Source organism: Hungatella hominis (assembly GCF_014288005.1).
GTDB lineage: Bacteria > Bacillota > Clostridia > Lachnospirales > Lachnospiraceae > Hungatella > Hungatella effluvii.
This window is the reverse complement of record NZ_JACOPB010000018.1, coordinates 57,672-115,342: the sequence shown is the minus strand read 5'-3', so window position 1 is coordinate 115,342 and position 57,671 is coordinate 57,672. Positions and strand designations below refer to the sequence as shown.

General features: G+C 50.0%; 55 protein-coding genes (2 of these 55 cut by a window edge). 9 read left to right on the top strand and 46 right to left on the bottom strand.

Features of this window, described 5'->3' with window-relative positions:
* The 12 genes from H8S75_RS26400 to H8S75_RS26345 all read right to left on the bottom strand — a co-directional run.
* On the bottom strand, positions 1–802 hold the 5' portion of the coding sequence (locus H8S75_RS26400; protein ID WP_187024076.1) for an MFS transporter. The gene continues 491 nt to the left of window position 1, outside the view; 802 of the gene's 1,293 nt are visible here — the first part of the coding sequence; the start codon lies at positions 800–802; its stop codon lies off the left edge, out of view.
* A 9-nt stretch (positions 803–811) separates the two neighbouring features.
* Entirely contained in the window at positions 812–1,762 is a 951-nt protein-coding gene (locus tag H8S75_RS26395; protein ID WP_002602589.1) for a BadF/BadG/BcrA/BcrD ATPase family protein, read from the bottom strand.
* 9 nt (positions 1,763–1,771) lie between these two features.
* Positions 1,772–2,848: an SIS domain-containing protein gene (locus H8S75_RS26390; protein WP_187024075.1), complete on the bottom strand. Its 1,077-nt coding sequence runs from the start codon at positions 2,846–2,848 to the stop codon at positions 1,772–1,774.
* A gap of 17 nt (positions 2,849–2,865) precedes the next feature.
* Complete coding sequence (locus H8S75_RS32855) at positions 2,866–5,331, bottom strand: helix-turn-helix transcriptional regulator (RefSeq protein ID WP_243270473.1); 2,466 nt, start codon at positions 5,329–5,331, stop codon at positions 2,866–2,868.
* A gap of 1 nt (position 5,332) precedes the next feature.
* Positions 5,333–7,072, bottom strand: a complete 1,740-nt coding sequence (locus H8S75_RS26380; protein WP_187024074.1) for a glycoside hydrolase family 9 protein — start codon at positions 7,070–7,072, stop codon at positions 5,333–5,335.
* Positions 7,073–7,113: 41 nt separating this feature from the next.
* A complete protein-coding gene (locus H8S75_RS26375) occupies positions 7,114–7,953 on the bottom strand; it encodes a carbohydrate ABC transporter permease (protein WP_002602584.1) in 840 nt (279 codons plus the stop codon).
* Positions 7,954–7,964: 11 nt separating this feature from the next.
* Positions 7,965–8,831: a carbohydrate ABC transporter permease gene (locus tag H8S75_RS26370; protein WP_002602583.1), complete on the bottom strand. Its 867-nt coding sequence runs from the start codon at positions 8,829–8,831 to the stop codon at positions 7,965–7,967.
* A 181-nt stretch (positions 8,832–9,012) separates the two neighbouring features.
* Positions 9,013–10,374, bottom strand: a complete 1,362-nt coding sequence (locus H8S75_RS26365) for an ABC transporter substrate-binding protein (protein ID WP_187024073.1) — start codon at positions 10,372–10,374, stop codon at positions 9,013–9,015.
* A gap of 85 nt (positions 10,375–10,459) precedes the next feature.
* Positions 10,460–12,064 (bottom strand): FAD-dependent oxidoreductase, encoded by a 1,605-nt coding sequence (locus H8S75_RS26360; protein ID WP_187024072.1) that lies wholly within the window; start codon positions 12,062–12,064, stop codon positions 10,460–10,462.
* 168 nt (positions 12,065–12,232) lie between these two features.
* Positions 12,233–12,703: a low molecular weight protein-tyrosine-phosphatase gene (locus H8S75_RS26355; protein WP_187024071.1), complete on the bottom strand. Its 471-nt coding sequence runs from the start codon at positions 12,701–12,703 to the stop codon at positions 12,233–12,235.
* Between the two features lie 302 nt (positions 12,704–13,005).
* The gene (locus tag H8S75_RS26350; RefSeq protein WP_187024070.1) at positions 13,006–13,290 is read right to left on the bottom strand and encodes a hypothetical protein; all 285 of its coding nucleotides are present in this window, start codon (positions 13,288–13,290) and stop codon (positions 13,006–13,008) included.
* Between the two features lie 460 nt (positions 13,291–13,750).
* Positions 13,751–14,803 carry a PDDEXK nuclease domain-containing protein gene (locus H8S75_RS26345; protein ID WP_187024069.1) on the bottom strand — a complete coding sequence of 351 codons (1,053 nt, stop codon included), beginning with the start codon at positions 14,801–14,803 and terminating at the stop codon, positions 13,751–13,753.
* Positions 14,804–15,165: 362 nt separating this feature from the next.
* Between H8S75_RS26345 and H8S75_RS33425 the strand changes: the two genes are divergently transcribed.
* Positions 15,166–15,258: a putative holin-like toxin gene (locus H8S75_RS33425; RefSeq protein ID WP_349768995.1), complete on the top strand. Its 93-nt coding sequence runs from the start codon at positions 15,166–15,168 to the stop codon at positions 15,256–15,258.
* 167 nt (positions 15,259–15,425) lie between these two features.
* Here H8S75_RS33425 and H8S75_RS26340 read toward each other — a convergent pair whose 3' ends face one another.
* Together H8S75_RS26340 and H8S75_RS26335 are read right to left on the bottom strand one after the other, a co-directional pair.
* Positions 15,426–16,121, bottom strand: coding sequence for a riboflavin kinase (locus H8S75_RS26340; RefSeq protein WP_243270471.1), 696 nt, complete (start codon positions 16,119–16,121; stop codon positions 15,426–15,428).
* A gap of 6 nt (positions 16,122–16,127) precedes the next feature.
* Positions 16,128–16,772 (bottom strand): ECF transporter S component, encoded by a 645-nt coding sequence (locus H8S75_RS26335; protein ID WP_187024068.1) that lies wholly within the window; start codon positions 16,770–16,772, stop codon positions 16,128–16,130.
* Positions 16,773–17,188: 416 nt separating this feature from the next.
* On the opposite strand from H8S75_RS26335, the gene H8S75_RS26330 reads away from it, so the two are divergent.
* Both H8S75_RS26330 and H8S75_RS26325 read left to right on the top strand, forming a co-directional pair.
* Positions 17,189–18,169 carry a serine hydrolase domain-containing protein gene (locus H8S75_RS26330; RefSeq protein WP_187024067.1) on the top strand — a complete coding sequence of 327 codons (981 nt, stop codon included), beginning with the start codon at positions 17,189–17,191 and terminating at the stop codon, positions 18,167–18,169.
* A gap of 38 nt (positions 18,170–18,207) precedes the next feature.
* The gene (locus tag H8S75_RS26325; RefSeq protein ID WP_432764203.1) at positions 18,208–18,396 is read left to right on the top strand and encodes a cysteine-rich KTR domain-containing protein; all 189 of its coding nucleotides are present in this window, start codon (positions 18,208–18,210) and stop codon (positions 18,394–18,396) included.
* 183 nt (positions 18,397–18,579) lie between these two features.
* On the opposite strand, the gene H8S75_RS26320 is transcribed toward H8S75_RS26325, so the two are convergent.
* Together H8S75_RS26320 and H8S75_RS33420 are read right to left on the bottom strand one after the other, a co-directional pair.
* Positions 18,580–18,975 carry an STAS/SEC14 domain-containing protein gene (locus H8S75_RS26320; RefSeq protein ID WP_187024066.1) on the bottom strand — a complete coding sequence of 132 codons (396 nt, stop codon included), beginning with the start codon at positions 18,973–18,975 and terminating at the stop codon, positions 18,580–18,582.
* 61 nt (positions 18,976–19,036) lie between these two features.
* Positions 19,037–19,282 carry a hypothetical protein gene (locus H8S75_RS33420; RefSeq protein ID WP_349768994.1) on the bottom strand — a complete coding sequence of 82 codons (246 nt, stop codon included), beginning with the start codon at positions 19,280–19,282 and terminating at the stop codon, positions 19,037–19,039.
* On the opposite strand from H8S75_RS33420, the gene H8S75_RS26315 reads away from it, so the two are divergent.
* A complete protein-coding gene (locus H8S75_RS26315; protein WP_243270469.1) occupies positions 19,232–19,441 on the top strand; it encodes an LbetaH domain-containing protein in 210 nt (69 codons plus the stop codon). The two genes, H8S75_RS33420 and H8S75_RS26315, sit on opposite strands and share 51 nt — an antisense overlap.
* 17 nt (positions 19,442–19,458) lie before the next feature.
* Here the strand turns inward: H8S75_RS26315 and H8S75_RS26310 are convergent, their stop codons facing one another.
* The 28 genes from H8S75_RS26310 to H8S75_RS26175 all read right to left on the bottom strand — a co-directional run bounded on the left by H8S75_RS26310 (position 19,459) and on the right by H8S75_RS26175 (position 49,610).
* Positions 19,459–19,827 carry a DUF4180 domain-containing protein gene (locus H8S75_RS26310; RefSeq protein WP_187024065.1) on the bottom strand — a complete coding sequence of 123 codons (369 nt, stop codon included), beginning with the start codon at positions 19,825–19,827 and terminating at the stop codon, positions 19,459–19,461.
* A gap of 43 nt (positions 19,828–19,870) precedes the next feature.
* The gene (locus H8S75_RS26305) at positions 19,871–20,416 is read right to left on the bottom strand and encodes a PadR family transcriptional regulator (RefSeq protein ID WP_187024064.1); all 546 of its coding nucleotides are present in this window, start codon (positions 20,414–20,416) and stop codon (positions 19,871–19,873) included.
* A gap of 255 nt (positions 20,417–20,671) precedes the next feature.
* A complete protein-coding gene (locus tag H8S75_RS26300) occupies positions 20,672–22,420 on the bottom strand; it encodes a hypothetical protein (protein ID WP_187024063.1) in 1,749 nt (582 codons plus the stop codon).
* Positions 22,421–22,461: 41 nt separating this feature from the next.
* Positions 22,462–23,841: an MATE family efflux transporter gene (locus H8S75_RS26295; RefSeq protein ID WP_187024062.1), complete on the bottom strand. Its 1,380-nt coding sequence runs from the start codon at positions 23,839–23,841 to the stop codon at positions 22,462–22,464.
* Positions 23,842–23,919: 78 nt separating this feature from the next.
* Positions 23,920–25,317, bottom strand: coding sequence for a sulfatase-like hydrolase/transferase (locus tag H8S75_RS26290; RefSeq protein ID WP_187024061.1), 1,398 nt, complete (start codon positions 25,315–25,317; stop codon positions 23,920–23,922).
* A gap of 31 nt (positions 25,318–25,348) precedes the next feature.
* Positions 25,349–25,555: a hypothetical protein gene (locus H8S75_RS33650; protein ID WP_207729226.1), complete on the bottom strand. Its 207-nt coding sequence runs from the start codon at positions 25,553–25,555 to the stop codon at positions 25,349–25,351.
* A gap of 63 nt (positions 25,556–25,618) precedes the next feature.
* Positions 25,619–26,911: a glycoside hydrolase family 125 protein gene (locus H8S75_RS26280; RefSeq protein WP_187024060.1), complete on the bottom strand. Its 1,293-nt coding sequence runs from the start codon at positions 26,909–26,911 to the stop codon at positions 25,619–25,621.
* Positions 26,912–26,987: 76 nt separating this feature from the next.
* Positions 26,988–28,088: a GntR family transcriptional regulator gene (locus tag H8S75_RS26275; protein WP_002602559.1), complete on the bottom strand. Its 1,101-nt coding sequence runs from the start codon at positions 28,086–28,088 to the stop codon at positions 26,988–26,990.
* Between the two features lie 83 nt (positions 28,089–28,171).
* Complete coding sequence (locus H8S75_RS26270; RefSeq protein ID WP_187024059.1) at positions 28,172–29,185, bottom strand: glycoside hydrolase family 76 protein; 1,014 nt, start codon at positions 29,183–29,185, stop codon at positions 28,172–28,174.
* Positions 29,186–29,218: 33 nt separating this feature from the next.
* Positions 29,219–30,508, bottom strand: a complete 1,290-nt coding sequence (locus H8S75_RS26265) for an ABC transporter substrate-binding protein (protein WP_187024058.1) — start codon at positions 30,506–30,508, stop codon at positions 29,219–29,221.
* 35 nt (positions 30,509–30,543) lie between these two features.
* On the bottom strand, positions 30,544–31,419 hold the full coding sequence (locus H8S75_RS26260; RefSeq protein ID WP_187024057.1) for a carbohydrate ABC transporter permease: 876 nt from the start codon (positions 31,417–31,419) through the stop codon (positions 30,544–30,546).
* Positions 31,420–31,434: 15 nt separating this feature from the next.
* Positions 31,435–32,337, bottom strand: a complete 903-nt coding sequence (locus H8S75_RS26255; protein WP_207729222.1) for a carbohydrate ABC transporter permease — start codon at positions 32,335–32,337, stop codon at positions 31,435–31,437.
* 278 nt (positions 32,338–32,615) lie between these two features.
* Positions 32,616–33,062, bottom strand: coding sequence for a ribose 5-phosphate isomerase B (rpiB, locus tag H8S75_RS26250; RefSeq protein ID WP_187024056.1), 447 nt, complete (start codon positions 33,060–33,062; stop codon positions 32,616–32,618).
* Between the two features lie 37 nt (positions 33,063–33,099).
* Positions 33,100–34,131 carry a LacI family DNA-binding transcriptional regulator gene (locus tag H8S75_RS26245; protein ID WP_187024055.1) on the bottom strand — a complete coding sequence of 344 codons (1,032 nt, stop codon included), beginning with the start codon at positions 34,129–34,131 and terminating at the stop codon, positions 33,100–33,102.
* Between the two features lie 48 nt (positions 34,132–34,179).
* On the bottom strand, positions 34,180–34,881 hold the full coding sequence (locus H8S75_RS26240) for a ribulose-phosphate 3-epimerase (RefSeq protein WP_187024054.1): 702 nt from the start codon (positions 34,879–34,881) through the stop codon (positions 34,180–34,182).
* Positions 34,882–35,033: 152 nt separating this feature from the next.
* Positions 35,034–35,963, bottom strand: coding sequence for an ABC transporter permease (locus tag H8S75_RS26235; protein ID WP_187024053.1), 930 nt, complete (start codon positions 35,961–35,963; stop codon positions 35,034–35,036).
* On the bottom strand, positions 35,960–37,045 hold the full coding sequence (locus tag H8S75_RS26230; protein ID WP_187024052.1) for an ABC transporter permease: 1,086 nt from the start codon (positions 37,043–37,045) through the stop codon (positions 35,960–35,962). Before H8S75_RS26230 ends, H8S75_RS26235 begins: the two co-directional genes overlap by 4 nt.
* Positions 37,042–38,574 (bottom strand): ABC transporter ATP-binding protein, encoded by a 1,533-nt coding sequence (locus H8S75_RS26225; protein ID WP_187024051.1) that lies wholly within the window; start codon positions 38,572–38,574, stop codon positions 37,042–37,044. Before H8S75_RS26225 ends, H8S75_RS26230 begins: the two co-directional genes overlap by 4 nt.
* Positions 38,575–38,663: 89 nt before the next feature.
* Positions 38,664–39,719: a BMP family lipoprotein gene (locus H8S75_RS26220; protein WP_187024050.1), complete on the bottom strand. Its 1,056-nt coding sequence runs from the start codon at positions 39,717–39,719 to the stop codon at positions 38,664–38,666.
* Between the two features lie 64 nt (positions 39,720–39,783).
* Positions 39,784–40,740: a nucleoside hydrolase gene (locus H8S75_RS26215; protein WP_187024049.1), complete on the bottom strand. Its 957-nt coding sequence runs from the start codon at positions 40,738–40,740 to the stop codon at positions 39,784–39,786.
* Positions 40,733–41,716 carry a nucleoside hydrolase gene (locus tag H8S75_RS26210; protein WP_187024048.1) on the bottom strand — a complete coding sequence of 328 codons (984 nt, stop codon included), beginning with the start codon at positions 41,714–41,716 and terminating at the stop codon, positions 40,733–40,735. The genes H8S75_RS26215 and H8S75_RS26210 overlap by 8 nt, the downstream gene beginning before the upstream one ends.
* Positions 41,713–42,648, bottom strand: a complete 936-nt coding sequence (locus tag H8S75_RS26205) for a transketolase family protein (protein ID WP_187024047.1) — start codon at positions 42,646–42,648, stop codon at positions 41,713–41,715. Before H8S75_RS26205 ends, H8S75_RS26210 begins: the two co-directional genes overlap by 4 nt.
* Position 42,649: 1 nt before the next feature.
* Positions 42,650–43,444, bottom strand: coding sequence for a transketolase (locus tag H8S75_RS26200; protein WP_349768996.1), 795 nt, complete (start codon positions 43,442–43,444; stop codon positions 42,650–42,652).
* Positions 43,445–43,836: 392 nt separating this feature from the next.
* On the bottom strand, positions 43,837–45,441 hold the full coding sequence (gene pckA / locus H8S75_RS26195) for a phosphoenolpyruvate carboxykinase (ATP) (protein WP_187024045.1): 1,605 nt from the start codon (positions 45,439–45,441) through the stop codon (positions 43,837–43,839).
* Positions 45,442–45,650: 209 nt separating this feature from the next.
* Positions 45,651–46,427 (bottom strand): response regulator transcription factor, encoded by a 777-nt coding sequence (locus tag H8S75_RS26190; RefSeq protein ID WP_187024044.1) that lies wholly within the window; start codon positions 46,425–46,427, stop codon positions 45,651–45,653.
* Positions 46,428–46,439: 12 nt separating this feature from the next.
* Entirely contained in the window at positions 46,440–47,270 is an 831-nt protein-coding gene (locus H8S75_RS26185) for a carbohydrate ABC transporter permease (RefSeq protein WP_055653908.1), read from the bottom strand.
* Between the two features lie 23 nt (positions 47,271–47,293).
* The gene (locus tag H8S75_RS26180; protein ID WP_002602529.1) at positions 47,294–48,172 is read right to left on the bottom strand and encodes a carbohydrate ABC transporter permease; all 879 of its coding nucleotides are present in this window, start codon (positions 48,170–48,172) and stop codon (positions 47,294–47,296) included.
* A gap of 79 nt (positions 48,173–48,251) precedes the next feature.
* A complete protein-coding gene (locus H8S75_RS26175; RefSeq protein WP_187024043.1) occupies positions 48,252–49,610 on the bottom strand; it encodes an ABC transporter substrate-binding protein in 1,359 nt (452 codons plus the stop codon).
* 188 nt (positions 49,611–49,798) lie between these two features.
* Between H8S75_RS26175 and H8S75_RS26170 the strand changes: the two genes are divergently transcribed.
* The 5 genes from H8S75_RS26170 (at position 49,799) to H8S75_RS26150 (ending at position 56,294) form a co-directional block, all read left to right on the top strand.
* Positions 49,799–51,502 (top strand): sensor histidine kinase, encoded by a 1,704-nt coding sequence (locus H8S75_RS26170; protein ID WP_187024042.1) that lies wholly within the window; start codon positions 49,799–49,801, stop codon positions 51,500–51,502.
* A gap of 16 nt (positions 51,503–51,518) precedes the next feature.
* Positions 51,519–52,784, top strand: coding sequence for a Gfo/Idh/MocA family oxidoreductase (locus tag H8S75_RS26165; RefSeq protein WP_187024041.1), 1,266 nt, complete (start codon positions 51,519–51,521; stop codon positions 52,782–52,784).
* A 145-nt stretch (positions 52,785–52,929) separates the two neighbouring features.
* Positions 52,930–53,976 (top strand): ROK family transcriptional regulator, encoded by a 1,047-nt coding sequence (locus H8S75_RS26160; RefSeq protein ID WP_187024040.1) that lies wholly within the window; start codon positions 52,930–52,932, stop codon positions 53,974–53,976.
* A complete protein-coding gene (locus H8S75_RS26155; RefSeq protein WP_187024039.1) occupies positions 53,973–55,295 on the top strand; it encodes an MFS transporter in 1,323 nt (440 codons plus the stop codon). The genes H8S75_RS26160 and H8S75_RS26155 overlap by 4 nt, the downstream gene beginning before the upstream one ends.
* Before the next feature lie 81 nt (positions 55,296–55,376).
* Positions 55,377–56,294, top strand: coding sequence for a PHP domain-containing protein (locus tag H8S75_RS26150; RefSeq protein ID WP_187024038.1), 918 nt, complete (start codon positions 55,377–55,379; stop codon positions 56,292–56,294).
* Here H8S75_RS26150 and H8S75_RS26145 read toward each other — a convergent pair.
* Positions 56,248–57,552, bottom strand: coding sequence for a sensor histidine kinase (locus H8S75_RS26145; protein WP_187024037.1), 1,305 nt, complete (start codon positions 57,550–57,552; stop codon positions 56,248–56,250). The two genes, H8S75_RS26150 and H8S75_RS26145, sit on opposite strands and share 47 nt — an antisense overlap.
* Positions 57,549–57,671 carry the end of a LytR/AlgR family response regulator transcription factor gene (locus H8S75_RS26140; protein ID WP_187024036.1) on the bottom strand. The gene runs 594 nt beyond the window's last position, so the window shows 123 of its 717 coding nt (coding positions 595–717); its start codon lies off the right edge, out of view; it ends in the stop codon at positions 57,549–57,551. The genes H8S75_RS26145 and H8S75_RS26140 overlap by 4 nt, the downstream gene beginning before the upstream one ends.

Here is a 57,671-nt window from a genome sequence, read left to right as displayed (position 1 = left end):
ATCCAAACAGGATAAACGCCATAAGCATCTGAGCCGCACCCAGGCTCATGAGACGCTTGTCCCGAAACGCTTCACGCACCATAGCTCCCGTGGAAGGCACGGCCGTATTACCGTCGTTCTCCCGGTTCCTGCTTCGGTCCGGAATTGGCTTTTCCTCCGGAGTCAAAAACTCCACTGCGAGCAGCGGAGTTTTTGACCCTCGCGGCAGTCGCCAAATGGACGCGCCAGCGTGTCCGTTTGGCTCGTTGCTCGCGGGGATAAACGCCAAAACCAGAATAAGATCCACAGCCGCCAGCGCCGCGCCGATCCACCACAGCGTCCTCACATTCCATCTCTTAACTACTATCAGAGCGCCGTTCAGTGTGATAAAATTACCTACTGCTGCAAACGTATTGAAAATTCCCGTGGCGGTTCCTGCGCCGCCGTGGGGAAACCAGGTGTTGATCAGATCGATGCCAACCATGATAATCATGGCGTAAGCCACACCTTCCAGCAGCCTTCCGGCCATCAGCAGGGGATAGGACCCTGCCACGGCCCCCACTGCATTTCCGGCAAACAGACAGGCCATTAAAAGGAGCAGGAGACGATTTGCTCCCATCCGCTCCATCAGAGCCGCTCCGGGTATCGCCAGCACGATGCCGGCGACCGTGAAAAATGACATCAGTCCGGCGGCAGCGCCCATGGAGATGGAAAAGCCCTGGGCCACCTGCTCCATAACTGCCGAGACCTTTAGCTGGGACACGCTGACGGTCACGGCGCAGCACTGGAGGATCAGAAAACGAAACCATGGATTCTTCTTCATAGCCGCCTCCTAAAACCGGTAGATTCCGGTTTCACCGCCCAGAATATCAAGGGCGATCCTGCATGCCCCGTATGCCGCGTCCCGAACCGCCACAGTCACCGTCACATTAGAGTATTTCTCCAGAAACCGTTCCTTAAAGAGTTCAAAATGATACGGATTTTTCACGATAGCGCTCCCCCATGCTCCGACTGTGAACTCCGGTTCCCGCCAGATTTCAAGCTTCTGCACCACCGAATCCGCCAGTTCAAAGGTCAGCTCCGCCTCGGTGCGGGTGATTTCCCCGGCATTTTCATCGCCTTCCCGCAGTGCCTTCATCACGACCGGTCCCAGTTTTAAAAAGCCGGTGTTCTCCCGTTCGATTCTCTGGCAGATGCGGATTAAATCCTTGGGCCCGCTGATTCCAAGCTCCTGATTCAACAGGTCGTAGAGCAGCGTTCGCTCTTTCCTCCCATCCAGGACGCGGCTCATGTACTCCAGCGCTTTCAGATTCAGCCATGCGCCGGAGCCCTCGTCCCCGAAGATGCAGGGAGGCCATCCGCCGCTGCGCTCCGTCCTGCCGCCGCCATTTCGCCCAAATGCGATGGAGCCGGTTCCTGAGATCACTACGACGCCCGTTCCTCCGGTCACCGCATAGAGGGCCACCTCGGCATCATTGACACACAGGGCTGGACAGGAAAATCCCGGAAGCAGCCGGTAGATCTCCTCCACCTCCTGCCGGTCCTCTTCGCTGTCAATGCCGGTGGTACCGCAGACGATCGCCCGGCAGTCCGCTTTCGCCAGCCCGGCCTGACCGATGCACCATTCCAAATTGTCCTGAATGGTGCGAACCGCCTCATTTCTGGAAAAACGGTACAGCCCCGCCGGATGCCCTTCGTACTCCGCCAGTTCCTTTCCGTCCATTCCCACCGCTTTCACGAGAAATTTTGTTCCCCCAGAGTCAATTCCTAATACGTAATCCATATCGTCACCTTATTTACCATTCCTGTATTTTGTTGGACAGAGCGCTGTATACTCGTCGTACAGGGGCGACCCATCCACGATGCCTAGATATCCCTGGACCACAGCGGCAAGGTACTGGGGAATCACCACGATTTCGAAGACTTCCGTATACATGGCTCCCGTCTTTCTGATCCTTAACGTCTTTTCGTCTGAATCCCCCTCCTCGTCGGTAATCAGGAAGGTGTATTCGGAGTACTTGCTCTGACACTCTGCCAGCCGCTTGAAACGCTCCCGTTCTCCCAGCTTTCCTGAGAGAAAGAGAAATGCTCCCGTGTGATCGTCCACCGCGAGGATCGGGCCGTGTAAATACTCCTCAAACTCATAGCTGAATGCGGGATATTTAATGGTTTCCAGAACCTTTAAGCAGCCTTCCTTTAATGCGGCCGCTCCCGTTCCATGGCCGATAAAGATGTATTTTTCAATCTCCTTAAGCTTCTCCTTATGATCGGCCGCCCATCCGGAAATGGCCTCCATATTGTACCGCATATGGGATATCCCTGCTAAAAGTCCGGCGCGGACAGCAGCGTATCTCTCTTCCCCGATGATCCCGACGGCCCTCGCCGCCTCCATGGCCATCAAGTACAGGATCATGACCGACGCCGTATAGCCCACGGTCTTCGGTCCTACCGGCTCTTCCCCGCATCCGATAATCATGTGGTGAGGGCTTCGCGCCGCGATCTCGCACGTCTCTTCCCCCGTAACCGTAATATACGGATATGCCGCCATCTCCTCCATCGCCTTTAGGGTGTTGGTCGAGGAACCGCCCTGAGACAGAAACACCAGCAGCGGCCGTTCTCCGCGGATATTATGTACGTAGGACGACGGCATGGAAATCACATCGATATCCAGCATTTCTTTCATAAAGGAGACTGCCGTTTCCTCCGCATTTAAGGAAGTGCCGCTTCCCACCAGATATAAGTGGGTCGGACTGACCTCCTTATACAGCTTTACGAAGTTATCCGTAAGCGGCAGGCTGTTCTTTAAACACGCCTCCAGGACCTCCGGCTGTGTCTTCCAGTATTCTACAATATGCGCATTGCTCTCCATAATGGGTTTCTCCTTTATTAAATAAGATTAAGATCTTTTGCTTTTCTTAACGCCAGTATTTTGTTGTTCACATCCATTTTCTGGTAGATATTTTTGACGTGGTACCGCACCGTGGCGATGGAAATATAGATCTCACCGGCGATTTCCTCGTGGGTATAGCCCTCGTCCAGCAGCTTTAAAATCTCCAGCTCCCGGTCCGTCAGCGATACCTCGCAGGCGTGAAAAAGCTTCAGCTGGCTGCTGTACCGCCTGCAGGCCTCCAGCACCTCCCGGATATAGGGGTTCTCTTCCCGTTTTAACAGCGCCTCCAGCATCAGCCTGACATGGCCCGTATTCTCGGCAAAAGGCATGATGAGATGGTCTTTCTCCGACAGCTTAAGCGCTTCTTTCAAGATCTCCCCGCCCCTGGGGCGGCTCTCTAAATAGCTCTTCGTCACAGACTCATAAATCATGAAATAAATCCGGATCAGATGGTACTGGAACGGCTTTAGGAAGGTGGAAAAGGATTCGCAGAGGGAGTCCAGTTCAATGTATTTTTTTCCCAGCAGGAGGCATTTTCCATAGACCACATAGAAAAATCCGGTTCCCTGAAAGAGGAAATTGCCCTTTTCGATATCCCCTTTCCGGATCCACTCCGGAATGCTGTCCACCCTTCCTAAGCATCCGTTAATATAGGCGCCGCACAAATCAAAGGTGGTGTTTAAAACCGGGTTGTTGGCCGCGATCACCTCGTCCTTTAACGTACTGTTCGAAAGGATCCGGTCCCTGCTGCTCCCCTGTATCAGATTCAGACGATCCAGCACCAGCTTGGAAGAAATCATGATGCCCAGCTGCTCCGCCGCCTTCGCCTTAAAATACGCCTTATAGGCGTGAAGCTCCGCCTGCTCCCATGCTCCCGTCTCCAGCGCAGCCTCGGACGCAGCCAGGGAATCGCAGCCAATTCCGCAGCCGTCGGTGGATTCCGCAAAGCTCATCCCCTGGGTGCAAAAGGCGTCCCGCACCTCCGCCACACTTCCCGGCTCCTTCACGTATCCCATCAGCATACAGGGAAGCCCGTAGGTAAATTCCGTCTCCTTGGTCACGATGCAGGAACAGCCGCCGCCGAAATATTCCGCGCCCTTTCTGGCATATTCCGCCATGACCGCAATGTCGTTAAAGGAAATCCGGCTCCGCACCATGCAAATTTCTCCCAGAACCATTTCCCGCATCTCATCCCTGCACTCAGAACCGCGGCAGTATTCCTCCAGCCGGTCGAGGCAGAGCTTTACCCGGGGAATATAGTTGCGCTTCCTGTCCATGGCACAGGCCAGCAGGTATTTTAAATAGGCGAACGGATACCGGTAGCACAGCTCCTTGCCGGCCTTTTCAAACACCTGGCGGATATTTCCGCTGCTCCAGATTCCCTTGTCGTTCTGGGTATCCTGGTTTAAAATGGAGAGAATCTCCTCCAGTTCTCCCGCCCGGTACAGGCATTCAAAGGCTTTGGAGTACTGGCCGTCGGCCAGCAGCCACTGCCCGCTCTTTCTGTAAACCTCCGTAAAATCCACCCGGTCGATCAGGGCGCGCTCGTAGATGTAGTCTCTTAATATATTTCTCAGCCGGTACGTGTGGCCGGGTTCATGAAAGACGAAAAATACACTCTTGCTGATGAGAATTTCGAAGGCGTCGTAAAGCTCCGAATTATCCAACACTGCGGCCGCCATGCGCTTCGTAAAGGATGACAGGACCGACAGCCGCCACAGAACCTCCTTTTCCGCCGGGCTTAAGTCATGGTAGAAGTTCTGTTCAATGATGTCATCGGCAGTGGCACTCTTGCCCACGGGAAGTCCCTGCTTGATTCCCTTTGCGGTGATATAAAGCATGGATTCCCATCCGTCGGTGATCTGGTAGACCCGCTCCCTTTCTTCCTCGCTCATCCGGCATTCCATGAAGTCCAGGTACTGGAACACCTCTTCCCGGTTGAATTTTAAAGATTTCTCCGTGATAGTGAAGCACAGCTGCTTCTGGTATAAATCCGCCGCATCCAGTTTTGCCAGTTCCCTGGTGATGAGCACGATATGAAGGCCGGAAAGCCGCTCCCGGACGATGGCCTTTATCAGCTCAAACACGTTGTTTTCCTCAATCGTGTGAAAATCATCGAATACGAGAATCAGATGGTTTTTATAATCATAGTCCATGAGAACGTCTAAGAGCGCGTCGGTTTTAAAGCAGTCATAGGGAAATCCGATGGCAGAAAACCGCGCCGCCAGGTCCTCATTCACCTCGTTTAAGGCATCGCACAGCCTCGCCCACAAATAGTCGGCTTCCCCCTCCGAGCCTGCCAGGGAGACCCAGACGCAGTCCGCCTCAGTGGTGTCTAAATACTCCCGCACCGCCACAGTCTTTCCATATCCCATGGGGGCGTGAACGATGGAAAGAGGATACCGCTCGATATTCTCCATTTTCACTAATATTCGTTTGCGTTCAATATATTTGGAAGCCATATCATTTCACCCGTTTCAGTTTCCAGCCCATGGCATTTAAATACCAGCAGGCATGGGGAAGCCACTGCTCCGCCCATCTCCAGTTGTCGTCACATTCCGCAGTGGGAGCCATGATAAATTCAAGCCCCTTGTCATCCGCTTCCCGCGACGTGATTCCGTTGCAGATTCCCCCCGGACTGTTCATGAAATCATACTGGTTCCGGAAGAAATACTGAATGTTGTTTCTGCCGAAGCCGTCGATCATACAGCTGTCAAAGGGATTGCATCCCATGATCCAGTCCAGCTGGTGCCCGGCAAACTTACGGAGCGCCCCCGACATTTCCCCCGCTTCCTTCTGCCAGGAAAAACGGAGTGCCGCCGCGGCCAGAGATGCGATTCTGGCATTTTCCCCCTGCCACCAGGGCGCCGCCTTCGTATCATGAGGAAAGAAGTACCGGCTGGTCTCTGTCTCCCCCATCTTCTGTGTAAATGCCGCGTATCCGAACGGTTTTCCGCTGATGGAAAGCACATGGACAAACGCCTGTGCCACCAGGTCCATCGCCTCTTTTCTCCGCATTTCATCCGGTTCCAGACTGCCGTATTTCATCATGGCAATGAGAGGAAATCCCTCATCGGAAGGATGGAAATACAGTTCTCCCTCCCTGGCCGTGAACCAGACGCCCTGCTCCATAGCGACAGCGCTGTCCTTCATCCCGCGGAAAAATCGTCTGCACACCTCTAAGTATTTCTCAGAGCCCGTAGTCTCATACAGCTCGGCTGCCGCCGCCAGGGCACAGTACTGGTCCAGGAAATTCCAGGTTCCGTCGCTGGAATACTGTTCGTTGTGCTCCGTCATATACTGAAAGGACTCTTCCGCCGCCTGCAGATACCGGCCGCAGGGATACTCCCCCGAAGCACCGTTATGCCGGGCAGCGGAGGCCAATACCGCGGCCGCCAGTCCGGCTCCGCTTCGCATACACGTCTCATAATGCTTCTCTTCAATGGTCTCTGCTAAGTAGCTTTCATCCTCCTCATGCCCGCTGAACCGGAAATACTCATAGTCCACCGAACGGCACTGTTCCTCGGAAAACGCCTCTCCCCGGTCCACCGATCGGATAAATCCGCCGCCTTCGCGGTGAAGTCTCATCGCATAATCCGCGCCCCAGTACGCCTCGTCGAGAAGCTCCTTCTTTAAGATTCTGCAGTCTCTTAACTCCTCTTTTTCCATCCGGTCCGCAATATCGAAACAGACATAGGAAGGCAGAAGGGACTGCATGGGGTTATAGACAGCCGTGTGAGACAGCTGGGTCAGATGGATTCCAAAGTCACCGGTGGCGTCATACCAGCCTCCGTGTAAATCCAGAGTCCCCTCTCTCGCCCCCGTAAACGCCACGTTCCGGTCGGCCTTCAGCCACTCACCGGAAGACCTCTCCCCTTTTAGATAAGCTCTGGATGCATTCACCATGCGAAGGTTCAGGAAATCGCCGGTGACCGTGATGATCTCCGATCGAAATGCCTTCCCATCGGCATATCCGGCAAGCCGGTACGTCCCCTCCCGTCTGACATCGGAAAAGTCCAGGACGTAGTAGCAGCCCTCCGACCAGTCCGGAATCCGTTCCGGACTGCTCACCGCCACGTGATATCGTTCCCCGTTATCCGCTTCCAGCCAGGCGCTTATCTCCGCCGCCTCCTGTTCCAGCTCCAGAACCGCTGTTTTATAATCCGTCCCGTCGAATCCAATGTGATTGACAAATACTCTCATCCAAACTCTCCTTTTTTTCACTGCCGCAGCACAGTACCAGCTTAACCTTTCACCGCTCCCGCGGTCAGCCCCTTGATAACCATTTCCTGGGACATCATATAGAGGATGAGAACCGGGATCACCGTGATAAAGATAGCCGCCATCATGGCGCCGTAATCCGTGCCGTGCATGTTGCTGACCATGGTCAGTATTACGCAGACAGGCTTCAGCTTCTGATCGGATATGTAGACCAGGGAGGTAATCAGATCATTGTAGGACCAGATAAATACCATGATCCCTACGGTAGCAAACATGGGCTTCGACAGCGGCACCGTGATGTGCTTTAAGACCTGAAACGGTCCCGCGCCGTCGATAATGGCCGCCTCATCCAGTTCGTTTGGAAGGGAGCGCATATAGGACGACAGAAGCATGATGGCGAAGCAGAGATTACCCGCCACCTGGGGGACGATAACCGCCAGGTACGTTTCCCGGATCGGAAGGCGGCTTACCGTAACGAAGTTGGGGATCATAGTTGCAAATGCCGGAACCAGAAGACAGGCTACCATGCCGGCCTCCACCACCTTTCCGACTCCCGAATCGAACCGTCCCAGACCGAATGCAGCCAGGCCTCCGAAACAGACCACTCCCGCCACCACGCCTCCGGATATCAGGAAGCTGTTAAAGAAGGAGCGGAACATGTTCACATCCGGATACGAAAAGATGGAACGGTAATTGGAAAAATCCAGGCTTTTCGGAAAGGCTACTCCATTTAACAGAATTTCTTCCGAAGGCTTAAACGAATTTTCAAATACCCACAGAATGGGAATCACGGTTATCAGAAGCCAGAAAATGAGAACCGCGTATAACAGGATACTGCTGATTTTTAGTTTTTTATTTCCCATGCCGTCTCTCCTTACTCTTCGACATCGGCCTTCAAAAGCTTCCGAAGCCCGATGGTCAGCAATACGCCGATGATGATCATCACCACCGCGATGGCGCTGGCGTATCCGCCGTTGTATTTCTCAAAAGCAGTCTGGTACATATAGGTGCTTAGCAGCTGGCTGGAATTCATGGGGCCGCCCTTGGTGATCACGTAGATGGTGTCAAATACGCGGAAACATCCGGATACGACGAGCACTACGGTGGAAACCAGCACATCTTTCAACATCGGGATCGTAATATAGAAAATCTTCTTCACCGGGGTAATGCCATCCAGCATAGCGGATTCATAGATGTCCTCCGGAATCTTGGAGATACCGGTTAAGAAAATAACGAAATAGAAGCCGATATACTGCCACAAAACAGGGATCAGGGCCAGATAGATCGCGGTCTTCGGCGTGATCCACACCTGCTTGTCATATCCCAGAAGTGTGACAAAGTAATTTAAAAGTCCGTATTCATACTTGTAAATCAGAGTGAACATCAAGCCGATCGCCGTACCGGAAATGACGATCGGGAAGAAGTAAACCGTCCGGAACAGTTTAAATCCGTGATGGGCGCTGTCCACCATGATCGCCAGCAAAAGCGCAAATCCCACCTGGAAAATCAGCACACCCGCGATCAGAATCGCCGTATTTTTAAATGCCACGGGCATGACCATGTCTGAGAATATCCGCTTATAATTGTCGAGACCAATCCATTCACTGGTAAGCGCAAAATTATACCAGGAAGAAAAGCTGTATATTACCGTCTTTATGAGTGGATAGATCAAAAACGCCATAATCAGGATCATGGCCGGCGCGATACAGATCCAAACATATTTTTTACCTTTCAGTGCCACGTTTTTTCCTCCTTGTTATGAGCACTTAGCGGGCGTCCTTTGACCGCTTACGTGCGATACATGTCATCTCCACTTAGCGAGGTCTCTCACGAGCTTAGTGGAGTGACTTGTTATGAGCACACGGAGGCTGTACCCGTTCGAGCACAACCCCCGGCTTTCATCACTGTCTTTCCCGGCCGCCTTACTGACCGGACTCATTCAGCTGTTTGGCCTGTTTGAGCACCTCCGCGCTCGTCATCTGGCCTTCGCAGACGTACTGGATTCCATTGTTTAAGGTCTCATACGCCTCATGATTCACCTGAGAGTCAAGAGCTGCATCCTGGTACTGCGCCTTCTCCAGCATGGTTACTGCGCTCTTTAAGAGTTCGCTGGAATTCTCCGGTGCGTCGCAGACGATGGCAGGGCTTCCGCCGTAGGCGATGAATCTGGCCATGGTCTCCGGTGATGTCATATATTTTAAGAATTTTAAAGTCTCTCCGCTTCTCTCATTGGCCGCTTTTGTCATATGCCATCCGGAGGAAAATCCTGCAATCGCACAGTTTTCGCCGCCTGTACCGCCCGGAAGCGTCGGCATGGAGATGATTCTCATGTCCGGATTGCCCTGAAGGCTCTCTGTACACCAGGAACCATTGATCATCATAGCCGCTTTTCCTTCTGAAAAGAGCAGTCTTACATCATCCTCTGAGATGGTGAAGGTGTCCTTCGGCAGTCCGCCTTTCTGGTAAAGCTCTGCGATGCAGTCGATGGCAATGCCCCAGCTGTCATCAAAGTAATTTCTGTGGTTTTCCTTGCCCGAAGCGCCCATAATGAAGTTTTCCGTGGTGATATACGGCATTCCAAGGGACATGGACAGCGTTACGATATCGTTCTGGGAAAATACTTCGTTTGCCTTCATGATATTTTCCCATGTGGTCGGCTCTTCCAGTCCGTACTGTTCAAACAGCGCTTTGTTATAGAACAAACCTTCATAATATCCGATGAATGGGAGCGCGTACTGCTTTCCCTGATACTGAACATTTTCCAGCGGGGACTCCTTGAAGTTTCCTGCCCATTCCGGGTCTGCCTTCAAAATGTCTCCAAAATCCACGAACAGCCCTGAGTCCTCGAAGGTCTTCGTATAAGCCTCGCCCGTATAGTAAAGAACCAAGTCCGCCGGATTGCCTGCTGCCAGATCGGCCTGAACCTTCGTCTTGAATAAATCGTTGCTTCCAGAAGTCGGTTGGGACTCGTCAACGATGGTGATGCCCGGATGGTCCTTCATGTAATCGGCACACACCTCTTTCCAGACCGGCGCGTAGGCATCGGAACCTGCGAAATATGTTACGACACGAATATCTTCTTTTACAGTCCCTTCTGAAGCATCTCCCCCGGCTGCTTCCGTCTTTGCGGAATCCTCTGCGCCCTTACCGGCTTCCGTCTTTCCCGCTTCAGTCTGCCCCGCTTCCGTCCTGCTGTCCGCCGTGCCGCCCGCACAGCCCCCCAGCAGTGCTCCGGTTACCGCCAGAGCCGTCATCAGTACCACAGCTTTTCCTGCTTTTTTCATGATTTCTTTTCCTCCATTTTCATGCGCAGCTGCGCAGTTTTTGCTATTTATATTGATTTATTGTCTGCCTTATTTATTTGGAGCTTTACCGGCTCTCCCTCACTGCGCTTTCCACAGCGATTCTTCCGTATACCAGAGCCAGCGAATGGCTCAGGCCAGGCACGGTCAGAGGATAATCCACGGCTACCCGGTTTCCCTGCACATTTCCCGCAACGTATAGACCGGGAATGATCGCTCCTTCTGTGTCGTAGCAGTGGGCCTCCTCATCACTCTGGATTCCTCCCATAGCCGCGATCATGACTGCCGGTGTAAATTTTGCTGCATAAAATGGCCCCTGTTTTACTGCAAACAGCCGGTCCTTTCTCTTTCCGTAGTCCGTGTCCTCCCCCTTCTCACAGAGACGGTTGTACTGTTCCACCGACGCAAGCGCCGTATCCGCAGGAAGACCCGTTTTCACAATCAGCTCCTCCAGCGTCTCCGCTTCCAGAAGAACGCCATCCTCCACCGCTTTCCGGACATACTTCGGTGCGATGTAGTTGTCGATAAAGCAAAGCTTATCATAAACCGTCCCGCTCTCCAGCTCCTCATCTTCCCTGACGAAGCACACAGAGCCGTGGTTCGGATACTCCTTCGGTATATAGCTTCTCCAGTTCCCGTCCACGATCTGCCACGCCGTCTTATCCGGCAGGTTCTCAATCTGGCTTCCCAACTGCTGTCCCGGCGCGTCCTCATTGACGAACCGTTTTCCACGGGTATTTAGAAGCAGGAAATCCGCTACGCCGAACACACTCCCCATATGATGAGCGCAGGGCGCGTGCGGGCTGTCCTGGAGCTTCGCCCCCGCCCAGAGCGCCATCTTATGACCGTCACCCGTGTTGGATGGCTGCCGGTCCATGTCGTAGCTGGTCCACTGCTTCGGCGTCTCCATCATTCCAGGCAGGAACCGTCTCAGCATTGCTTCATCGCTCATGTAATCTCCCGTGGCCAGAATGACCCCCTTTGAGGCGTAAGCCTTTATAAGGCCGCCTTCCCTGGTCCCGGCGATCACGCCTTTCACCCGGCCGTCACCGTTTTTCAATAGCTTTTTTACCCGTGTATTGAAGAAGGAGGTCACATATCCCGTCTTCTCCGCCAGTTCAAAATTACCGCGGCACAGGGCGATATGGGATGGACGAATCCATGCAGTCACCTGGTAGCATTTGAAATTCTCCCGGGCGTTGTCAAAACCTTCCGGGAGAGGCAGACGCCTCGGCTGTACATAGCATTTTACGCCCTTTGGGGGGACCTGATCGGTACGGTCCAGGACCGCAATATCTTCCAGCCCCTCCAGATACCAGTCGAATGCCTTTCCAGCTTCCTCCGACCAGCGTTTCAAAATATTCTGACTGGCCTTATAGGCCATGTCGTGCATCAGATTGTTGACAATCTCTGTTTTATTCAGATCATCCCGTCCCCAGCGTTTCGCCACCTTGCTGTCCATGACGGCGAAGTCTCCGGATCTGGCCTGAACGCATCTGCATTTTTCAAAGAGAAGAACCTTTTGTCCCATCTCCGCCGCCTGCCTGACGGCCGCCACTCCGGCCAGACCGCCGCCTACCACAATGATATCCGCGGACACTGTTTCGGTTATGGTTTCTTCCCTGATCCGTGGCTCTTCTCCCAGCCACGCTTCCCCTTTATATTGATTCAAGGCTGTTCACTCCGTTTCTTTTTTCTTATTATATAATGCACAATTTATATCCACAACTATCACAACTGATAGTATATTTTCACAAGAAAATAGAGGGGTATTTTGCATCCCCTCTTCATAAAAGGTCTCCCTTCCGCTTAGTTCCAGAAAACAGGAGGCTTGCTATTTTCAGCGGTTTAAAGGCTCACATCTGTCAATATAGTCAAGCAGCGCCTCACATCCTTCACAGATATCCCGGTAGGTAGAATCAAAATCTCCGGTATACCACGGGTCGTCGATATCCCTCGGATTCGGCCCAAAATCCAAAAGCCTCGAGACTTTTCTCTCCGGGTCGCTTCCCAGAATTCTCATCATGTTGGTAATGTTCCACTGCTCCATCCCGATGAGATAATCGTACTTGTCATAATCGGCCTTCGTCATCTGCACTGCCCGTTTTCCCTCTGTGGAAATACCGTACTGGCGCAGTTTGTTCCTCGTTCCGTGATGAACCGGATTGCCGATTTCCTCACGGCTGGTAGCCGCGGACGCAATGTAAAAACGGTCGGCCTGACGGCGTTTTTCTACCATGTCCTTCATGACGAACTCGGCCATGGGGGAGCGGCAGATGTTGCCGTGGCAAATAAATAGTATTTTTATCATCTTGATTATATCCCTTCATAAGCCTTCAAACCTTAATATTACGGGCTTTCCGGCGCTTTTTTCATTTCTCGCGTTTTGCCTAAAACCTACGCTAATCTTTATAAATCTACGCAAATTCACGGGCAAATGGTGTAGTAAGCAGGACATAAAAAGTCTTCGTCTGGTATAAATCTCAATCCGTCAGCTAATCGTCCATGTCTATATCTACAAAACCAAAACAAAGGCTGTTACCACTCATTTCCTATTGGGTTGTCAAAAAATAATTATACTAATTTACATATGCTGACCACCACAACTCACGACTATTCTTTTGTTGTTTTGAAGGTCAACAGTATATCCATAATTACATCTAAAAATGCTTTATTAATATCTTCTAGCAGCTCATGTGAATAATCGCTCATTATATACATACTATGTACAAGCAAACACCTCACAGAATACAATTTTTCTGTCACTCCTTCCCCTACCTTTTTGTTGTTTTCCTGAAGTAACTTTTTACATCGCTCATCAAGAATATTTTTCTCCCTTGAGGAAATTGAAACATATTCCGCAAACAGCCATTTTACTCTCTGTTTCTCTAAAATCATATTTCCGAGATTTTCCCGCTGATCAAACAAAGACTCCACGCTCTCATTTAACTGATCCACAAACGTGCAAATGCATTCATGCCCCCCGCCTTTATAATTTCTGCCCTCTCAGAATTTAGTAGATGTAATCTGCTTAACTAATACTATACCAGACTAATTATGCCTGAAATAGTTCGTAAATGTTCTTCTGCCAAAATAAAGTCCTTTTTAAAAAGTATACTTTCTGATTTTGTTCAAAATGTTCTGTTTTTTCTTCAGCTCAAACCCATTGGAATACCTCTAGACATATCAGATAATGTTTTTTAAAGTTGTCTCAACACACTATTTGTCAGCTTTGAAATAGTATACTAAGGAGATTTTATGGAGATAAAAGGTAGATTTGTAAGATATACAATTTTATGATACATAATTTCGTTCATTCCCTTCTGGTAATATTGAGTTAATAACTACTCATCCGCTTCTATTCGTCCTCTTGTAAGGCTGGATGCTGCATAGAAAAAATATTTTTCTGTCGCTCAATCTCTGCTTTCAATTGCTCTTTCGTAGGCAGATAAGTCAGGTATTTTGACATAAACAGTCGATTATTATCATGGAGTACCGAATATCTGGCAATATCTGCATCCGTTTCCGAGCACAAAAGAATTCCAATGGTAGGGTTATCTCCCTGACTGCGTTTTAAATCATCGTACATGCGCACATACATATCAATCTGTCCCACATCTTGATGGGTAATTCTACCCATTTTCAAATCAATGAGCACATAGCACTTAAGTTCAATATTGTAAAAAACGAGATCCAGATAATAATCCGCCGTTTCCGTTACAATATGTTGCTGACGAGCAACAAAAGCAAATCCTCTGCCCAGTTCCATTAGGAAATCTCTGATATGCGAAAGAATGGCCGATTCTAAATCTCCCTCTAAATAAGTATCCTCATTTTTAAAACCAAGAAATTCTGCAATTACCGGGCTTTTGATTAACTCAAACTGATTTTTCTGATATTTTGCAGTTTTCTGTTTCATTTCTTCAATTACAGCCTCTTTTTTCGGTGATTGAAGAAGTCGATAATAATACTGTGTACTGATATTGCGGTCTAAGGTTCTGGAACTCCACCCCTCGTCAACCGCCTCCTTCATATACCAATAGCGGGCGTTTTCATCCGAAACACGAAGAAGACTCCTGATATGTGTCCAGTTAAGATTGTGAACGCATGCGTTCACAATTTGTTCATCTGGGAAAAACTGATAGAATTTTATATAATAGTGTAAATTTCTTTTGGAATAATTCTTGCCAAACTCTTTTGTCAAATTCTCTGCCAAAGCAGCAATCAATCCTCTGCCGTATTCTGCTCGTTCGCTGCCGCCCTGTTCCTGCTCTACGATTCGCTTTCCTATATTCCAATATGTCAGTAACATTGCCTTACTGGAAGCATTGTATGCAGCCTCTTGTCCAGAGGAAATAATACTTTTAATATCTGTAATGACCGATTGGTATAGCGTAAGATGATTTTCCATAATGTCACCTCAGTTTCTCTTATCAATATATTTTATCTTACTTATTCCGTCATATCAAGGCACTTTCGTAAATGGTGTAGTAGTGGTGTAATAAGCGCTCGATTGCTTCATAAAAGCATTGATTTTACTGGCTTTTCCGGGACTTTTCAAGATGTTGCCGCGACAGACGAAAAGGATCTTTATATTATTATGATGTTGATTGCTCATAAACTGTTTCTCCATTTGATTTTTGTTAGATAAAGTCTACTATAAATTTGGCCAATAAACAAGCGCCTGTTTCCATTTGTTCCTTTACAGGCAGTTAATCCTCTAGTATAATTTGTACAGGCAGTTCCTACTGCTGGGTGACTTCCATCTCCGAAATGGGGTGGTATGACATGAGTACATATGAGACACTTTCTTTGATGATTGCGTTTGGAGTACTTGTTGTTATGATTATAGGTACAAAAAAATAGTCACCCGCCTACCAAAGCAATGGTGACTATTTTTTGAGTTAAAATTCTTTGGAAGCCACTCACTGGAGTGAACTGCCTTTTGTACCTTTATTATAAACCAATTTCGGTTTATCTGTCAATCATGATTTTTCAGTGCGGCACTTGCATTTTTTCATGTATATTCAAACCTATTTCAACTGAATCCTATAACCATACCCAACTACAGTTTTAATAAAATCATGCTGAACAGAATATACCTTTATTTTTTTTCTTATCTGATAAATCGTATTCTCCACCGCATGGCAGTATCCATTTGACGCTTCATGCCAAACCGCTTCATAGATTTGTTCCTTTGTAAATGCAACTTCCGGATTTGAGTATAACATATATAAAATATCAAACTCCTTTTTGGACAAGGACAGCTGTTGATTATCAACTTTCACTGTATGAGTTTTTATATCCATGTACAAATGCAACGAGACAGGCTTTATTCCCCAGAACTCCGATGAAGCCAGGCAATCCAATCTGATCTGTTCTAATAAAAGCGATAAATTATCAAATTTCAGAGTACTGCGTATTTTTCTATATAGCTGTATTTCCATGGTATTCCCATATATCTCTTTATTAAAATTCAAAATATGCGTTTCCACAGACAGGTCACGATCGTTATCGATAGTCGGACGTGTTCCTATATGGGTAATTCCATAATATACGTTACTGTCCAGCATCACCTTTGAAATATACACCCCCGCCTCCGGCAAGTCACTTTCGTTTACAACGTTCAGATTTGCCGTAGGTATACCAACCAATTTACCAATCCCGCGTCCATGGATCACAATTCCTTGTAACACAGAAACAGGGAAATGCCTCATTCTTTCCATCATATTTCCTCATATTATCCCGTTCATGGACAGGATGAACAGAATACAGCTGATCATGATCATAACAGTTACCAAAATCAATCCTGCAGGCCTTTTTTTACCTTGCTTTACAGATGCCGTAACGTAACCGCCTTTTCTTAATGCAGTTATAACAGGCTTGTACAGTAAAAACGTAAATCCCCCATTAAGCCCCGATTTAAGCAAATTAAATGGGAGAAATGCCGGAATCAGTAATTTAGCTACCGCTTCTCTTGGATATCCCATATAGAGCGGCGTGACAAGATAATTCCATAACATCATGACTGCAGTCATCGTCACACTTCCAACGGTCAGCCCGATGACAGCTCCTGTCAATGTACGTTTTCTCTTATAAATTGCCGAAGCAGTACAGGCGAATGAACAGGAGGAAATTATATTCATTATACAGCCAATAATCCCCGTTTCACTGACCGATAGCATTTCCAAAAAAGACACAATCACGGAAACAATACAGGAGGTCATCGGCCCCCATATCAGTCCGCCTAAGGCTATGACAGCATCTTTCGGATCATATTTTAAGAATAATACAACCGGAAAACGCCCGAAAACCATAACTACGTATGAAACTGCACACAACATTGCAATGGCCGTGATATTCTTCGCTTTGCTGTTCATGTTCTATCCTCGATCCCCTCAAAAAATCAGCATCTAAAAATGTCTTTCAGGTGCTCATAAACGTTATAGATGGTACAACCAGAGGCTTGCGGTCTTTACCGCCAGTCGGGTATATCACCCTGCCCTGAAGACCTCTTATTCCGTTGTTATAATCATCATACACACAAAAATCTCTGCTTGCAAGATGCAGGACCGATTTCGGAACTATTTCGGAAATGAGCAATCTAAAAGAAAAATTTTAAAAAAGTTGTTGAAAAACATTTTTAATGCATTTACCCTATAGATATGAGGAGGTAATCCCATCATTTGAGGAGGCAGAACCAGGCTGAAACGACAACAACGAATGGGTATCTAATAAAAGGTGCTTAATCATGGCTGCCCGACAACGGCGCCTAATGACAAAGGAGACGAACAATATGAATCAGGAAAAAATCGCTGCATTGGAAGAGATCATCGATAATCGTTACAGTAATACTGCCGGCATGATTGTTCTAAAGAATGGAGAAACACAGTACGAGGGCTATTTTAACGGATGCACGGCCGCCAGCTGCATCAACATTTTTTCGGTAACAAAAAGTATTATTTCTATCCTGATCGGCATCGCCGCCGACAGAGGGGAAATTCAGAGCGTCAACCAGAAGGTGCTGGACTTTTTCCCGGATTTCCCGGTTGAAAATTACAACAAAGGGGAAACAACGATACGGGATATAACGCTTCGGGATCTGATGACAATGACTGCCCCGTACAAACATCAGAAAGAGCCGTATCTGGAATATTTTACAAGGGATGACTGGGTAAGCACCGCGCTGGAATTATTGGGAGGGCCGGAGAAGGCAGGGAAATTCCGCTATACACCCTTTATTGGCCCGGATATCCTGTCCGGCATTCTGGTAAAGGCAACCGGACAAACCGTGCTCGATTTTGCGTCGGAACATCTCTTCGCCCCGCTCGGTATTACGGTGAAAGGCAATGTAACCCTGGAAAATGAAGAAGCACACTACGCCTTTATGAATGCCAGAGACGTAAGCGGCTGGGTGATGGACTCGAAGGGAATTCATGCGGCGGGATGGGGGCTGACACTCACGGCCAGGGACATGGCGAAAATCGGCCAGCTTTACTTAGACGGCGGCAAATGGGAGGGGAAGCAGATCGTCTCTGCCCAGTGGATTGCCGAAAGTACAAGGGAGCACAGCCGGTGGGAGGAGTTAAATCTGCCCTACGGATATCTGTGGTGGATCGCAGATGAGAATGCATTTGCAGCCATGGGAGACAGCGGTAATACAATTTACGTCAACCGGGAGAAAAAGCTTGTCATCGCCATCGCTTCTCTTTTCAAAGAAAATACCGGTGACAGAATGGACTTCATAAAAGAATGTGTGGAACCCATGTTTGCATAATCCGGACATGGAATTTCCGATTAGGAGTGTGATAGTAAATGCCGAACGCCATGTGGTTACTGTGTCCGATTTGTGGGAACAAGACACGAATGAAAGTAAGAGATGACACCGAACTAAAGAATTTCCCCCTGTACTGCCCCAAATGCAGACAGGAAAGTCTGATTGATCTAAAACAGCTTCAAATAACAATCATAAAAGAGCCAGACGCAAAGACGCAGAGCCGATAATTCAGAAGTTTATAAAACTTCGAATTACCGGCTCTTTCTATTTTGCACTCCAGCCGCCGGAGCAGGCCATCTGGTTATCATAAAAGCCAGCCTATTGCCTTCTCAAAATCATCCATGCAGTTTACTGCAAACTTCAGATGGCTGCCCCGGCGTTTTACACAGTGCTTCCATCTATCCTTCTGTTCATGAATGGTCGCTGACAAGCCAGGTCTTCCCTTCTTCCATATCCGTGCACAGATAATATCGCCCGTCGTCCAATACTCCCGCCTTTTTCATGGCACAGCGTAAGACTCTCAGACTTTTCCTGTCCGCGGCAATGGATAGTTTTACGATTCTGGGACTCAGCCGGCCTATGTGCCGCATCACAGCCTCCAGCACTTCAGGCGTTAAAGAAGTCTCATAGAGATCGATCATAATTCTGCGCCGTTCCGGAGATTCCAGTATAAAACGCTCCTCTTTCTCAATCATTCTATACAGAGACTCCGCATCATCAAAATAGCTTCCATAATGGATTCCGTGAAAATAACCGCCCTTGTAATAGTAAGGGCTTAAAGCACCGCTCGGTGACTTTCCTGACATAAGTTTCCCCCATTTCCCGATCCGCCTCACCGGACTTTCGCTTATTCATACTGGCCTGCTCCTATTTCGCAGTCAGTTCCTTCAGCACTTTCCCTTCCCGTATATGGCGGCACCACTCGATAGTCTTCTCCGTAACACTTATTCCGTAATAAAGAGTCGACATTTTATAGTAACAGCTGTCGAGATGATCCATATGACTGAGGCTCTTCTCTAAGGCTTCCAGCTCGCGCAGATAGCTTAAATACCGGGTGACTGTGTGATCGGAGACTTTGTCAATATCTGTCCCAGGGCCGCCATGGCAGGCCACACAGAGATCGGCCGAAAAGCATATTTAGGGATCGGATGTACGATCATCGACGATATCAGGGTTGGGGCCGAAACCATAGTGGGGGCCGGCGCCGTTGTCATCCGGGATATTCCGGATCATGCGGTTGTCGCAGGCGTTCCGGCAAAGGCAATCCAATAGACCTGGCTTCTCTGGGCTTACCGTATTTCGGTAAGCCTTTTTACCGCCTCTTCCCGGTCAGTGGTAAAGAACACATCCTTTCCATGATTACTCTCGTAGATGAAATCCTTCAGGGGCTTGCTTGTATATCTGGAAAAATCTCCGTAGACCGCGAACTTTATCCCATAATTTATAAACTTCTGCAAGATTTCGCCTGCCAGCCCTGTGCTGAGAATGAAAAATTCTTCTGCGATCGCCTTCTTATTTAGCGCAATCCTTTCACAACCAGTCTCATATTTCATGCTCATAATGAAATCCAGCGCCGACTGTGAGTCCCTGAGAATACATTCCCCGCTGTAAATAACTGCGGCTTTTACATGATTCATCGTTATAATTTCTGTCTGCATACCATATTTCTCCCTTTCCACCTTTTCACGCATTTTTCAGTCGTCATTTCAATGCCTTCAGTCCTTTGCGAAACCGGACAGTCCATTGAAGTTCGGCTTCATAGGACTGGCACAGATTATCATAGATCTGGTCCCATACATACTTCTCCTGCTCAGACCGGTTTGGAAAATATTTCTGACGCCTCTTCTCCTCCTGCCGCATTGCAATCTGCTTTCTGACCTGGACCTCATACCGGTCAAGCAGTTGGTCAATCTTTTCATTTTCCATCAGTCCGGCCCAGGAAATCTGAATCAGAAACGCTTTTTTAAACTCCGGAATTTCCGGCTCTGTCTCCAGAATCCATTCTTCCAGTGCCGCCTTTCCACTGTCCATGATTGAATAAACCTTCTTATTGGGCGCACTTTCCTGGTACTGTACCTCGTTTGTAACGTAGCCCATATTAAGAAGCTGTACCAATGCTTTATATATCTGATTGTTATTCCCCGACCAGTACATGACCGGCGAATCCTGCATCATGCGCTTCATGTCGTAACCCGTCATTGGCTTCCAGCTCAGCATTCCTAAAATTGTGTAATCGATTGTTACCATGATAATAATCCTCCTTTTTGATGATGAAACGGCATTTAGGTGTTATTGCCTTTAAGTATTATTGATTAGGTTCACACATCAATGATTTTATATGTTATTATTTTCATATGTTATTTATAACATACAATTACTTAGTATGTCAACGCCTTTTATTTTTATCTCCTACTCTCCCCACACGCATCACGAAAAAAGCAGCCAAACGTCTTCCATCCTAATGACAGAAAACCGTCCTGCTGCTTTCCCTCCGCTCCCTAATTAATACACGCTCCGCTTCAGAAGCAGATATAACGGAATCTCTATATTTGCATCCTCCAATATAAGATCCGGGTCTGTAATCTGATTCAGAGGATTATTACATAAATCCAGAACATGTTTGCCGCTTCCCGTATAAAGCCGGGAAATGCGTTCCAGCGTATCTCCCTTCCTGCATTGATACCGGTAAGGAAGCATCACAAAGGTGTCCACCATCTGTTCCCCCATTTTATAAAGGCTCTGAGAAACTTCGCTGTCCTTAAACTCCTCAAATACCAGCAGATATACAAAGTTCTCATCCCTTTCCATCTGAGGCATGTAAACCGAAGTGTAGCGGAGCCTGGTTTCTCCTTTTGCATAGTTGAATTTGTGATAATCACTCTGATGGCTTCCGGTTTCATCCCAGAGAACATCCTCCCTCAGGATTGGCGCCAGACGTGCCTTTACACGCTCCTGTTTTAACAGTTCTTCCAGCGAGTCCTCTTCCCCTACCGGCCTTCTGAGAAACAGGAGATAAAAACGGCCTCTGTCCGCTTCCCGAATTTCCGGAATCTCCATATCCTGACAGGGAGACTTACGAATATCCGGGAGAATCATATCCATCGATACGGATTCCTCGTATGCGTAAAGAAAGCCATAAGGCTGTCTGATCGTGTACATATCCGTGCTGATGGCCCTGCCGCCCTGGAACATATGATCAGCAAAACGCGTTCTCACTGAGTCGGAACTGACAAAATTGTATTTCTGGTAACTCTCTGAAGTAAACGCAGAAACCGCCCCGCCATTCTCCTCAAGCTGTTTTCTATACTGTTTATAAAATTCATCATATTCCAACACACTGTTCTGATGGGCTTCCCTGTAAGACCACGACCAATAGGATTCCGGCAGGCCCATGTAAACGGTACAATATGTAAATCCCGGTGTTCGGTATGGTTCAATATAATCCGCCCAGGCCGCCTCACTACCTGTCTGAACACTCTGATACAGCTTCGGCCGCAAAGTTTTCATTACCTTAAGATTCTCACGTTGAACCTGATCAGACAATTCCCGCAGCGACTCTTTTGTAACAGATGAAAAATTAATCGTATAAACAGGATAATAATTACAAAAATAAAACAGCCCAGTCTCATTGTCCCCTTGCACAAACCTCACATTCAGGCTGATCTCCTGCGGCAAAACAGTAAAAAACTCTTTTAGCTCCAGGCAGGCAGATGAGAACGATTCCATACATGTGGGCAAATCTCCCTGATTCTTATAAGTAATGAATAGATCACTGGCATATCTGTCGATATAATCAGACGCACCATAAGGGCTGCGTACTTCCAGGCTGCTGATTTCCAACTCCTGCATATAGGCATACTGTCGAAAAAGCTCATTAAGATAGTTATTGGAACAGACTATTTCCCGGTCTTCTTTCACGGTAACCCAGACCTGAAAAATCAGGAAATTTCCGTTGGGAGTCCATCTGGTGCAGTCAAGAACCGCAGAACCGGACTGTGGAAACGTGTCATCTCTCTCTTTGATCCAATCAATTTCCAGAGATTCGCCCGGGACCAGATATTGCTGCACCTTGGCCACAGCATCTTCCCACAATTGGCATTCTTCGTTGTCCTCTAAAGAATTATAAAATTCATCCCTGCTTTTTTCCGCTTTATTCCAAAAATAGTCGTCTTTTTCCAATACATTTTGACTGCTGGCTGACAGTACTGTTGAAAGTATCAGTATAGAAAATATGATCCTGAGTTTTTTCAATTCACCTCCCCCCTCCCATTCTCTTGTTTCCGGCTGCAGTACTACGCCTCCACAATATTCTGCAGCCATATCCCCTTTTTCACCAGCGCATACCCGATCACGCATTTAATAATCTCGATCATCTGGCATGCGAAATAGAGGGGAACGATCGGCACCGCCGTGTAGCGGCTCAGCACGTAGGCGCACGGAATGCTGACCACCCACATGAACACGCTGTCAAAGACAAAGGTCACAATCGTCTTCCCGCCGGAACGCAGGGTAAAATACGACGCGTGCAGAAATGCCCCCATCGGCATATACAGCGCAATCACCCGGATAAATGCCGTCGCCAGCGCCTTCACTTCATCCGTCGTATTGTAAATCATCGGGAACAGAGGGGCCAGAAGCGCCAGCACAGCGCCGATTCCAAGGCAGAGACACACGGAAAATGCAATCAGCTTCGTATCCGTATCCCGTGCTTCGTCCATCTTTCCTGCCCCCAGCAGCTGGCCGATGATGATGGCCACCGAGTTGCCTAAGGCGAGATACACCACATTGAATACATTTCCGATGGTGGAGGAAATATTGATTCCCGCCACTGCCGCCAGTCCGCGCACAGAGTAACACTGCATTAACGTCGCCATGCCGCCGGCCCACAGAACCTCGTTGACCATCAGGGGCATCCCCTTGATAACGATCTGCCTCACCAGACTTCCGGGTATGTACAGGCTGCGATACGCCCCTGTGATAAATGGATTCTTCTTTTTATGGCAGTGCGTCCATCGAATGACAATCCCTGCCTCGATAAATCTGGATATCACGGTAGCTACCGCCGCGCCTACTACGCCCAGCACCGGTGCGCCGAACTTTCCAAAAATAAGGATATAGTTTAAGACGAGATTCACAAGAACGGCCACGATTCCCGCTTTCATGGGGATAACCGTCTCTCCGCACTCCCTTAAGGTGCTGGTGTAAACCTGCTCGATGCCAAATGGAATCATCCCCAGAATCATGACCAGCATGTACTTGCGCCCCTGATCCAGCGCCAGAGCCAGCCCCGCCGCATCCTCTTCACCGTGAAGATACATAGATATAAAACTTTCTCCCCATACCAGAAACAGAAGGCCCGCCACGCCGATAATCAGGACGCTGAAAATAAGCTTAAAACGGAACGTATGGCGCACGCCCTCATGATTTCCACTGCCATAAAACTGCGCGCTGAAAATACCCGCGCCGGAAATCGCCCCGAAAATGCTGATATTAAACACAAACATCAGTTGATTCACGATGGCCACGCCGGACATCTGCTCCGTTCCCACCATTCCGACCATAATATTATCCAGAAGCCCCACAAAGTTCGTGATGCCGTTCTGAACCATAATCGGCACCGCGATCGCAAGTATCATCCGATAAAAAGCCTTGTTTCCAATATATTTTTTCATCTGTATATGCTGCGGAATCCGAGTCCGCAGTCCCCCTTATAACAGTCTCTTAATTGTCTCCAAAGTATATCATACTTTTTAATCTCTTACAATGCGGGAGCTCTCGAAATCCCCGGTTTTTTCCTCCCACTCCCGGAGCCGTGCCTCCAGCTCCAGACGTTTTTCCCGAAATTCCCCGTTGTGTGCCAGGTTCACCTCTTCCAGCGGATCTTCCGTTAAGTGGTACAGAAGCCACGGCATTCCGTGAAATCTCACATACTTCCAGCCATCCAGGGTCACGATTCCACGCCACGGCTGATCCACGCTGTCCGGTCCCCCGTTGGGCGCCACCGACTGGAGATATACGGAATCCGGAATTTCGTCGTGCGTTTCGCTCCGGTTTAACCGGCAGAAGGAGTAATCAAAGCCCTCCATCCAGTCTGGCTTCTCAATGCCGCACAATCCCAGCGTGGTCGGGGCGATATCCACATGGTTTATCATCACCCGCTTCACCGCCTTGCAGCCCCTTGCACCGTAATCCATCGGAATCTCTCCACCAATCAAAAACGGAATTCTCACCGCTTCCTCGTAAGGCGTCATCTTTCGGAACTGTCCGTGAGAACCCATCATGTCTCCGTGATCGCTGAAGTACATGACATGTGTCTGTTCCAGCAGCTTCCTGTCACGAAGCTTACCGATCACCCGTCCCAGATTCCAGTCCACATTTTCAATAATTCCATAGTACCCGGCCAGATCTTCGGCCGCCCGGTCCCTGACCTTTTGCAGCGACGGTACATTCTGCCTGAATTCAACGCTTCCTCTGCTCCTGCCTCCCATAAATTCAGGCGGCGCAATAAACGGATCGTGGGGCGGCTGAACCGAGATCACTGCAAAAAATGGCCGTTCCCTGTCTTCGTCCAGATATTGGAGCAAAAGAGCCGTAAGGGCGTCGGTCTCATAGCCCTCCAGCTTCTTCATCACCTCGCCCTCACCCATGGCTCCGTGTACATAGGAATCCCATGGACTGTTGTTATTCTCATATCCCAGCCACTTTTCAAAACCGCCTCTCCGCTCTTTCGGGATGAGATGGAATGCCGCCCTGCCCTCGCTCTCGTGAAATCCATCCAGATGCCATTTCCCCAGGTAAAGAGTCTCGTAACCATGTTCCCGGAATACACTGGCAACCGTCGGCAGCTTCGGATCCAGCGGATATTCATGGCCCGGCACACAGTGGTGCGGATAGCGGCTTGTCAGCATGGACCCCCGAAACGGGCTGCACAGCGGCATGCCGGAATACGCCATTTCAAAGTCACAGCCGGTGCGGGCCAGCCAGTCCATGTTGGGCGTTGACACATTGGGATCACCGTGAATTCCCATCGCCTGCCCCCTGTGCTGGTCGCTGATGAACCAGATAACATTTTTCCGTCTCTCCTTCGGCCCCTCTTCGGCCGCGTGATTCATTCCGAATCTCGTTTCCTCTCCAACTGATAATCCCATCTTTCCCCTCCATAAATAGTGTCAAACAGTTTTAACGCTCTCCCGCACACGCTCTGCACAAGCCGCCGCGGCAATCAGAAAAGCGCACAGATTTCGTTTCCAGCCATTGCTGAAATCTGTACGCCTTCGCCGCAAAATTCTGTTCTGCCTCCCAGGCCATTGCGTAATCACAGGCAGAATCGCCTGTCCCTATTATACCGAAATCAATCACACCGCAAAGGCTTCCGTCCTTTACCAGAAGATTCCCCGGGGAAACTGCGTGTCAATTCATTTACGAACTAACTCTGTTGATATTACCATCCTATTTCTCTCCAAACACGAAAAACTCTTCTTCCTTCAGTTTCAGCATCAACGCGGAAAACAGGCTGTTGGCCCAGGCAAACCAGGAGCGGGTAAACCGGGTGGGATCATCTTTGTGGAAGCTCTCATGCATGAAGTAAAACCCCGCGTGCGTTCCGGCCAGCTGCTCTAAGCAGGCCAGTATCTCCTCCCGGTCAGCCGAGGTCAGCGCGCGCATGACAATCGCGATATGCCATATGTAATCCTGCGGCGTATGGGGGCTTCCCACACCATCCGCACAGGCGCCGCGATAGTAAAACGGGTTATCCCCGGACAGTATGAATTTTCTCGTATTGACATAGAATTCATCCTCACAGCCGCAGTAATGTAAGTACGGCATGGCTAAAAGGCTGGGAGAGTTGGCGTCATCCATCAGATTATAATGGCCCAGTCCGTCTGTCTCGTAGGCGTACATCTTCCCGCAGCGCGGATGCTCCACCATTCCAAACGCTTCAATTCCCTCCTGGATCTGCTTCCTCGTCTTCGCATATTCCTCTGCCAGGGAAATGTTCTTTAATACCTTCCGGAGTATCTCCTCCCCATACCCCAGCGCAACCACTGCCATCATATTGGAAGGAATCAGATAGCCATACGTGCAGCAGTCATCGGATGGGCGAAAGCCAGACCAGGACATTCCCGTACGCCCCACCGGATTCCCCTGTCCGCCGCACGGAAGTGTGTCGGTCTCCGGGCAGTCGGACCGCTCAAAGGTATAGGCTGAATTATCATGATCCTGCTCGGTTTTTACCACCGTCAGTAGTACGGCCATCATCCGTTCAAATTCTTCTGTAAAGATATCGGCACAGCCCGTCTCCTTCCAGTAGGCATGCGCCAGATAAAGGGGCGCACAGAGGGAATCCAGCTCGTATTTCCGCTCCCATACCCAGTCGTTTAACTGCGTTTTATCCTGGTGGCCTCTGCCGTCCGGAACCTCGTTAAACGCATTGGCATACGGATCCGTCAAAATCTGACTCGCCTGTTTTCCTATAATGCCACGCAGAATTGCCCGCAGCTTCTCGTCCTTTGCTGCAAACGGCACGTAGTGCATCACCTGAAAAGAAGAGTCGCGGAGCCACATGGCCTCGATATCTCCGGTGATTACGAAATACTCCTCTTCCCCCAGCTTCTTTACTGTCGTATCAATGGTATTTAAAAAACATGGTTTCACAAGCGGCGCCAGCGGCGGGTACGCTTTACTATAGTAATTTTCCAGCTCGTCAGCTGTCTCTGTCAGTATTTCCGGTCTCTCTATCATTTTTCCTCCATTCAGCCTGTGAGTGCTCTTGAAAATTTTCTTCCCCCCATCTTAGTGGCTGCAAAACTGTCTCAGTCTAATTGCTCGCGGGTATAATCTTATACGGAATCAGCACCGGCTCGATATTCCGGCTGCCATTTAACTGATCTCTCACAAGGGATACACTCGTCTGTCCCATGGCGATCTCGTCCTGGCTGATATGGGTAAATTCCTCTTCCCCGGTTATATTGTCATAGCCGTCGAAGCATACAATCGTATACTTCTCCTCCACGCCCAGCTGCACGAGAGAACTCCGGATGATTCTGGCAATATCGTATTCCACCGCGAAAAATGCCGTGATATCCGGATGGCTTCCGATAAATGCCTTCACCTTATCATAGTCCTCGCGGAGCGATTCCTCCGTGCGGTGGGACGGCAGCGTCGCCTTTAAATCCGTCAGCCACATGGACTCATTCGTGGTCAGACCGTGTTCTAAATGGCTGTCCAGAAAGCCCAGATGACGGTCTGCGATCGTAGGGGTGTCCACTCCGCAGTGGGACGCAAAGCAGATATTCCGATGGCCCTGGTCCAGGAGCCAGTCCGTCAGTTCCCTGGCCGCTTTCTGGTTGTCCGTCCCCACGTACGATACCGGAACGCCTTTCAGCCTCCGGTCTAAAAGTACGATGGGGTACTCCTCCACCGCCAGTTTCAGCACAGTCGAGTTAAAATTCTCTCCGTGCACACACATGATGATGATTCCCTGTGCGCCCAGGGAAAGCATCCGGTCCACTGCCCGGCTCTCCTCTTCCCTGCTGCCATTGGTACAGTGAAGCACCATGTAATATCCCAGTTCCCTGCAGGTCTTCTCAATTCCCAGAATCAGCTTATACCCGTAGCTGCCGCCAAAACCGTCCATGATCACACCGATCACCGGAGAATCCGTCTTTGTCTCCTGTGGAAGCGACTCTGCCGCCTGCTCCCAGGAGTCATTGACAAACGATCCCTTCCCCGGCATCCGAATGATAATGTTCCGCTCCGCCAGCATATCCATCGCCTTTTTTCCTGTTATCCTGCTCACATTATAGATTCCACACAGTTCTTTCTCAGAAGGGAGCCGCACACCGGTCTCATACTTCCCTGACCGTATGTCATTTAATATCTCCAGATAAATTCTTTCATATAATGGCTTTCCCTTCATGACTTCCTCCATTCTTCACAATGATATATCATTTATATAATACCATGTGTCCTTACAGGAGTCAAACGGCTCCCGCTCCCTGGTCAGCACCTTGCCGCCATCTCCATCACCATGATTCCGCTCAGATGCTGGGCCAGATCCACAGTTCCTGTCTTCGGCTCATCCCAGCTGCCGCCGACCAGCCCCTCCCGGTTCATTCCCCGGCTCGCCACGGTCTCCGCGTGGAAGTGAATCATCTCCCGGATCTCAGGCTCATTTTTCTTCTCCCCATAGAGTTCACAGCAGTAACGGAAGAAAATCCCCCGGAACAGCCCGCAGTCATCCGGTCCCTCATATGGGATTAAACCGCCGTGGCTGTCGGCCAGCCTCCGTTTTGCCTCCCGAAAGGTGGCAAGCGCCATCTCGTAATACGCCTCATCCTTTGTGATATGGTAGTACTCCAAAGCTGCCTGCATAAATACGCCCTGACAGTACGTAAACTCCCACTCATAATCTACTTTTCCGTCGCCCAGCCGGTTGATTCCGTCCCAGACAAATCCATTGTCAGGATCCACCAGATGGCGTAAATTCCACTGAAATATCCGCTCGCCCCACTCCAAATCCTCTGGCCTTCCAAATCTCTGATATAAACGGAATGCCAGGATCGCCGCAGGTGCGTTGGCAGGCGTATTTTTATAATCCAGCTGCTTTTTCTGCCAGGCCAGTCCGCCGCCCATATGATCGTTCCAGGCCGTCTTCACATCTTCCCAGATCGTAAATACCTGGTCTCTGCATGCGTCGTTTTCTGTCACATCCCAGAGACGCAGAAGCGCCAGGGCGATCCACTCCATGTCGTCATACCAGTTGTGGAGAAAGGTCTGGTGATTGGCGTTCCAGGTGCCGGTCAGCTCCTTCCTGATCCGTTCCATGTATACGCCATCCCCGGTGCGTAAGTATCCGTCCAGCAGGGCGTCTACCGTATGGGCATGCCACCAGTATACAAAGGCTTCCTCCTCTTTTCTCGGAAAATGGTGCTCATAATACTGCTTCTCTTCATCCCAGTAACAGCGCTCCAGCGCTTCCTGGGCCAGGTTTAATGCATCGTTTAAGTTTGCCATCGTTCTGTCTCCTCTTTATTCTCGCGGGAAGCGTTATTTAGAAGCTGCTTCCGCCAAAATCTTATCGCCCTGTTTCTGAGCCGTGGCCAGAGCCTCTTCTGCGGAGAGCGTTCCGCCCACAAACAGATCCAGCTGCGGCCGAAGTGCCAGACCTTCCACATCGGAGTATCCCGGAACCGGCATTCTCGTCGTAGCATACAGCATGGTCCTGGAAAATACGGATAAAATCTCGTCGTTCATGAAGTAATCGTCTGCCGCCGCGTTTTTATTGGCTGGAAGATTGGCACTGAGCTTCGCAAATTCCACGCCGTTTTCCGGCTGTGTCGTCCACCATTTGATGAAGTCCCAGGCGGCATCCGGATTCTTTGCCTTGCTCGGAATTACCAGGCCGAATCCGCCCATAATCGCGGACCGCACTCCTCCGGGTCCCTCGGGCTGTTCCAGTACACCGTAGGAGATTCCCGACTCATCTAAGGATTTGAGCGCCCACGGCCCGTTGAAGCAGATGGCTACCTTGCCTGCCTTAAAGCCGTTACCCCCGAAGCCATCCTCGAAGCCCAGATCATAGACCTTCTCCTGATTCAGCAGTTCATCCCAGTAATTCAGCACAGCCAGTCCCGCCTCGGAATTGAATGCGGTAACCGGTGGCGTCACCGTATCATCCACCATCTTTCCGCCCGCCTGGAGAATCCAGTTATTGAAAAGCCCCGGATCCGACAGGGAAAAACCGGACTGCTCCAGCTTTCCGCCTGCATCTCTCTTTGTAAGTGCCGCTGCGGCGGTCTTTAAGGCATCCCACGTACTGATTTCCTCCGGATTCACTCCGGCTTCCTTTAAGAGGTCCTTATTATAGAAGAGAATTCTCGTATCCACCGTCAGGGGAACGCCATACTGTTTGCCGTCGTTTCCCTTCATTTCTTCGACTGTGGGCTGGTAAAACTGATCCATATCCACCTTGTCGCCGGCTATGTAGTCATCCAGCGGCATAAACGCTCCCTTTGCGGCGTATGTTGCCGTGGTAAAACGATCCCACATAACGATGTCCGGCACGTCCCCTCCGGCGATGGCGGTTACTAACTTCTCCTCCATACTGTCCTGTACTGCGTATGTCACGTGGTACTTCTCCTGGGAATTGTTGTAGTTCTCAGTCATCTGGTTGATGTACTCCACTGCGTCGCCGCTCATGGAGCCCCACATGGTCACTTCCTGCTTTCCAGCCGCCTCAGAGCCCTTCTCACCATTTCCGCCGTTGCCCGTGCTGCATCCGGCCAGCAGACCTGTCGCTACCGTGGCCGTCAAAACGGCCGCCATTAACTTTTTCATATTCGTTTTCTCCTTTTTTCTGGTTTGAATATTATTTATTTTCCTCCGCTGAAGGCAATTCCTTCCACGTAGTATTTCTGCGCAAATAAGAACAGCAGGACCATGGGCAGGGTGGCGATCACCGTGCCTGCCATCAGCGGGCCGTACTGGGTATCATACTGGTACTGAAACGTGGCCAGCCCCACCTGAACCGTCTTCATCTTATCGGAGTTCAGCACGATGAGAGGCCACATAAAGCTGTTCCAGCCCGACTGGAATGTCATGATCGCCAGCGTAATGGCCGCAGGCTTGATCAGCGGAAAGTAAATCTTCGTGAATATCTTAAACTCTCCGCAGCCATCGACTCTGGCAGCCTCGGCCAGCTCGTCCGGCAGAGTCTCGAAGAACTGCTTCATAAAAAATACTGCAAATGCCCCTACCGCTCCCGGAATGATGATGGCAAAGTAGCTGTTGATAAAACCGTTTCCGCCTTGTCCGAATAAGTTGTTGCCTCCCACCAGAGGAAAGAATTTTAAAACAAGGAACTGAGGAATCATGGTGGCGACCGCCGGGATCATCATCGACGACAGCAGGATCAGAAACGACACCTTTCTACCCTGAAATTTAAGCTTTGCAAACCCGTATCCCGCCAGCGCACCGAAGAATAAGTTTGTCGCCACACCGCTGGCCGCCAGGATAAAGGAATTCATAAAATACCTGGCAAACGGCATGGTTCTGAATACCTTCGCATAATTGGACAGTGTAAATTTCGAGGACAGCAGGGACAGGGAGTTGGAGTAAATCTCCGCCTCCGGCTTAAACGATGTGGATACCATCCACAGGAACGGATACACGGTGGCAAGAGATATCAGGACCGCTCCCGTATACCATAAAATACTCTTTGTACGTCTTTTCACTTCACGGCTGTTCATCTTCTTCCTCCTCTCTTAAATATCCGCATTGTTCAGCCTGGTATTCAATACGGAAAACACCAGGATAATCAGAAACAGGACCATGGAAATGCTGGAGGCGTAGCCCATATTCAGATTATTGAAGCCATTGTTATAAATGTAATAGACCAGTGTGATCGTGGCGTTGCCAGGGCCTCCTCTCGTCAGGATAAACGCCTGGTCAAACACCTGAAAGCTGGAGATAATCAGCATCGTCGTCACCAGAAACGTGGTCTTGGAGATGGACGGCCATGTGATGTGCGTAAAAATCTGCCACCGGTTGGCGCCTTCTACTCTGGCGGCCTCATACAGAGACTGGGATACCCCTTTCAAACCGGATAAGAAGATCATCATATTTGTCCCGAATCCCGCCCAGAGACTCATCATAACCACGGCCAGCATGGCCCACCGGCTGTCGTAGAGCCAGGCAGGCCCCGAAATGCCAAACAGCTCCAGAACTCCGTTCAACAGGCCCAGCTGCGGATTCAGAATCCAGAACCACAGTGTGGCGGTCGCCACCGTGGAGGAAAGCACCGGCAGATAAAAAAACGTCCGGAAGACACTCACGAACTTCCGGTTTACATTTAAGTACAGGGCCGCTCCCAGAGAAAGGAGCAGGCCGCCCGGCACATACAGCAGCGTATATACGCACGTGTTCTTGAGGGCAATCCAGAAAAATTCATCATTTATCATCTTCCTGTAATTGTACAGCCCCACAAACCGGGGCGCGTTCACAATATCGTAGTCGGTAAAGCTGATCACCACCGCCATAATAATCGGAATAAAGGTGAATAAGAAAAACAGAAGAACCGGCGGTGCAGTAAAGACTCTTCCCATAACATTCTGATTTCCAAATCCGTGCCTGTTCCTTCTTCTTTCATCATTTTTTATGTAATTCAAAATACCTCCCCCTTCTCTCATGGTAAAATGTTCCAAATAGATGGTATATTTCTATACAGCAGCTGTTTCATTTAAATATAATATAGCATTGTCATATATCAAAGTCAACATTTATTATATCGTTTATATTTTTTATATCATTCATATCATTTAAAATAAATTTATGAATTCTGACCTCGCACTTTATCCAAAATTAAAATTAAAAAAAATCAGGTAAAAAAGCTGCCGCAGTCTGGCCTGCAGTGCATTCTTTACCTGATTTTTCAGACAATTATTCTTTATTCTGCTTTTCCTTCCAGCCCCATAATCTTCTCAACCCGCACCAGATGCTTGCCCCCAAGGAACTCCGCTCCCAGATACGCGTTTACCAGCTCCCACGCCAGCTCGATTCCCACCGTTCTGGCTCCCAGCGTGATGATGTTGGCATTGTTATGCTCCTTCGCCATCCTGGCCGAAAACGTATCGGTCACAAGCGCGGCGCGGATACCATCCACCTTGTTGGCCGCAATGCTCATACCGATCCCTGTTCCGCACACCAGAACCGCGCAGTCATACTCCTTGTCCACAACTCCCCTGGCCGTCTCCACGGCTATGTCCGGATAATCCACTTCGGTGACACTGTAAATTCCTTTATCTGCAACTGTGTGGCCGGCGGCAGTCAGCCTTTTTTTCAGTTCTTCCTTCATCTCATAACCGCCGTGGTCACATCCAATTCCTATTCTCATGCTTTAATCCAGCCTTTCTTTATCGATTTACGATTCTCTAATTTTCTTTTCTCGGAGGGGCAATCGTATCTCCCTGCTGAATGGAACAGGAACATACCATGGTCTCCAGCAGTTCCTGCTTCCTGCTCCCGTCGTCCTCGATCAGCTCGATCAGCCTGACGGTTCCCTTGTAGCCATACTCATACCGATGGGTATCCACTGTTGTAATCTGCGGCGCAAAATATTTCAGACACTCCACGCCATCCACGCCGAATATGGACAAGTCCTCCGGAACCTTAAGTCCCAGTTCTCTGGCGGCCGCATTACAGCCAATTGCCAGGGTATCATTTACGCACATCACAGCCGTAATCTGAGGCTGTTCCTTTAAGAGCTTCTTTGTGCTGCGGATACCATCTTCTATGAAGAAACCGCCGTTCACGATATACTCCGGATGGTATAAACCGTACTGCTCCAGCGTCTTCCGGTAGAAATCTTCCCTTCGCTCCGCCACCCAGTATTCCGGATAGCCGGAGATACAGCCAATATGCTTATGGCCCAGCGCCGCCAGCTTGCTCAGCAGGCCGTCCACCTGTTCTCCCTCGGAGGTATAGATTAACGGGAATTCGCCCCATTCCATAAACCGGTTGCAGGATATCATCTTGATGCCCGAGTCCGCGATCATTAAAAGTCTCTTCTTTGCTTCCTCTGAGATCCGCGTACTGCCGGTGATAAAAAAGCCATCCACCTTCTGGCTGGCCGCCTTATCGATCTGCTCCACAAAGTCCTGATCCTGCCCGGACAGGTCATAGATTATGACGCTGTAATTCCGGTCCTTGGCTGCCGCCTCCACCCCCTTTATAATCTCCGGGAAAAACGGGTTTGCGATATCTCCTACAAAAAGGGCTATGGTATAGCTGCGATTCGTCTTCAGCGATTTGGCCGCAATACTCGGGATATAGTCCACTTCCCTGGCGGCCGCCATCACCTTCTCTTTCGTCTTTTTGGTAATGCAGTCCTTTCCGTTTAAGACCATGGACACGGTCGCTGTAGACACGCCCGCTACTCTTGCAATATCTTTAATTGTCGCCACACCATTTCCCCCCTTCGTCTGTCTGCTGCTTATGATAAATTCCGTTACTTATAAATCCATCTGCTTCTCTCCGGCTGCCCTAAGCGCCAGTTCCTGGTACTCCCTGCAGTCCTGTTCGAGCCCATTTCTTCCTTCAAACACACCAAACGCCCCCGACACCAGGATATCCGCCCCCTGCTTTAACAGGGTAACGGTATTCTCCCGATCCACGCCGCCGTCGGCTTCGATCAGATAGGAAAGCCCCATTTGCTCCCGCATACTCTTAAGCTTTCTCACCTTTTCCACGGTTCCCTCCAGGAACTTCTGACCGGAAAATCCGGGTTCCACGCCCATCACCAGTACAAAATCCAGGTAAGGAAGCGTCCCTGCAAGCAGCTCAGGTGACTGGGCAGGATTCAGCACCACGCCGCCCTTCATGCCGTTTTCCCGTATCTGATTCAGCATTCGGATCGGAAAATGGGTCGCATCAAAATGAAAGCTTACATAATCCGCTCCGGCCGCCGCAAGCGGCTGGATATAGGCCTCCGGATTCGTCACCATTAAGTGGACATCCAGAAGAAACGAGTAGTTTTTCCGGATTCGCCCAACCATCCCGGTATCGAAGCAGAGATTCGGCACGTAATGGCCATCCATAATGTCGATATGCAGAATCTTAATTCCTGTTTTCTCAAGTATATCTAAATCTTCCTTAAAATTCAAGGGATTCCCGCAGGCCAGTGTAGGATTAACGATCAGATCCCCTTGTCTCATTGTTTTTCCCTCCTTCTTATAAGCACTTAAGCGGGCACTGCCGGCCCGCTTTCGTACCTGTTCAGCCGTGCATCTTCATGTTTTCAAACAACACGAAAACAAGAAGCACGGATAACACACTTTTCCATGCAAACTGCCGCACGGCTGATTCTTTACCTTAAATTTACGAACCGGGAATACGGTTTGCCGTTGGCGGCCGGTCCCTCCGCCTTTCCGATGAAGCCGGCCAGAACGATAAGACTGGCTACATACGGAATCATTTCAATAAACTCGTGAGGCACCGGGAAATTCGGTATCATCTGAACATATATCTGGATTGCCTCAAATAAACCGAAGAACATAGCAGAGAAAAATGCTCCCACCGGGTTCCATTTCCCCATGATTACTGCACCCAGCGCCAGATAACCACGACCAGAAACCATTCCGTCCTGATAGAGATTCATCTGCCCGAGAGACAGGTAAGCACCGCCCAATCCGCCTAAGAAGCCTGACGCCAGTACGGAGAAGTACCGTATCTTCGCAACGCTGATTCCCGCTGTCTCCGCCGCCTTCGGCTGCTCGCCCACCATGGTGATGCGAAGTCCCAGCGGCGTGTGCTTCAAAATATACCAGACCACAAACAGCATAATAAATGCAATATAAACGAAAGGTGAAAGCTTGGCTAAAAACTCTCCCACGACCGGTATGTACGCCAGGATCGGCGTGGTCGGCAGGGCGTTTACCTGGGCCGAGTTGCCTGCACTCTTAAAGATGGCATTTAATCCCACTGCGGAAAAACCGTTGGCCAGCATGACGAGGGCCATGGCGCTGATATTCTGGGCGCCGCCGGCTGTTACCGCGATAAACGAGTGAATCGCTGAAATGGCAATCCCCATAACGACCGCGCAGAGAACGCCGATCCAGGGATTTCCGGTGAAATAACTGCCCACGACCGCGGCAAAGGCGCCGGCGGTTAAAATTCCTTCCAGACCAATGTTGGTAACACCGGAACGCTCGGACATCGTACCGCCGAGAGCAGTAAGGGCGAGAGGCGTCCCCATCCGAAGGGTTGACAACAGTAGAATCGAGATCATTCCTGTCATGCCAGTTTCCTCCTTTCGAGACGTACATGGTTTATGTAGTAACGGATCATATAATCACAGCCCAGGAAGATAATAACCAGACCCTGAATAATATCCACGATATCCTGGGAGATTCCCAGCTGAATCTGCATAGCCAGCGCACCGTTTCTCATGGCTCCCAGGAGAAAGGCTGAGAAGAAAATTGCAATGGGATTGCCGTTTGCCATCATGGCAACGGGAATTCCATTGAAGCCGTATCCCGGAGAAAAGCCCTCCATCACACGGTATAAACTTCCCGATACCTCGATTCCGCCTGCCAGTCCGGCCAGCGCGCCGCTTAAAACCAGAGCCATGAACATGTTTTTCTTAATATTGATTCCACCCACGCGGCTGGCGTTTGGATTGGAACCGACCGCTCTCATCTCATATCCGGTAGTCGTCTTATTAAGCAAAAACCAGCATGCGGCAATCATTACCAGCGCAATGACAAATCCCAGGTTTAAAGACAGCGGCCGCGGCAGAATCTGCGGCAGCTTCGCCGTCTCGGCAATCGCCGATGTCGCATTAAAGGTAGCCCCCGGCTCCTTGAACGGTCCGCAGACAAAATACTGAACCAGAGAAGTCGCAATATAGTTCAGCATTATGGTTGCGATCACCACATGAACATTTCTCGAATACTTTAAAAATGCAGCAATAAACGCCCAGAACATGCCTGCAATCACGGCTGCCGCCAGACAGAGCAGAATGTGAAGAGGCGCAGGCAGGTGGAAGGTGAAGCCTACGTAGCCGGCGGCAAACGCGCCCACCAGGAGCTGCCCCTCGGCACCGATATTGAACACGCGGCTCTTCTGAGCTACCGCCACGGCGAGACCGGTTAAGATTAACGGCACTGTCTTGGTTAAGGAAACCGTCAGCGCCACCGGTGTTCCCACGGCGCCCTTAATCAGCACAGAATACGCTTTAAATGGGTTCTCGCCCATGGCTGCTATGATAATTCCTCCTACCAGAAAAGCAAATACGATCGAAATAATGGAAATGGCGACCTGCATCAGCACACCGTTTAAGCCATCTTTCTTTTTTTCGTTCTTCTTCTCCTTCGTCATGCTTCCTCCTCCTTTCCGGTCACATGCCCCAGCATCATGAGCCCCAGTTCTTCTCTCGTTGTCTTATGGGCATCTACGATTCCCACAATTTTTCCTTTATGAATAACCGCAATCCGGTCGCTTAAGGACAGAATCTCATCCAGCTCCAATGATAAAAGCAGCACGGCCTTTCCCTGGTTTCTCTGCTCCACCAGCGCCTTGTGTATGTATTCTATCGCTCCTACGTCCAGGCCTCTGGTGGGCTGAACCGCCAGGATTGCCTTCGGTCCTCGGAAAATAGCTCTTGCAATTACGATCTTCTGCTGGTTTCCGCCGGACAGCGTGGACGCTGCCGAATCTACACCGGAGCACCGGATATCAAACTGTTCCCTTAAACTCTCCGCCGTCTCCCCGATCTCCTTTTTCTTCATGATCAGCCCGTGCTTCGCAAACAAAGGTTTCCTGTGCTGTCCGAGAATCACATTTTCCGCAATGGAGAAATCCAGTACCAGTCCGTCTTTGTGGCGGTCCTCCGGGATATATCCGATTCCCATATCCTGAACCATTCCCGTAGGACGGTTTTTAATGGATTCTCCGTCGAGGCGGATATCGCCTTCATCCATATTCCGCAGTCCGCAGATCATCTCCACCAGTTCCTCCTGGCCGTTGCCGTCCACTCCGGCGATTCCCAAAATCTCTCCAGCTTTCACGGAAAGGCTTAAGTTATCCACCTTCTTAATGTTTTTGCTGTTCTTATAAGACACATGGTCAATCTTTAATATCTCCCTCGGTGCCTTCATCTCCTCGCGGGCGCCTCCTCCCAGGGAGATATCTCGTCCCACCATCATCCGGGTCAGTTCCTCCGGCGTGGTCTCACTGGTCTTCACCGTTCCGATCACCTTGCCAAGCCGGATTACTGTTACCTGATCCGATATCTTCATGACCTCGTTTAACTTATGACTGATGAAAAGAATCGTCTTTCCCTGCTGTTTGAGCTTTAACAGAATATCGCAGAACTCATCGATCTCCTGTGGTGTCAGCACGGCCGTGGGCTCGTCAAAGATGAGAATTTCCGCGCGGCGGTATAATACCTTCAAAATCTCCACCCTCTGCTGCATGGTCACTGACAGATCGCCGACCTTCACCGCCGGATCAATCTTCAGACCGTACTGATCGGACAGCTCGGCAATCTGCTTTTCCGCCGTCTTCCGGTCCAGCTTAAGCGCCGATCCGGTCTCCTGGCCCGCGATGATGTTTTCCGCCACCGTAAGCTTTGGAACCAGCATGAAATGCTGATGCACCATGCCAATGCCTTTGGCAATGGAATCTCTTGAGCTGGTGAATTTAACCTGCTCCCCGTTGATCCGTAATTCTCCTGAGGTCGGCGTATAGAGACCGTAGATCATATTCATCAGAGTCGTCTTACCCGCGCCGTTTTCCCCTGCCAGCGCATGGATCTCTCCCTTTTCTACGGAAAAAGAAATCTTATCGTTGGCCGTAAACTGGTTGAACCGTTTCGTCAGTTCCTTTAATTCAATTGCATATTCCATATCGCTACCCCTCTCCTGGCTATGAGCATTTAGCGCCCGTCTATCAGACGCTTACGTGCGATGCATGTCATTTCATCTCGATACGGGTTCTATTTTACATATGCGTTATATTCGTCCTGAGTAGCCGGAACTTTAATGGTTCCATCTACAATCTGTTTTTTAATCTCTTCTACTTTATCCCTGATATCCTCGGGAACTGACGTCTTCATGGCCTCCTCAGTGGAGTACATTAAATCCACGCCGCCATCCTTTAAGCCGTATTCGCTCTGCTCGCCCTTCAGCGTTCCGTTTACCATTTTTTCCACCATGGAATAAGCGACATTGTCCACACGCTTTACCTGGGAAGCCACGATCTTGTCAGGCATCTGGTTAAACTGTCCGTTGGCTGCGCCAAAGCTCCACTTGTCGGCGCCGGCTTCCTTAGATGCCTGGAACACGCCTAAGTTGCATGCGCCTGCGGACGGCGCCACATAGTCGCAGCCATCGCTGAACATCATGGTAGCGATCTCTTTTCCCTTACCCACGTCGCTGAAGCTTCCGGTATAGGAGGAAGTAACCTTTACCTCCGGGTTGGAATACCATGCCCCGGCCATATATCCATACTGGAAACGGTCCTGAATCACGCCGCTGACACCGCCGATAAAGCCGATCTGGTTTGTCTTTGTCAAATATCCGCCAAGAGCGCCGAGTAAAAATGCCGCCTCATGCTCACGGTAACTGGACGAAACCACATTTGATACGCCCTCCACCTGAACATCCAGAAGTCCGAAAAATGTATCCGGATACTCTGCGGCTACTTCCGTCACCGCGTCCTTGATCGTGGAACTCGGTGTAATGATCAGATCACAGCCCTGCTGTGCCAGGCTTCTCAAGCTGTTTGCAAAGTCTGCTACTTCCTTAACCTCCAGTGTCGTCAGCTCGATCCCAAAATCTGTCTTCGCCTTCTCCAGTCCTTCCAGCGCAACGTCGTTGAAGCTTTGGGAACCGAAGCCGGCGCCGTCCGCCATCAGTGCGACCTTGTATGTCTTCTCCCCTGTTCCTTCCGTCTTTCCACTGCTTCCCGCGTCATTCGCTGCTCCGCCTCCGCATGCTGTCAAAGAAAATGCCATAACTCCCGCCAGTACCGCTGCTAATACTTTTTTCATTTTATCTTCTCCTTTTACTCTAGGTTCATCCGCCTTAAAGGCAGCGAAATCTCTTTCAGAATGTTCAATAAGATTTAAGCGCCTCAAAGAAAACCTTCATCACTCCGTCTCTGTCAACAGAATCAATATAGTCGATGTTCTTCTCTTCCTCGCTCTTACTCAAGATATCCTCATAGTCAATCATGGTAAAGCCTTCCGTAAGCGGTCCCTTCGTCTCCACGTCTCCGTAGTATCTCGTGGAGTGAAACAGTTCCGGATTCGTCACATACGCCGCCGTGCACAGGTCATGGATGCATAACCCTTTAAAACGCTTATGGCCGTTTACATTCTTTTTCTCCTGGCTCCAGTAGAAGCTGCACATGGTATAGACCATTTCTGCCACTGGATTTTCGATGGTTCCGACGATTTCCAGCTCCTCCTCTGTCAGATAAGCTTCCCTGGTGGTATCCAGCGGACACATAAAGAACGGAACGCCGCCCTTCATAACGATCCTTGCCGCCTCAGGGTCCACCCACACGTTGAATGTCGCAACCGGAGTCGGATTTCCGCTGAAAACAGATCCTCCCATAAATACGATCTTCTCGATCTTTTCCTTACAGTCCGGGTGCTCCAGATAAAGCTTTGCAATATTGGTAAGCGGCGCCAGCGCCAGTATCGTGATCTTCTCTTTTGATTCCATCAGCTTCTCATATAAAAATTCCACCCCTCCGGTCTCCACAGGGCCGTAATCCACGGGATTGTCAAATGTAAATTCTCCCAATCCGCTGTCCCCGTGAATCTCACTGGCATCACGGTACGAACGCTCAAGGGGCGCTGCTTCTCCGGCCGCCACCGGAATCTCGCCTCTGCCCATATAGGCCAGACCATTGATGGTATTATACGTTGTGTACGGCAGAGACACATTTCCCGCCACGGTGGTGACTCCCCGGATATCCAGCTGCTTCGACGAAAGTGTCAGTACAAAGGATATCATATCATCAATTCCTGTATCGCAGTCTATGATTACCGGTATTTTATCCATTGATTTCTTCCCCCTGTTCTTCAAAGCTTTTCAGTGCTTCGAAATAGATCTTCAAGACACCTTCCCTGTCAACGGAACGGATAAAGGTGACATTCCTCTCTTCCTCCGGCACCTGTCTGATATTTTCATAATCCAGAACTGTAAATCCCAGAGTCAGTTCTCCCTCCGTCTCCACATCTCCCTGATATTTCACGGTCGTGAAAAGCTGGGGATCCGTTACATACGCTGCTGCACAGAGATCGTGGATACACAGGCCCTTAAACCGCTTATCTGCGTTGTTGTTCTTATTCACAGCATCATTGTAAAAACGGCACATCTCATAGTTCATCTGAGCAACCGGATTGCTGATTTTCCCGATGGATTCGATATCCTCTGCTGTCAGATATAACTCCCTGGTTGTATCCAGAGGACACATGTGGAAAGGAACGCCGCTCTTCATCACATATCTTGCTGCTTCCGGATCCGCCAGCACATTGAAGGTGGATACCGGAGTCGGATTGCCGGTTCTCAAAGAACCTCCCATAAACACAATCTTATCTATCTTTTCTCCTGCCTCCGGATGATCCATCAGCAGCCTTGCCACATTGGTAAGCGGTGCGATCGCAAGAATCACAACCTTTTCTTCTGATGCGGCCAGCAGGCTTCTCATCAGTTCCACTGCGTCCACATCTTCCGGCTGTTTTGCCGTCATTTCAGCGAACCGGTACGTTCCCAGACCGTTTTCGCCATGTATGTATCCGGCATCCCGAAGCGGTCTCGAAAGCGGCTTTTCTGCACCTCTTGCCACCGGAATGTCGGTTCTTCCCATGATAGTGACTCCGTTTAATGTATTCTGTGTGGTGATATCCACTACCTGATTTCCTGCTGCCGTGGTGATTCCCAGAATGTTAAGCTTATCCGAAGTGAGTGTCACAGCAAAGGAGATCATATCGTCGATTCCTGTATCGCAGTCAATGATTACCGGGATCTTATTCATTTGTCTTCCTCCATCAGTTTTAATGCGGTCTCAATAAGATTTTCTGCCGTCAGTCCATAGCTCTCCATCAATTCCCCCAGATCGCCGGACTGTCCGAATTTATCCTGAATACCGACGCGTTTCAAACGGCATCCGCCGCATTCTGAAAGAACTTCCGCCACCGCTGATCCCAATCCTCCGATTACCGAGTGTTCCTCAGCCGTCACCATACATCCGCATGATTTACCGTAGCGGATCAGTGTCTCCTTATCCAGAGGCTTGATGGTATGTACATTTAAAACCGCAGCGTGTATTCCCTTTTCTTCCAGAGCCTCTGCCGCATGCAGCGCTTGTGCCACCATAACCCCCGTGGCTGTAAAGCACACATCTCCGCCTTCGCGGAGCACGTCGATCTTACCGATCTCCGTATGGCTTCCCTCTTTGGTCACCGTCTCCACCGGGTGCCTCGACATCCGGATATAAGCCGGTTGATCCATATCTTTCATCTGTAACACCATGTCAAGAGCCTGCCTGTAATCACAGGGGCTTAAAACCGTCATGCCCGGAAGCACCCGCATCAGGGCAATATCCTCGATTGTCTCATGGCTTCCACCATCAGAATTCGGAGAAAGTCCCGCATGTGTAGCCACGATCTTCACCGGCGCCTTTGCATAGCAGATTGCATTGCGGATCGGTTCATAGGCACGTCCCGCTGCAAACAGGGCAAAGGTCGATGCAAATGGCTTCAGCCCGCTTATCGCCATCCCTGCTGCCGTTCCCATCAGATTCTGCTCCGCGATCCCCATATCGAAGAACCGATCGGGATACTTCGCGGCAAATTTGCTGGAGGATGTCGCTTTCGCCAGATCCGCATCCAGAACCACAACGCTTTCGTCCTCTCCCATCTTAAGCAGGGCGTCTCCGTAAGCCTCTCTCATTGCTGGTTCAGTCATCTTATCTCCCTCCTTTCAGTTCTTCCATAGCAGCCTTATAATCTTCTTCATTTACCTTCTGTCCATGCCATCCGGCCTGATTTTCCATAAAGGAAACACCTTTTCCCTTAACCGTCTTAGCCAGTATGCAGATCGGAACGCCTGCTTCTCTCACCGCAATGGCCGCATCCAGCGCTTCAAAATCATGGCCATCCACTTCCACCACTTTAAAACCGTAATCCAGGAGTTTCCCCTTCAAATTGCCAAGCCCCATTACTTTTTCCACCGGACCGTCGATCTGCAGTCCGTTTAAATCCACAATTACCGTCATGTTATCCAGTTTATGGTGAACCGCGGCCGTCATAGCTTCCCACACAATTCCTTCCTGCAGCTCACCGTCTCCCAGAACCGCATAAATATGGTAGTCCTTCTTTCTTACTTTTCCGGCCAATGCGATCCCACAGGCGGTCGATATCCCAAGTCCCAGAGAACCGGTGCACACATCGACACCCAGCGTTTTATTCATATCCGGATGGCCCTGAAGCATGCCACCCAGTCTTCTTAAACGTTTAAATGCATCTTTTGAAAAAAAACCGTGTTCCGCGAGCACGGCATACAACGCGGGGGCTGCATGTCCCTTGCTGAGTACCACCCGGTCCCGGTCTTCCATGTCCGGCTGCTTTTCATCCACCCGGATCCTGTTGTAAAGACACACCAGAATATCCGTCACTGACAGGGAACCGCCGGGATGACCGCTTCCCGCCTGGTAAAGCATCTCAATGATGTCTCTGCGGACTGCCAGAGCCTCTTCTTCCATTGCTTCATAAGATTTCAAATCACGACCTCCTCAAAAATATGCTGCATTATCTGTTTTCATCTAACTGCTGCTATCCTATGGACACATTATAGTTTGTTTATACGTTTAAATCAATAGGTAATATTTTTTTTGTAAATCATGACAGATATATTCCCTTTTTTAAAGCGTATACAGGGGTATTATTTATGCACTTTGTATATTTTTATTTTAATATGCTTCTAATCAGCTACGTCAGACAATATTTTCTTTTAAACCTGTAAAACCCATTTTCTGCTTCGCTAATGCGGGCACGCCTTTCTGTCCAAAAAGCTCTTTGTGTAGTCTGACCACCTCTCTGATGCACAAAAACCCCCGGCAGCAACTGCCGGGGGCCAATCTGACACATCTTATTCTTAAACTTGAGGACCTGCGGAAACTAAAGCTTTTCCTGCTTCATTACCCTCATATTTTGCAAAGTTCTTAATGAAACGCTGGGACAGATCTTTTGCCTTTGTCTCCCACTCGGAAACTTCAGCATATGTATCGCGAGGATCAAGGATCTTAGGATCTACGCCCGGAAGCTCTGTCGGAATCTCAAAGTTGAAGTACGGAAGCTGCTTTGTCGGTGCGTTTGCAATAGAACCATCCAGGATCGCGTCGATGATGCCGCGGGTATCCTTGATAGAGATACGCTTGCCGGTACCGTTCCATCCGGTGTTGACAAGGTAAGCCTTTGCGCCGCTCTTCTCCATCTTCTTAACTAGCTCCTCTGCATACTTTGTCGGGTGCAGCTCTAAGAAAGCCTGGCCGAAGCAAGCGGAGAAGGTAGGTGTAGGCTCTGTAATTCCACGCTCTGTACCAGCAAGCTTTGCTGTAAATCCAGACAGGAAGTAATACTGAGTCTGCTCTGGTGTCAGGATGGATACTGGAGGAAGTACGCCGAACGCATCTGCTGACAGGAAGATTACATCTTTTGCTGCAGGAGCTGCGGAAACCGGGCGAACGATCTTCTCGATATGGTCGATCGGGTAGGATACACGTGTATTCTCTGTCACGCTCTTATCGTCGAAATCAATCTTGCCTTCAGAATCAAGGGTAACGTTCTCTAACAGAGCGTTGCGCTTAATTGCATTGTAGATATCCGGCTCGGATTCTTTATCCAGGTTGATAACCTTAGCGTAGCAGCCGCCTTCGAAGTTGAATACGCCGTTGTCATCCCAGCCGTGCTCGTCATCACCGATCAGGAGACGCTTCGGGTCTGTGGAAAGTGTGGTCTTGCCTGTTCCGGAAAGTCCGAAGAAGATAGCGGTATTCTCGCCGTTTAAATCTGTGTTGGCAGAACAGTGCATGGAAGCAATGCCCTTTAACGGCAGATAGTAGTTCATCATGGAGAACATACCCTTCTTCATCTCTCCGCCGTACCATGTATTTACGATTACCTGCTCGCGGCTGGTGATGTTGAACATGGAAGTTGTCTCAGAGTTCAGACCTAACTCTTTGTAATTCTCTACTTTTGCTTTGGAAGCATTGTATACAACGAAATCCGGAGTAAAGTTCTCAAGTTCTTCTGCTGTAGGCTGGATGAACATGTTCTTTACGAAATGAGCCTGCCATGCAACCTCAACGATGAAACGGATTGCCATACGGGTATCTTTATTCGCTCCGCAGAATGCGTCTACAACGAAAAGTCTCTTGCCGGAAAGTTCTTCCTGCGCAATTTTCTTTACTGTATCCCAGGCTTCCTGGCTGGCCGGGTGATTATCATTCTTATATTCATCAGAAGTCCACCATACAGTGTCCTTTGAATTCTCATCCATGACAATGTACTTATCTTTAGGTGAACGTCCTGTATAAATACCCGTCATAACATTAACTGCACCAAGTTCACTTACCTGGCCTTTTTCATAGCCTTCCAGTTCTGGTTTCGTCTCTTCTTCAAATAATGTTTCAAATGAAGGGTTGTAGACGATTTCTGTTGTTCCGTTGATACCATACTGACTTAAATCGATTTCTGCCATTTTATTCAACCTCTCTTTTCTGTATTAGTGTATAGTAACCAAATAGTTTATTTGATATTACCTATACCTTGTAAGTTACACGCCATAGGCTAATACTTACTTTATTACAAATAATCGAAATAGTCAATAATCCATTTCATTTCTTTTGTTATTTTTTTTACAATCTTCCAGATTCAGCCGCACAAATAAGACGAATCTGATAGTGATTTTCATTTCCACCGTTTCCGGTAGGCCAGAGGCGTCACCCCTTCTATCTCCTTAAACACCTTGATAAAGTACTTATCGCTCTGGTAGCCCACCTTCAAATAGATCTCTGATACCAGCATATCGGTCTCCAGAAGAAGCTTTTTCGCCTCCTTCATCCGCTGCTTCGTCACAAAATCCGTCACGGTCGTATTCATCTCCCGCTTAAACAGCGTGGACAGATACGCCTTGCTCACATGGAGCGCCCCTGAAATGTCATTTAAAGAGGCCGCGCCGTCCAAGTGGCTGCTTATGTATTCCACGGCCTGGGATATCAGCTGGTTCTCGCTGGAGGGCGGAGTTTCCACCAGTTCCGGGAACTCCTTCACGATCTTCTGCGCCATCTTCATCTGGCTGCGCTTCTTCAGCTCTCCGATGGCCACCTCCGTCTCCTTTAAGATCTCCTCAATCGAAAATGGCTTCACGATGTAATTCTGAATCTGGTAATGGATCAAATCCCTGGCAATGGCAAAGTCCGTCATGGCCGTCAGAATGATCACAGGCATCTCGTACCCCTGTTCACGAATCCGGCGGACCAGCTCGGTGCCGTCTACCTCCGGCATGCGGATATCCGTAATGATGATATCCGGAACCCGTTCCTCCAAAAGCTCCAGCGCCTCCCGTCCATTTTCAGCGGTCAGAATATCAGTAACCTGGGGCTTGTGGCAGAGGATGGCATTCTTCATGCCATACAGAATATTCCGCTCATCCTCCACCAGCATTAGTGTATAGGTCCGTTCCATGGTTTCCCCCGTTCAGCTCTTCACCGCGCCCGACACCATACCAGCCTGAATCTTTCCTGACATCAGGATATAGACTATGATAATCGGTATCGCAGAAATAGTCAACGCCGCGCTGACCGCAGCGTAGTTCGTATTGTACGTTCCCTTTAACGCCAGAAGGCCTACCGGCAGTGTCTTCTTAAGCGGGTCAGAGATGATGATATTGGCAAATATGAACTCGTTCCACACACTGATTGCCGTCAGTATCCCAATAGTGGAAATCACCGGCTTGGCCAGCGGCAGAAAGATGTAGAGAAACATCCGGATGACACCGCATCCATCCATTCTCGCCGCCTCCTCCAGTTCCATGGGAATCTGTTGGTAGTGGCCGTAAGTCAGGAAGATGGCCAGCGGCAGTCCCGACGCCACATAGGGAAAGAGCAGGGCCCATAAGCTGTCCAGCCATCCCAGTCCGTTCATCATGCTGTATAGAGGAACGAGAGTACAGTGAACCGGAATCATCATGCCTGCAAAAAACATTCCAACCAGAAGTCCGCCCCCTTTAAACGGAAAACGGGCGACCATGAAGGAGAACGCACAGCTTAGAATAATGACGATAAAAAGCGTTGCGATGGTGATCACAATGCTGTTTATCATGTAGTCCTGGATTCCTTCTTTCCAGGCCGTCACGTAATTGACAAACTGAGGATTCTTGGGTATGGACCACGGATCTGCAAAAAAGGATACATTGTCCTTTAAAGAGGACACGACCATCCAGATCAGCGGATACGTGGTGACTGCCGCCTGAATTGCCAGAATGAGATACAGAATCCATTTACCTGGTGATATACTGCGTTTTTTCATTCGGAAACCTCCTTCGGTGATATTTAATCGCTGGCCGATGACGGAGCCAGTATCTTGTTATAGAGAACAATAAAGAAGATTCCCAGAACCAGCAGAAGCACCGCCACCGTGTTCGCATAGCCGATCCTCATGGAATTGAACGCATTCTTTACCACATAGGAAGCCAGAACCTCGCTGGCATGGTTCGGTCCTCCGTTTGACATAATGTAGACTAAGTCAAAGTATTTTAAGGAGTTGACCGTGGCCAGTATCAGGGTCAGACGGATCACCGGCCACATCAGAGGCAGTTCAATGTAACGGAACAGCTTTAGAACACCGGCTCCATCCAGCCTGGCCGATTCCAGCACATCCTCGGAAATGTTATGCAGGGCCGTATAGTAGATCAAAATATAATTGCCGATAAACTGCCAGACCACCACCGCAATGATACAGCCCAGCGCCAGCTTCATGTCCCCCAGCCAGATCTGCTGCAGCTGTTTTAATCCCACCGCCTCCAGAAGACCGTTTAACAGTCCGAAGTTGGGATCGTAGATCTGCCCCCATAAGATACCGATCATGGAGGAGGACAGCACCACCGGAAGGAAGTACACGGTCCGGAAAAATCCCCGTCCCTTCAACTTCCGGTTAAAAAGAATGACGGAAAACGCCATGCCGATGGGCAGCTGAAGCAGAACGCACCAGAATGCCATCTTCAGGGAATTGGTAAGGGACTTCCAGACGACCGGATCCTTAAACAGTTCCCTGTAATTATCGAAGCGGATAAACACCTTGGCGGTCACCCCGTCCCAGCTGAAGAAGCTGTAATAGACCGCCATCAGGACCGGCACGATCACCGCCGCAAAAAACCACAGAACCGCAGGCAATATGAAGAGGCACCGCACCGCGGGATGAATTTTTTTCATACTCTTACCTATTCCTTTCGGGGCCGCGTATTCGGAGGTGTTCCGTGCGCGGCCCCAATGTTGTACCAATTAGTGAAATTTATTTGATCTTTGCAAGCTCCGCCTTAACGTCGGCGTTGTCTTCCGCAACGATAGCGGTTAAAGCGTTTAATAAGTTCTCCGCCTGTTCCGGAGGCAGGGCCTGATCCGTATACGGAATGAAGCCTTCCACACCGTCGGATACGTACTGGCTGAACTGGTATGCCAGCGGATCCATGTTCTCTTCCTTCGGGGATACCTTCACGGTCGAGAAGGTTCCTGTGCGCTCTACACTTAAGGTCTGCTCTTCCTCACTCATCATGTACTTTAAAAACTTCACAACCGCGTCTTTATTCTTCGTTGACCTGCTGATCGCCAGGGTATTGGCAACGCCGCCGTATAAGTAGCCGGCCTCGTCCTCTTTTCCGCCCTCCACCACAGGGAACGGGAAATAGGAGAAATCCTTTGCGCGCTCCGGGTCTTCCGTAAAGGTCGGAATCGACCAGGAACCGGTAATTAAGATTGCGCCCTTACCTGCCGCGAACAAGGCTTCCGCCGTCGTAGCATCTACGGACATGCATCCATTGATAAAACCTTTCTTCGCCAGAGCCTTGATTTCCTCGCCAGCCTGTACATATGCGTCTTCCGTGAAATTCTTATCTCCGGAACACACCTCATTGTACAGATCGACACCGCCGATTCTCTGTGCCAGGTAGGAATACCAGCCGAGAAGCGGCCAGCGGTCCTTGGCTCCCACGATGATCGGTGTCACGCCCTTATCGGACAGTGTATTGATCACGCCCTTTAAGTCCTCAAATGTCTTCGGCACTTCCACTCCGTTCTCCTCGAAGATAGCCTTGTTATACCAGACAGCCATACACGTGATGGAGGTCGGCGCGCCGTAGACCTTGCCGTCATAGGAAACCGCATCTAAGCTGCCCGGCACAAAGGTATCGCGAAATGCCGTGTCCTCCTCAAAGACGGAAGACAAATCTTCCACATTTCCGGAGTTTACAAGCGTCTTAAACTGCTCTCCCACCCAGTATCCGAAAATATCCGGCAGATTGTTGGCGCTTACCACAGTCTTAATCTTAGTCTTGTAGGCCTCGCCTTCCATTCCCTCATATTTTACCGTGATTCCCGGGTTTTCTGCTTCGAACCGCTCGATCATGGCCAGCTTGGCCTCACGGTCCGACACGCTGCCAACCGTATCCCAGTATGTGATCTCCGCGGCTTCCTGGCTGGCCGCTGTTTCCCCGCCCGTCTCCGCCTTACTCTCCTCGCCTGCCGCCTTCTCCGTGGCCGCCGCTGCGGCCGTCTCCGTACCTGCTGCAGTCTCCTGCTTTCCTGATGCACAGCCAGTGAGTGATGTAACTCCCAGCGCGGCTGCACAGACGATTGCTGCTAATCTTTTTTTCATCTGTAAATCCCTCCTTTATAAGATACATTTAGTATATAATAGACAACAAAGAAAGAAACCACACTATTTTTTTGTAAAATTCCACTATTTTTTCTTCTTGATGCATATCTTTTGATTTTACCATATGAATTTGGTATGATGATGCTGTAACACAAACATACGATGGTCCATACGCAACCGGAGGTGCCATGAAACAGAAACTGAAATTATTGGGAAACACCACGTCGGGGCAGATATTCATCTCCTCCATGCTGGTGATGGCCATCGCCTTTCTCTGCATCGGCGGTTACTTATATAAAAATATGTCCGGCTATATCCTTCAGCAGTCATCCAAATATATAGAAATCACAGTCAAGCAGGCTCAGGAGCGTTTTAACTCCTCGCTGACCGAGATGGATTCATCTCTTCAGCGTCTCTGCAACGACCTGGCGGTCCAGACCATTTTAAACGACTATAATCAGAACGCGTCATTTTCCTCGGAGAGTTTTTCCACTCTCCGGTTAAAGACCATGAATACAATCAATTACGCGGACAACTTAGAATCCATCGAACTCTACAGTAAAAAGGCCCAGATCTATCCTTACACCAAGGAGCCGCTCTCTGACGCCATCCCGGAGACCGCCCTCGCCCTGGCCGACGAATACAACGGTAAGGCCGTATGGCTGCTGTCAGAATCGGAGTCCGGAGGCGGCCATACCATCATGGCGGTCAAGCGGATTCTCCTGGCGGACTACGCCTTTGAACACGGCGGATACGTCGTGGTTCATTTGAAACCGGATTTAATGGACTCTATCGCCCAGGATTTAAACGCGCTGGGCGACTGCACGCTGGAGCTGACCGACTGCGCCGGCGCCCGTGTTTCCTATGGAAAGACGCTAAAGGACATGAACCCGGAAGCCTTCGAACGGAATTACCAGCTGGCCGATTCCACTTCCTCGTACTCCGGCTGGACATTTTCCATCTATATTCCGAAGGAACTGACCTCCAATGATATCTCCTGGATGAGCGGCATCGTGATCTACGGCTTTCTCATCGGAACCGGCGTATTCCTGATCTGCAGTCTCTTCATTGCGCGTATGATCTCAAAGCCATTGTCGGACATGAGAAAATCCATGGTGATCGCCGACGGAAAGCTGCAGGCCAACGACCGGCATTACTCCAATTCTGACATCAACGAACTGAACATCCATTACAATGCTCTGGTGGAAAAGAACAACCGTCTGATCGAGCAGGTATTTGAAAAAGAGCTTTTGCGGACCAAAGCGGAAATCACCGCGCTGCAGTCCCAGGTCAACCCTCATTTCATCATCAATGCCCTGGAATCGGTCTACTGGAGCCTGATCCAGAAAAATGACATGGACAACGCCGGAATTCTCATGGCCATGGCCAAACTGTTCCAGTACATTTTAAAGGGGAGCGACCGCATCACCATCGATCAGGAGCTGACATTTGTGGAACAGTACTTGCAGGTGGAGAAGTTCCGGTTCGGGGACCGTCTGACCTGGGAATACCAGGTGGAGCCGGAGGTGCGCTCCATACAGATTCCCAAGCTGCTTATTCACCCGTTAGTAGAAAATTCCATGAAATACGCGGTAGAAACCACCTCTTCACCGGTTCACATTGTCATTCGCATTGTGGAAAATGGCGACGGCTGTGTCATATCTGTCACCGACAACGGCCCCGGCATCGATCAGGAGACCATGGAGCGGATCCAGGAATCCTTTAAAAAGACGAATCCGGTAGGCTCGGTCTCGGGGAGCTACGGCCTGGCCAACCTCTATAAGCGGATCAAGCTCTATTTTGAAAAGTCGTCGGAGCTCACCATCGAGTCTGAACCGGGAAGCCGCCGTACCACCGTAACCATGCGTATTCATACAAACAATTTATCATAAAACAGGAGGAATTCACATGAAAACAACCGTAGCCATCGTCGGCCTTGGAAGCCGGGGAAGAATCACCTATGCGCCATTTGCCTCGCTTCACCCGGACAAAATGGAGATTACCGCAGCCGCGGATATCGATCCCGGCGCTCTTCGGGAGACCGCCGAGACGTACCACATTCCGGAGGAGCGCTGCTTTGCCAGTGCGGAGCTGCTGCTGGCCCAGCCCAAGATGGCCGATGCCGTCTTTATCTGCACCCAGGACCGCGATCACGTCTCCCAGGCGCTTACCGCTCTGGAAAGAGGATACCACATTTTGATGGAAAAACCCATCTCCCCCGATCCCACTGAGTGCCGTCAGCTCCTGGAAGCGTCGAAAAAATACGACCGGAAAATTGTTGTCTGTCACGTGCTCCGCTATACGCCATTTTTCTCGAAGATGAAGGAACTGATTGCTTCCGGCATCATCGGCGACGTCGTCACCATCCAGGCCATCGAGAACGTGGGCTACTGGCATCAGGCGCACAGCTTTGTCCGCGGAAACTGGAGAAACAGCGAGACGACCAGTCCCATGTGCCTTCAGAAGACGTGCCACGATTTCGACCTCTACTTATGGCTGGCGGACAAGACGCCGCTCCGCGTTACGTCCATGGGCAACACCTATTTATTCAAGGAATCCTGCGCTCCGGAAGGCGCTGCGCATCGCTGCCTCGACGGCTGCGCTGCCAAAAACTCCTGTCCCTTTGATGCGGAAAAAATCTACGTTACCAACGAAAAGACCGGAATCGCCTGCGGCCACACCGAATGGCCGGTGGACATTTTAGCCCTCCATCCGACGACAGACACGATCTACGAAGCCATAAAGACAGGCCCCTACGGCCGCTGTGTCTACCACTGTGACAACAATGTGGTGGACCATCAGGTGACCAACATCGAAAACACTGACGGGAGCACCATTAATTTCACCATGAGCGGCTTTACCAGCGACGGCGCTTCCCGATACTGCAAGATCATGGGCACCAAAGGCGATCTCACCGGCGACATGTACAAAAACACCATCGAGATCGGTCTCTTTGGAAAACCGCGTCAGATTATCGACATCTCCCGGCTGGCCGAGGATTTCAGCGGCCACGCCGGCGGCGACAACCGCATGCTGGAAGAATTCCTCGACATGCTTCAGACCGGAAAGGAACCGGAGGGGATCACCTCGCTGGAGCAGTCTATCAACAGCCACCTCGTCGCATTTGCGGCGGAGGAGTCAAGACTTTCCAAGGGGAAAGTGATTGAAATTTAGAAGAATAACCTCAGTATTTTACTGATCTCCAGAACTGTCAACAGAGAAAAATATTATTTCTCTATTGACAGTTCTTTCGTTCCCGCATATACTTTTATTATAAACTTATAAAAGTTTCCAACAAAAGTTTTGAGGAGGCATTCTTATGGATACATTAACCGCCAGACCACGGCTTTTAAAACAGGCGAATCTTTCACTGATCCGCAGAGTGATCAAAAACAGAGGCACTGCGACCAGGGCGGAAATCGCCGGTGAGACGCAGATCAGCTCTACGACGGTACGCTCTCTCCTGGCCGAGATGATGGAAAACGGGGAAATCGAAAGCATTGGACACGACGAATCCAGCGGTGGACGAAAGGCGGAACGGTACCGCTTCAAGCCGGATAAGTACTACGGCGCGGCGATCTGCATCTCGGGCAGTGAAATGCACGGACTGCTTGTAGGAATCTGTGGAGAGATTTTAGAGACTTGCCGACTGGAGTTTACGGGCGAGGACTACGAGCCGGCCATCACCGCGTACCTCGATAAACTCATGGCGCGAAAGGATATCAAGTCCATCGGAATCGGCGTTCCGGGCATCGTCGAAGACGGTTCGTTCTGGAAAGGGAGTGGCTGCAGCGACGAATTATGCCGCTATGACTTAGGAGACCGCCTCGCCGGGCGGTACCACATTCCCATTGTTATGGAGAATGACTTAAATGCCACAGCCATCGGCTTCGGCCGCTGCTATGCCAGGGAATTTCCCTGCGAGGCCCCGGATCTCACGAATATGGCGTATCTTCACCTGGAAAAAACGTGTGTCAGCGCCGGTTTCATCGTCGGCGGGCGGGTCGTCCGCGGCTTTCGCAATTTCGCCGGGGAGCTGGGACTGGTTCCCATGGAGGATGGCCGGATTCTCGACGAGTGGCTGATGGAAGCAGTGGATGACAAAGCTTACACCAATCTGATGATCCGTATCATCGGCTGGATCTGCGGCATTTTAAATCCCCAGTATGTCGTTCTGGGCGGCCCCGATCTGCGCAAAGACTGTATCGGTCCCATCAGCGACGGCTTCTCCGCTCTTCTTCCGAGACACATGTCCGCAGAGATTCTGTATTCGGCCGATCTCTGGCACGATTATCACGACGGCATGGCATACTTAACAGCCGGGAAAATCTTTGACGACGTTCAGTTTATAAAGGAGCAGCCATGAACCCCCGGCCCGGAGGTAAGGGCCTGCCGGACTCCCGGCCCCGTACCTGCTTTCTCGTCCAGGCCGGATTCGGCACAGCGTTCACGTATCTGACCAGCGGTGTTTTTTTAAGCGGCCTCGCGATTCTTATGGGAGCCGATGACATTCTGGTCAGTTATTTAAGCGTCATCGTCAATATCTGCGGCGTGCTGATCCTCGTATTCCCGGCATTTCTGGAGCGATTTACCAGCCGCAAAAAATTGACGGTAGCACTCACGGTCCTCTCCCGCCTGGCAACACTTTTCCTTGTCACCATACCCGTTCTGTTTCCAGCCAGGATGCAGCTTTACGTATTCGTTCCCACCGTCGTCACTGCCTTCGCACTTCAGGCCCAGACGACAGTGGTGCTGAACCAGTGGATGCTGGGTTTCATCGATGAAAAAAGGAGCGGCCGGTACATTTCTCTAAGACAGACGCTGACACTCACGGTCACAGTGGTTCTGTCGCTGGCTGGAGGCCGTTTTATGGATCTCATGGGAGGGAAATACATCGGTTTCGCCATCCTATTTGCCGCCGCAGCCCTGATGGGAATCTTTGAAGTGATTCTTCTGGCAGGAACACCCGACGGAGAACCGTACCAGTCCTCCAGCAGAGGCTGCCGCTTCCGTGACATCGCCGGACTGCCTCTCAAAAACCGATGCTTTACAGGCTTCGTGGCTTACATCTTTATCTTTTACCTGCTGCTTACCATTTCCGACAGCTATACCATGGTTTACATGATGAAATATCTGGCGCTTCCCTATCAGATCGTGACCGGACTATACATGATCATCTCTCTTCCACAGATCGTTCTGCTCAGTTTTTGGGGAAGGTTAAGTGACCGCTGCGGCCATGAATTCACCTTAAAAATGTCCATCTGGTTCTTTGCAGGTGAGACTCTGTTCATGTCCTTCGCCACCGCTCAGAACTGGTACCTTTTCATTCCGGCCGCATTTCTCATATCCTCGGCTGCCAACGCCGGATTTGTGATCTCCGTATTTAATCGCAGATACGAACTGATGCCAGCAGATAACCGGATTGTCTATGATAATTTTTATACGGCCGCCATCGGTCTCGGCTCCATCCTCGGCCCGCTGACCGGAGGCGCAGTCAAAGGATTGCTCGACGCCCGCACCGCAGCGGCCGGTTCTGCTGCGATTGGATCCGCAGTGGCCGGTTCCGCCGCATTTACCGGTATCCGGGTTCTCTATCTGATTTCAACCGCAGGAATTCTTCTCCTGCAGTTTACTTACTTTTATTTCCGCAGGCGGCAGAAAATTCGGGAATCACAGAAACATTAAACCGCCCTGGTTTTCATCCTTCACAGAGTCCCAGCCATACCAGATCATACATCCATCAAAGAAACAGAAGGGAGATCTTCAATGTCAAAGCTTGATTTACACATCCATTCAGCCGCCAGTGACGACGGAGAATACACACCACAGGAAATCGTTGCAATGTCCAGGGCACAGGGCATGGAGTTAATCGCCATAACGGATCACAACTCGGTACGCAGCGTCGCCGCGGCCCAGTCAGAAGCCCTTTCGGCCTGTGCCGCCTCCGGCCTTCGCGTCATCTCCGGAGTCGAGCTGGACTGCACCCATAAAGGCAGGAATTTCCACCTGCTTGGATACTGCTTCGACCATACGCGAAAGGAGTTCGCGCAGATTGAACAGGATATTCTGGAGCAGGAGAAAATGGCGGCCAGAGAGAAAATCCGATTATTTCAGAGCGCCACAGGAATCCCGGTCGATGAGGCTGAGGTCCTGGCAGCCTCCAGCGACGGCGTCGTTCCAGGCGAATTGATCGCGGATATTCTCCTCGCCAAAAAAGAGGCCCCGCAATATGAAATACTCCGCCCATATCTTCCGGGCGGAGCAAAAAGCGACATGCCAAATGTGCGGTTTTATTGGGATTTCTTCTCAGAAGGTAAGGCCGCCTATGTACCGGTCCACTACATCTCCCTTGCCGACGCCGTGTCTCTGATCCACGATGCCGGAGGAATCAGCGTCCTGGCCCACCCCGGTCAGAATCTCGACCGCGGCGAAACCGAGCTGCTGGAGAGTCTGCTCTTTCGCGAAATTGACGGAATCGAGGCATTTTCCTCCTATCACGATGAGGAGACAGCGGCCTATTACGTGGATGTTGCTGAGAAAAACCGTCTTCTTATCACCTGCGGCAGTGACTTTCACGGCAGACACAAGCCTGCAATCCGTCTCGGCGGCCACGGCGCCTTCTGGGATGACGGCCGGATTATGAGAGGTCTCGCAGCCCTTCCAGGAAGGACACCAGAACCGTAAAAACACCGTCTCCGTATTCGCAGACCAGACTGCCGCCGTACTTTTCCACCACGCGCTCCGCGCTCTTAAGTCCCAGCCCATGGCCGGTTCCCTCCCGTTTCGTCGTCACCAGGCGGTTGTCCTTGACGGAGGGCCTGCCGGTCATGGAGTTGGACAGTTCGATGAATATCATGTCTCCCGCCTTTCGCATTTTAACGGTAATCCAACGATCTCCCTTCTCGACCCGGTCTGCTGCCTCCACGGCGTTGTCCAGAAGATTGGAAAACAGGCTGCACGTCTCCCGGTCTTCCATATCTCCCAGCGTTAGCGCATCCGCCTGAATGGTAAAGCGGATTTTTTTCTTTGCCGCGCTGTTTCTGGCATTGTTCAACAGCACATCCAGCACCGGATTGCCTGTCCACACCATCATCTCCAGCTGGCGCAGAGGCTCTCCCATTCGCTCCAGATACGTTTCCGCCTCTGTCATTTTCCCCTCTCCGATCATGGAAGAAAGCACAAGCAAATGATTTTTCATGTCATGTGACAGTTCTTCCTGCTCCTGCTGCTGCCGGACCATCAGATCGTACTCCCTGTCGATCATCTGCTCCTTCATTTCCAGGGCGAGCCGCTGCTTCTGCTCTCCCACGTATTTCGAGTAAAACAACAGAAGGAAATAGATGAGAAACAGCAAGATAATGCACATGCTCCACCCGAACAGTGCATGAAGGCTCGTCTCCTGAATCGTGAGCCAAGACAGAAATCCGACGCCGCACAGCCCCAGCCCCGAGGTCAGGAACATCATCCGGGGATTATAGGCCAGTTCCCGGCGAAATGCTTTCCTCGCCAGAAAATACGCTCCGGTCAGCAGCAGCTTGTCCGCAGCCTGATACACCAGACGCCACTGCGACAGCTGTGCGATGACCATCTGTGCGAACTGCTGGTTCTTCAAAAATACCCCCATCACCGATATACAGAAGAAATCAATAATATAGACACACAGAATATAGAAGCTCACCAGGGAGACGGCATAAAACACATCCACGTGGAAAATGAGAACCGTCGTCATACAGATATAAAAGACAAACCACAGGGTAACCAGAAATGGATACACATGGAGAGAATCCGCAAGCTGCAGCGTCAGAAGCAGAACACCTGACAACAGGAAAAAGCTGAGTTTCCCCTTCGCTTTCTCAGGGAAAAACAGCTGGATAAAAAAATAGCAGATCAATGCCTCCAAAAAATAGGCCGCAAGTTCACAAAGCTGAAATATGGTATTCATAGATGCCTCCGGAAGAAACCGGTAATGGTCTCTCTCACTTCTTTTACATGGCTCTGGCTCACCGGCAGCACAGTCCCATCGTCCATAACCACGGATGTGCCTTCCATTTTTCTGACATG

Coding starts and splice junctions, on each gene's coding strand:
- H8S75_RS26395 (WP_002602589.1), bottom strand. CDS start 1,762: ATGGATTACGTATTAGGAATTGACTCTGGGGGAACAAAATTTCTCGTG.
- H8S75_RS26390 (WP_187024075.1), bottom strand. CDS start 2,848: ATGGAGAGCAATGCGCATATTGTAGAATACTGGAAGACACAGCCGGAG.
- H8S75_RS32855 (WP_243270473.1), bottom strand. CDS start 5,331: ATGGCTTCCAAATATATTGAACGCAAACGAATATTAGTGAAAATGGAG.
- H8S75_RS26380 (WP_187024074.1), bottom strand. CDS start 7,072: ATGAGAGTATTTGTCAATCACATTGGATTCGACGGGACGGATTATAAA.
- H8S75_RS26375 (WP_002602584.1), bottom strand. CDS start 7,953: ATGGGAAATAAAAAACTAAAAATCAGCAGTATCCTGTTATACGCGGTT.
- H8S75_RS26365 (WP_187024073.1), bottom strand. CDS start 10,374: ATGAAAAAAGCAGGAAAAGCTGTGGTACTGATGACGGCTCTGGCGGTA.
- H8S75_RS26355 (WP_187024071.1), bottom strand. CDS start 12,703: ATGATAAAAATACTATTTATTTGCCACGGCAACATCTGCCGCTCCCCC.
- H8S75_RS26350 (WP_187024070.1), bottom strand. CDS start 13,290: ATGATTTTAGAGAAACAGAGAGTAAAATGGCTGTTTGCGGAATATGTT.
- H8S75_RS26345 (WP_187024069.1), bottom strand. CDS start 14,803: ATGGAAAATCATCTTACGCTATACCAATCGGTCATTACAGATATTAAA.
- H8S75_RS33425 (WP_349768995.1), top strand. CDS start 15,166: ATGGGGTGGTATGACATGAGTACATATGAGACACTTTCTTTGATGATT.
- H8S75_RS26340 (WP_243270471.1), bottom strand. CDS start 16,121: ATGATGGAAAGAATGAGGCATTTCCCTGTTTCTGTGTTACAAGGAATT.
- H8S75_RS26335 (WP_187024068.1), bottom strand. CDS start 16,772: ATGAACAGCAAAGCGAAGAATATCACGGCCATTGCAATGTTGTGTGCA.
- H8S75_RS26330 (WP_187024067.1), top strand. CDS start 17,189: ATGAATCAGGAAAAAATCGCTGCATTGGAAGAGATCATCGATAATCGT.
- H8S75_RS26325 (WP_432764203.1), top strand. CDS start 18,208: ATGCCGAACGCCATGTGGTTACTGTGTCCGATTTGTGGGAACAAGACA.
- H8S75_RS26320 (WP_187024066.1), bottom strand. CDS start 18,975: ATGTCAGGAAAGTCACCGAGCGGTGCTTTAAGCCCTTACTATTACAAG.
- H8S75_RS26310 (WP_187024065.1), bottom strand. CDS start 19,827: ATGCAGACAGAAATTATAACGATGAATCATGTAAAAGCCGCAGTTATT.
- H8S75_RS26305 (WP_187024064.1), bottom strand. CDS start 20,416: ATGGTAACAATCGATTACACAATTTTAGGAATGCTGAGCTGGAAGCCA.
- H8S75_RS26295 (WP_187024062.1), bottom strand. CDS start 23,841: ATGAAAAAATATATTGGAAACAAGGCTTTTTATCGGATGATACTTGCG.
- H8S75_RS26290 (WP_187024061.1), bottom strand. CDS start 25,317: ATGGGATTATCAGTTGGAGAGGAAACGAGATTCGGAATGAATCACGCG.
- H8S75_RS26280 (WP_187024060.1), bottom strand. CDS start 26,911: ATGATAGAGAGACCGGAAATACTGACAGAGACAGCTGACGAGCTGGAA.
- H8S75_RS26275 (WP_002602559.1), bottom strand. CDS start 28,088: ATGAAGGGAAAGCCATTATATGAAAGAATTTATCTGGAGATATTAAAT.
- H8S75_RS26270 (WP_187024059.1), bottom strand. CDS start 29,185: ATGGCAAACTTAAACGATGCATTAAACCTGGCCCAGGAAGCGCTGGAG.
- H8S75_RS26265 (WP_187024058.1), bottom strand. CDS start 30,508: ATGAAAAAGTTAATGGCGGCCGTTTTGACGGCCACGGTAGCGACAGGT.
- H8S75_RS26260 (WP_187024057.1), bottom strand. CDS start 31,419: ATGAACAGCCGTGAAGTGAAAAGACGTACAAAGAGTATTTTATGGTAT.
- rpiB (WP_187024056.1), bottom strand. CDS start 33,062: ATGAGAATAGGAATTGGATGTGACCACGGCGGTTATGAGATGAAGGAA.
- H8S75_RS26240 (WP_187024054.1), bottom strand. CDS start 34,881: ATGAGACAAGGGGATCTGATCGTTAATCCTACACTGGCCTGCGGGAAT.
- H8S75_RS26235 (WP_187024053.1), bottom strand. CDS start 35,963: ATGACAGGAATGATCTCGATTCTACTGTTGTCAACCCTTCGGATGGGG.
- H8S75_RS26230 (WP_187024052.1), bottom strand. CDS start 37,045: ATGACGAAGGAGAAGAAGAACGAAAAAAAGAAAGATGGCTTAAACGGT.
- H8S75_RS26225 (WP_187024051.1), bottom strand. CDS start 38,574: ATGGAATATGCAATTGAATTAAAGGAACTGACGAAACGGTTCAACCAG.
- H8S75_RS26220 (WP_187024050.1), bottom strand. CDS start 39,719: ATGAAAAAAGTATTAGCAGCGGTACTGGCGGGAGTTATGGCATTTTCT.
- H8S75_RS26215 (WP_187024049.1), bottom strand. CDS start 40,740: ATGGATAAAATACCGGTAATCATAGACTGCGATACAGGAATTGATGAT.
- H8S75_RS26210 (WP_187024048.1), bottom strand. CDS start 41,716: ATGAATAAGATCCCGGTAATCATTGACTGCGATACAGGAATCGACGAT.
- H8S75_RS26205 (WP_187024047.1), bottom strand. CDS start 42,648: ATGACTGAACCAGCAATGAGAGAGGCTTACGGAGACGCCCTGCTTAAG.
- H8S75_RS26200 (WP_349768996.1), bottom strand. CDS start 43,444: ATGGAAGAAGAGGCTCTGGCAGTCCGCAGAGACATCATTGAGATGCTT.
- pckA (WP_187024045.1), bottom strand. CDS start 45,441: ATGGCAGAAATCGATTTAAGTCAGTATGGTATCAACGGAACAACAGAA.
- H8S75_RS26190 (WP_187024044.1), bottom strand. CDS start 46,427: ATGGAACGGACCTATACACTAATGCTGGTGGAGGATGAGCGGAATATT.
- H8S75_RS26185 (WP_055653908.1), bottom strand. CDS start 47,270: ATGAAAAAACGCAGTATATCACCAGGTAAATGGATTCTGTATCTCATT.
- H8S75_RS26180 (WP_002602529.1), bottom strand. CDS start 48,172: ATGAAAAAAATTCATCCCGCGGTGCGGTGCCTCTTCATATTGCCTGCG.
- H8S75_RS26175 (WP_187024043.1), bottom strand. CDS start 49,610: ATGAAAAAAAGATTAGCAGCAATCGTCTGTGCAGCCGCGCTGGGAGTT.
- H8S75_RS26170 (WP_187024042.1), top strand. CDS start 49,799: ATGAAACAGAAACTGAAATTATTGGGAAACACCACGTCGGGGCAGATA.
- H8S75_RS26165 (WP_187024041.1), top strand. CDS start 51,519: ATGAAAACAACCGTAGCCATCGTCGGCCTTGGAAGCCGGGGAAGAATC.
- H8S75_RS26160 (WP_187024040.1), top strand. CDS start 52,930: ATGGATACATTAACCGCCAGACCACGGCTTTTAAAACAGGCGAATCTT.
- H8S75_RS26155 (WP_187024039.1), top strand. CDS start 53,973: ATGAACCCCCGGCCCGGAGGTAAGGGCCTGCCGGACTCCCGGCCCCGT.
- H8S75_RS26150 (WP_187024038.1), top strand. CDS start 55,377: ATGTCAAAGCTTGATTTACACATCCATTCAGCCGCCAGTGACGACGGA.
- H8S75_RS26145 (WP_187024037.1), bottom strand. CDS start 57,552: ATGAATACCATATTTCAGCTTTGTGAACTTGCGGCCTATTTTTTGGAG.